The sequence below is a fragment of the Nocardia sp. NPDC041819 genome, from assembly GCF_055590505.1.
This window is the reverse complement of the sequence record NZ_JBVJAP010000010.1, coordinates 1-54,077: the sequence shown is the minus strand read 5'-3', so window position 1 is coordinate 54,077 and position 54,077 is coordinate 1. Positions and strand designations below refer to the sequence as shown.

57 protein-coding genes and 1 pseudogene (1 of these 58 running past the window's edge) are annotated in these 54,077 nt (G+C 69.1%); 36 read left to right on the top strand and 22 right to left on the bottom strand.

Annotation, left to right across the window (positions count from 1 at the left end):
- Positions 1-484: the 3' portion of an SDR family oxidoreductase gene (locus tag ACZ6DL_RS25505; RefSeq protein ID WP_466054773.1), read on the top strand. The gene continues 293 nt to the left of window position 1, outside the view; 484 of the gene's 777 nt are visible here — the last part of the coding sequence; the start codon falls outside the window, past its left edge; its stop codon occupies positions 482-484.
- Positions 485-677: 193 nt separating this feature from the next.
- On the opposite strand, the gene ACZ6DL_RS25500 is transcribed toward ACZ6DL_RS25505, so the two are convergent.
- Complete coding sequence (locus ACZ6DL_RS25500) at positions 678-1,088, bottom strand: hypothetical protein (RefSeq protein WP_466054771.1); 411 nt, start codon at positions 1,086-1,088, stop codon at positions 678-680.
- A gap of 818 nt (positions 1,089-1,906) precedes the next feature.
- On the opposite strand from ACZ6DL_RS25500, the gene ACZ6DL_RS25495 reads away from it, so the two are divergent.
- Positions 1,907-2,776 carry an AfsR/SARP family transcriptional regulator gene (locus ACZ6DL_RS25495; protein WP_466054769.1) on the top strand — a complete coding sequence of 290 codons (870 nt, stop codon included), beginning with the start codon at positions 1,907-1,909 and terminating at the stop codon, positions 2,774-2,776.
- A gap of 54 nt (positions 2,777-2,830) precedes the next feature.
- Here the strand turns inward: ACZ6DL_RS25495 and ACZ6DL_RS25490 are convergent, their stop codons facing one another.
- Positions 2,831-4,180 (bottom strand): acetyl-CoA carboxylase biotin carboxylase subunit, encoded by a 1,350-nt coding sequence (locus ACZ6DL_RS25490; protein ID WP_466054767.1) that lies wholly within the window; start codon positions 4,178-4,180, stop codon positions 2,831-2,833.
- Between the two features lie 10 nt (positions 4,181-4,190).
- Positions 4,191-5,882 (bottom strand): acetyl-CoA carboxylase carboxyl transferase subunit alpha, encoded by a 1,692-nt coding sequence (accA, locus tag ACZ6DL_RS25485; protein WP_466054764.1) that lies wholly within the window; start codon positions 5,880-5,882, stop codon positions 4,191-4,193.
- Positions 5,883-6,081: 199 nt separating this feature from the next.
- On the opposite strand from accA, the gene ACZ6DL_RS25480 reads away from it, so the two are divergent.
- The 7 genes from ACZ6DL_RS25480 (at position 6,082) to ACZ6DL_RS25450 (ending at position 12,779) form a co-directional block, all read left to right on the top strand.
- The gene (locus tag ACZ6DL_RS25480) at positions 6,082-7,350 is read left to right on the top strand and encodes a beta-ketoacyl-[acyl-carrier-protein] synthase family protein (RefSeq protein ID WP_233061157.1); all 1,269 of its coding nucleotides are present in this window, start codon (positions 6,082-6,084) and stop codon (positions 7,348-7,350) included.
- Entirely contained in the window at positions 7,347-8,585 is a 1,239-nt protein-coding gene (locus ACZ6DL_RS25475) for a ketosynthase chain-length factor (protein WP_466054762.1), read from the top strand. Before ACZ6DL_RS25480 ends, ACZ6DL_RS25475 begins: the two co-directional genes overlap by 4 nt.
- Positions 8,582-8,836 carry an acyl carrier protein gene (locus ACZ6DL_RS25470; protein ID WP_466054760.1) on the top strand — a complete coding sequence of 85 codons (255 nt, stop codon included), beginning with the start codon at positions 8,582-8,584 and terminating at the stop codon, positions 8,834-8,836. Before ACZ6DL_RS25475 ends, ACZ6DL_RS25470 begins: the two co-directional genes overlap by 4 nt.
- 67 nt (positions 8,837-8,903) lie before the next feature.
- Positions 8,904-9,842, top strand: coding sequence for an aromatase/cyclase (locus ACZ6DL_RS25465; RefSeq protein ID WP_466054758.1), 939 nt, complete (start codon positions 8,904-8,906; stop codon positions 9,840-9,842).
- A complete protein-coding gene (locus ACZ6DL_RS25460; RefSeq protein WP_466054756.1) occupies positions 9,839-10,765 on the top strand; it encodes an MBL fold metallo-hydrolase in 927 nt (308 codons plus the stop codon). Before ACZ6DL_RS25465 ends, ACZ6DL_RS25460 begins: the two co-directional genes overlap by 4 nt.
- Entirely contained in the window at positions 10,753-12,015 is a 1,263-nt protein-coding gene (locus ACZ6DL_RS25455) for an FAD-dependent oxidoreductase (RefSeq protein ID WP_466054754.1), read from the top strand. Before ACZ6DL_RS25460 ends, ACZ6DL_RS25455 begins: the two co-directional genes overlap by 13 nt.
- A 2-nt stretch (positions 12,016-12,017) precedes the next feature.
- Positions 12,018-12,779 (top strand): alpha/beta fold hydrolase, encoded by a 762-nt coding sequence (locus tag ACZ6DL_RS25450; RefSeq protein ID WP_466054752.1) that lies wholly within the window; start codon positions 12,018-12,020, stop codon positions 12,777-12,779.
- Between the two features lie 106 nt (positions 12,780-12,885).
- On the opposite strand, the gene ACZ6DL_RS25445 is transcribed toward ACZ6DL_RS25450, so the two are convergent.
- A complete protein-coding gene (locus ACZ6DL_RS25445) occupies positions 12,886-13,260 on the bottom strand; it encodes a winged helix-turn-helix transcriptional regulator (RefSeq protein WP_466054750.1) in 375 nt (124 codons plus the stop codon).
- Positions 13,261-13,362: 102 nt separating this feature from the next.
- Here ACZ6DL_RS25445 and ACZ6DL_RS25440 point away from each other — a divergent pair, with 102 nt between their 5' ends.
- Together ACZ6DL_RS25440 and ACZ6DL_RS25435 are read left to right on the top strand one after the other, a co-directional pair.
- Positions 13,363-13,857: a luciferase domain-containing protein gene (locus ACZ6DL_RS25440; RefSeq protein ID WP_466054748.1), complete on the top strand. Its 495-nt coding sequence runs from the start codon at positions 13,363-13,365 to the stop codon at positions 13,855-13,857.
- 29 nt (positions 13,858-13,886) lie between these two features.
- Entirely contained in the window at positions 13,887-14,276 is a 390-nt protein-coding gene (locus ACZ6DL_RS25435; RefSeq protein WP_466054746.1) for a lipocalin-like domain-containing protein, read from the top strand.
- Positions 14,277-14,285: 9 nt separating this feature from the next.
- Here the strand turns inward: ACZ6DL_RS25435 and ACZ6DL_RS25430 are convergent, their stop codons facing one another.
- Together ACZ6DL_RS25430 and ACZ6DL_RS25425 are read right to left on the bottom strand one after the other, a co-directional pair.
- Positions 14,286-14,768, bottom strand: a complete 483-nt coding sequence (locus ACZ6DL_RS25430) for an acetyl-CoA carboxylase biotin carboxyl carrier protein (RefSeq protein ID WP_466054745.1) — start codon at positions 14,766-14,768, stop codon at positions 14,286-14,288.
- A 15-nt stretch (positions 14,769-14,783) separates the two neighbouring features.
- On the bottom strand, positions 14,784-15,566 hold the full coding sequence (locus ACZ6DL_RS25425; protein ID WP_195105056.1) for an SDR family NAD(P)-dependent oxidoreductase: 783 nt from the start codon (positions 15,564-15,566) through the stop codon (positions 14,784-14,786).
- Between the two features lie 173 nt (positions 15,567-15,739).
- Between ACZ6DL_RS25425 and ACZ6DL_RS25420 the strand changes: the two genes are divergently transcribed.
- Positions 15,740-16,159 carry a nuclear transport factor 2 family protein gene (locus ACZ6DL_RS25420; RefSeq protein WP_466054744.1) on the top strand — a complete coding sequence of 140 codons (420 nt, stop codon included), beginning with the start codon at positions 15,740-15,742 and terminating at the stop codon, positions 16,157-16,159.
- A 38-nt stretch (positions 16,160-16,197) separates the two neighbouring features.
- Entirely contained in the window at positions 16,198-16,806 is a 609-nt protein-coding gene (locus tag ACZ6DL_RS25415; protein ID WP_233061139.1) for a malonic semialdehyde reductase, read from the top strand.
- Positions 16,807-16,895: 89 nt separating this feature from the next.
- Here the strand turns inward: ACZ6DL_RS25415 and ACZ6DL_RS25410 are convergent, their stop codons facing one another.
- The gene (locus ACZ6DL_RS25410) at positions 16,896-17,318 is read right to left on the bottom strand and encodes an integrase core domain-containing protein (RefSeq protein ID WP_466055107.1); all 423 of its coding nucleotides are present in this window, start codon (positions 17,316-17,318) and stop codon (positions 16,896-16,898) included.
- Between the two features lie 109 nt (positions 17,319-17,427).
- Here ACZ6DL_RS25410 and ACZ6DL_RS25405 point away from each other — a divergent pair, with 109 nt between their 5' ends.
- Complete coding sequence (locus ACZ6DL_RS25405) at positions 17,428-18,399, top strand: DNA polymerase domain-containing protein (protein ID WP_466054743.1); 972 nt, start codon at positions 17,428-17,430, stop codon at positions 18,397-18,399.
- Positions 18,400-18,433: 34 nt separating this feature from the next.
- On the opposite strand, the gene ACZ6DL_RS25400 is transcribed toward ACZ6DL_RS25405, so the two are convergent.
- Positions 18,434-18,634, bottom strand: coding sequence for a hypothetical protein (locus tag ACZ6DL_RS25400; protein WP_466054742.1), 201 nt, complete (start codon positions 18,632-18,634; stop codon positions 18,434-18,436).
- Between the two features lie 248 nt (positions 18,635-18,882).
- Between ACZ6DL_RS25400 and ACZ6DL_RS25395 the strand changes: the two genes are divergently transcribed.
- From ACZ6DL_RS25395 to ACZ6DL_RS25385, 3 genes are read left to right on the top strand one after another with little or no spacing between them, the layout of a single operon-like run.
- On the top strand, positions 18,883-19,032 hold the full coding sequence (locus ACZ6DL_RS25395) for a hypothetical protein (protein WP_466054740.1): 150 nt from the start codon (positions 18,883-18,885) through the stop codon (positions 19,030-19,032).
- A 54-nt stretch (positions 19,033-19,086) separates the two neighbouring features.
- Positions 19,087-20,085, top strand: a complete 999-nt coding sequence (locus ACZ6DL_RS25390) for an acyl-CoA dehydrogenase family protein (protein WP_466054739.1) — start codon at positions 19,087-19,089, stop codon at positions 20,083-20,085.
- Complete coding sequence (locus ACZ6DL_RS25385) at positions 20,069-21,244, top strand: acyl-CoA dehydrogenase family protein (RefSeq protein ID WP_466054737.1); 1,176 nt, start codon at positions 20,069-20,071, stop codon at positions 21,242-21,244. The genes ACZ6DL_RS25390 and ACZ6DL_RS25385 overlap by 17 nt, the downstream gene beginning before the upstream one ends.
- Positions 21,245-21,311: 67 nt before the next feature.
- Here the strand turns inward: ACZ6DL_RS25385 and ACZ6DL_RS25380 are convergent, their stop codons facing one another.
- Positions 21,312-21,839: a carboxymuconolactone decarboxylase family protein gene (locus ACZ6DL_RS25380; RefSeq protein ID WP_466054736.1), complete on the bottom strand. Its 528-nt coding sequence runs from the start codon at positions 21,837-21,839 to the stop codon at positions 21,312-21,314.
- 407 nt (positions 21,840-22,246) lie between these two features.
- Between ACZ6DL_RS25380 and ACZ6DL_RS25375 the strand changes: the two genes are divergently transcribed.
- On the top strand, positions 22,247-22,759 hold the full coding sequence (locus ACZ6DL_RS25375; RefSeq protein WP_466055105.1) for a hypothetical protein: 513 nt from the start codon (positions 22,247-22,249) through the stop codon (positions 22,757-22,759).
- 115 nt (positions 22,760-22,874) lie between these two features.
- On the top strand, positions 22,875-23,177 hold the full coding sequence (locus ACZ6DL_RS25370; protein ID WP_466054734.1) for a hypothetical protein: 303 nt from the start codon (positions 22,875-22,877) through the stop codon (positions 23,175-23,177).
- 107 nt (positions 23,178-23,284) lie between these two features.
- Here ACZ6DL_RS25370 and ACZ6DL_RS25365 read toward each other — a convergent pair.
- From ACZ6DL_RS25365 to ACZ6DL_RS25355, 3 genes and pseudogenes are all read right to left on the bottom strand, one after another.
- Positions 23,285-23,464: pseudogene (locus ACZ6DL_RS25365) on the bottom strand (hypothetical protein); the annotation flags it as partial.
- Positions 23,461-24,681 (bottom strand): CoA transferase, encoded by a 1,221-nt coding sequence (locus tag ACZ6DL_RS25360; RefSeq protein ID WP_466054732.1) that lies wholly within the window; start codon positions 24,679-24,681, stop codon positions 23,461-23,463. The gene ACZ6DL_RS25360 and the pseudogene ACZ6DL_RS25365, both read right to left, overlap by 4 nt.
- On the bottom strand, positions 24,678-25,649 hold the full coding sequence (locus tag ACZ6DL_RS25355; protein WP_466054731.1) for an enoyl-CoA hydratase/isomerase family protein: 972 nt from the start codon (positions 25,647-25,649) through the stop codon (positions 24,678-24,680). The genes ACZ6DL_RS25360 and ACZ6DL_RS25355 overlap by 4 nt, the downstream gene beginning before the upstream one ends.
- Positions 25,650-25,788: 139 nt before the next feature.
- Here ACZ6DL_RS25355 and ACZ6DL_RS25350 point away from each other — a divergent pair, with 139 nt between their 5' ends.
- On the top strand, positions 25,789-27,312 hold the full coding sequence (locus ACZ6DL_RS25350; protein WP_466054729.1) for a class I adenylate-forming enzyme family protein: 1,524 nt from the start codon (positions 25,789-25,791) through the stop codon (positions 27,310-27,312).
- Between the two features lie 22 nt (positions 27,313-27,334).
- Positions 27,335-27,637, top strand: coding sequence for a hypothetical protein (locus ACZ6DL_RS25345; RefSeq protein WP_466054727.1), 303 nt, complete (start codon positions 27,335-27,337; stop codon positions 27,635-27,637).
- 313 nt (positions 27,638-27,950) lie between these two features.
- Here the strand turns inward: ACZ6DL_RS25345 and ACZ6DL_RS25340 are convergent, their stop codons facing one another.
- Positions 27,951-28,613 (bottom strand): TetR/AcrR family transcriptional regulator, encoded by a 663-nt coding sequence (locus ACZ6DL_RS25340; RefSeq protein WP_466054726.1) that lies wholly within the window; start codon positions 28,611-28,613, stop codon positions 27,951-27,953.
- Positions 28,614-28,765: 152 nt separating this feature from the next.
- Here ACZ6DL_RS25340 and ACZ6DL_RS25335 point away from each other — a divergent pair, with 152 nt between their 5' ends.
- Positions 28,766-29,566: an Mce/MlaD family protein gene (locus ACZ6DL_RS25335; protein ID WP_466054725.1), complete on the top strand. Its 801-nt coding sequence runs from the start codon at positions 28,766-28,768 to the stop codon at positions 29,564-29,566.
- A 44-nt stretch (positions 29,567-29,610) separates the two neighbouring features.
- On the top strand, positions 29,611-30,081 hold the full coding sequence (locus ACZ6DL_RS25330) for a DIP1984 family protein (protein WP_466054723.1): 471 nt from the start codon (positions 29,611-29,613) through the stop codon (positions 30,079-30,081).
- Positions 30,082-30,306: 225 nt separating this feature from the next.
- Here the strand turns inward: ACZ6DL_RS25330 and ACZ6DL_RS25325 are convergent, their stop codons facing one another.
- From ACZ6DL_RS25325 to ACZ6DL_RS25305, 5 genes are read right to left on the bottom strand one after another with little or no spacing between them, the layout of a single operon-like run.
- A complete protein-coding gene (locus tag ACZ6DL_RS25325) occupies positions 30,307-30,510 on the bottom strand; it encodes a hypothetical protein (protein WP_466054721.1) in 204 nt (67 codons plus the stop codon).
- Complete coding sequence (locus ACZ6DL_RS25320; protein ID WP_466054719.1) at positions 30,510-31,184, bottom strand: SRPBCC family protein; 675 nt, start codon at positions 31,182-31,184, stop codon at positions 30,510-30,512. Before ACZ6DL_RS25320 ends, ACZ6DL_RS25325 begins: the two co-directional genes overlap by 1 nt.
- The gene (locus ACZ6DL_RS25315; RefSeq protein ID WP_466054718.1) at positions 31,181-31,702 is read right to left on the bottom strand and encodes a (2Fe-2S)-binding protein; all 522 of its coding nucleotides are present in this window, start codon (positions 31,700-31,702) and stop codon (positions 31,181-31,183) included. The genes ACZ6DL_RS25320 and ACZ6DL_RS25315 overlap by 4 nt, the downstream gene beginning before the upstream one ends.
- On the bottom strand, positions 31,695-32,567 hold the full coding sequence (locus ACZ6DL_RS25310) for an FAD binding domain-containing protein (RefSeq protein ID WP_466054716.1): 873 nt from the start codon (positions 32,565-32,567) through the stop codon (positions 31,695-31,697). Before ACZ6DL_RS25310 ends, ACZ6DL_RS25315 begins: the two co-directional genes overlap by 8 nt.
- Positions 32,564-34,915 carry a xanthine dehydrogenase family protein molybdopterin-binding subunit gene (locus ACZ6DL_RS25305; RefSeq protein WP_466054714.1) on the bottom strand — a complete coding sequence of 784 codons (2,352 nt, stop codon included), beginning with the start codon at positions 34,913-34,915 and terminating at the stop codon, positions 32,564-32,566. Before ACZ6DL_RS25305 ends, ACZ6DL_RS25310 begins: the two co-directional genes overlap by 4 nt.
- Before the next feature lie 381 nt (positions 34,916-35,296).
- On the opposite strand from ACZ6DL_RS25305, the gene ACZ6DL_RS25300 reads away from it, so the two are divergent.
- Complete coding sequence (locus ACZ6DL_RS25300; protein WP_466054712.1) at positions 35,297-36,385, top strand: XdhC family protein; 1,089 nt, start codon at positions 35,297-35,299, stop codon at positions 36,383-36,385.
- Between the two features lie 243 nt (positions 36,386-36,628).
- On the opposite strand, the gene ACZ6DL_RS25295 is transcribed toward ACZ6DL_RS25300, so the two are convergent.
- Complete coding sequence (locus tag ACZ6DL_RS25295; protein ID WP_466054711.1) at positions 36,629-37,462, bottom strand: SDR family oxidoreductase; 834 nt, start codon at positions 37,460-37,462, stop codon at positions 36,629-36,631.
- A gap of 91 nt (positions 37,463-37,553) precedes the next feature.
- Between ACZ6DL_RS25295 and ACZ6DL_RS25290 the strand changes: the two genes are divergently transcribed.
- From ACZ6DL_RS25290 to ACZ6DL_RS25275, 4 genes are read left to right on the top strand one after another with little or no spacing between them, the layout of a single operon-like run.
- Complete coding sequence (locus ACZ6DL_RS25290; RefSeq protein ID WP_466054709.1) at positions 37,554-39,131, top strand: methylmalonyl-CoA mutase family protein; 1,578 nt, start codon at positions 37,554-37,556, stop codon at positions 39,129-39,131.
- On the top strand, positions 39,131-39,529 hold the full coding sequence (locus tag ACZ6DL_RS25285) for a cobalamin B12-binding domain-containing protein (RefSeq protein WP_466054708.1): 399 nt from the start codon (positions 39,131-39,133) through the stop codon (positions 39,527-39,529). The genes ACZ6DL_RS25290 and ACZ6DL_RS25285 overlap by 1 nt, the downstream gene beginning before the upstream one ends.
- A 37-nt stretch (positions 39,530-39,566) precedes the next feature.
- Complete coding sequence (locus ACZ6DL_RS25280) at positions 39,567-40,523, top strand: LLM class F420-dependent oxidoreductase (RefSeq protein ID WP_466054706.1); 957 nt, start codon at positions 39,567-39,569, stop codon at positions 40,521-40,523.
- Positions 40,520-41,566, top strand: coding sequence for a CaiB/BaiF CoA transferase family protein (locus ACZ6DL_RS25275; RefSeq protein ID WP_466054704.1), 1,047 nt, complete (start codon positions 40,520-40,522; stop codon positions 41,564-41,566). The genes ACZ6DL_RS25280 and ACZ6DL_RS25275 overlap by 4 nt, the downstream gene beginning before the upstream one ends.
- Positions 41,567-41,804: 238 nt before the next feature.
- Here ACZ6DL_RS25275 and ACZ6DL_RS25270 read toward each other — a convergent pair whose 3' ends face one another.
- Complete coding sequence (locus tag ACZ6DL_RS25270) at positions 41,805-42,848, bottom strand: 2Fe-2S iron-sulfur cluster-binding protein (protein WP_466054703.1); 1,044 nt, start codon at positions 42,846-42,848, stop codon at positions 41,805-41,807.
- 75 nt (positions 42,849-42,923) lie between these two features.
- Here ACZ6DL_RS25270 and ACZ6DL_RS25265 point away from each other — a divergent pair, with 75 nt between their 5' ends.
- The 8 genes from ACZ6DL_RS25265 (at position 42,924) to ACZ6DL_RS25230 (ending at position 52,004) form a co-directional block, all read left to right on the top strand.
- Positions 42,924-44,336 carry a class I adenylate-forming enzyme family protein gene (locus ACZ6DL_RS25265; protein ID WP_466054701.1) on the top strand — a complete coding sequence of 471 codons (1,413 nt, stop codon included), beginning with the start codon at positions 42,924-42,926 and terminating at the stop codon, positions 44,334-44,336.
- A complete protein-coding gene (locus ACZ6DL_RS25260; protein WP_466054700.1) occupies positions 44,314-45,219 on the top strand; it encodes an acyl-CoA dehydrogenase family protein in 906 nt (301 codons plus the stop codon). The genes ACZ6DL_RS25265 and ACZ6DL_RS25260 overlap by 23 nt, the downstream gene beginning before the upstream one ends.
- Entirely contained in the window at positions 45,206-46,294 is a 1,089-nt protein-coding gene (locus ACZ6DL_RS25255; protein WP_466054698.1) for an acyl-CoA dehydrogenase family protein, read from the top strand. Before ACZ6DL_RS25260 ends, ACZ6DL_RS25255 begins: the two co-directional genes overlap by 14 nt.
- A 2-nt stretch (positions 46,295-46,296) precedes the next feature.
- On the top strand, positions 46,297-47,064 hold the full coding sequence (locus tag ACZ6DL_RS25250; RefSeq protein WP_466054697.1) for an enoyl-CoA hydratase/isomerase family protein: 768 nt from the start codon (positions 46,297-46,299) through the stop codon (positions 47,062-47,064).
- Positions 47,065-47,246: 182 nt separating this feature from the next.
- Positions 47,247-49,097 (top strand): SCO2524 family protein, encoded by a 1,851-nt coding sequence (locus ACZ6DL_RS25245; RefSeq protein ID WP_466054695.1) that lies wholly within the window; start codon positions 47,247-47,249, stop codon positions 49,095-49,097.
- Between the two features lie 8 nt (positions 49,098-49,105).
- Entirely contained in the window at positions 49,106-50,020 is a 915-nt protein-coding gene (locus ACZ6DL_RS25240; protein ID WP_040864019.1) for an SCO2523 family variant P-loop protein, read from the top strand.
- Positions 50,021-51,031, top strand: a complete 1,011-nt coding sequence (locus ACZ6DL_RS25235) for an SCO2522 family protein (RefSeq protein ID WP_466054693.1) — start codon at positions 50,021-50,023, stop codon at positions 51,029-51,031.
- Between the two features lies 1 nt (position 51,032).
- Entirely contained in the window at positions 51,033-52,004 is a 972-nt protein-coding gene (locus ACZ6DL_RS25230) for an SCO2521 family protein (protein ID WP_466054691.1), read from the top strand.
- Between the two features lie 12 nt (positions 52,005-52,016).
- Here the strand turns inward: ACZ6DL_RS25230 and ACZ6DL_RS25225 are convergent, their stop codons facing one another.
- Positions 52,017-52,838: a hypothetical protein gene (locus ACZ6DL_RS25225; RefSeq protein WP_466054689.1), complete on the bottom strand. Its 822-nt coding sequence runs from the start codon at positions 52,836-52,838 to the stop codon at positions 52,017-52,019.
- 1 nt (position 52,839) lies between these two features.
- Positions 52,840-53,316, bottom strand: a complete 477-nt coding sequence (locus tag ACZ6DL_RS25220; RefSeq protein WP_466054688.1) for a GNAT family N-acetyltransferase — start codon at positions 53,314-53,316, stop codon at positions 52,840-52,842.
- Positions 53,317-54,077 lie beyond the last annotated feature (761 nt).

Here is a 54,077-nt window from a genome sequence, read left to right as displayed (position 1 = left end):
CGTCCAGTTGATCTCCGAGATCGTGGACCTGAAAGTCCAGGACTGGGACGCCCAGATCGACCTGAACATCAAGGGCGTGATGAACACCATCCAGGCCTTCGTCACCTCCCTCGTCGACGCCGCCGCCGACGGCAAGCCCGCCGACCTGATCACCACCTCCTCGATCGCGGCCACCCGCGTCCTCGAGAAGTTCCAGGTCTACTCCGGCACCAAGGCCTACATCAGCCAACTCACCCGCCTGCTGCGCACCGAACTCGGCCGCAAGAACGTCCGGGTGGCCACCGTGGAACCCGGGATGGTCGACACCGAGCTGCCCGACCACGTCACCGACCCCGACGCCAGCAAGTTGATGGCCGATCTCATCGACCAGATCGACGTCCTGCAGTCCGAAGACGTCGCCGAGACCGTCGCCTTCGTCGCCGCTGTCCCCAAGCACGTCAACCTCACCGAGATCACCATCCTGCCCACCGCGCAGATCATCTGAGACCACCCGTGCCGCCCTCTCACCAGCGGAGGGCGGCACACCGCGCACCAACCCAGGAACAACCGCATCGGAGACACTCATGAACATCGACAACACGCCGGTATGGTTCGTCACAGGCTGCTCGACCGGGCTGCGACGGCGGCGTGCACCCGGCTGTTGGCGAACGCCGCCGAGCGCAATCACGGTGTAGGCATTACCCCAGGGTGAACACGTTGGCCTTGCCGGAAACGACCACGTCGTCGCGATCGACCAACGCGACCCGCACCTGCACTGTCTGCCCCGCCGACAGCGACGCGTCCTCCCCATCGGCTCCGACCATGAGGACCACAGCGGTATGCCGGGCTCCGTCGCATATGACGGTGTTCTGCGCGCCGGTGGCTGACGGCCTGTCCGCATTGGGATCGCCGACCATCGCCTTGATGCCGGCCACTCCGGCCGAGGCATCGCAACTGTAGTCGACTCCCACGTTGGCGGGACCGACGCCACTGATATCGACGGTGTTGTCGGCGAGAGCGGGAGCAGCGGCCGAGACAACGGCCAACCCCATCCCTGAGAAAACAGTCACGATGAGGGCAGTGCGCCGGTAGCTCCGGATAGTCACCATGGATCTTCGTCCTCTCGGGTAGCGGAAGTAGATCACGGAACAGAATCGAAAGCGACCGCGGCGCTCACCGGTGTGAAGGTGACAGCCCACTTGCGCCGATCGCCCGCTACGAACCTACGTTGAAACGCGCTTCCACGACGGTGAATGCCGAAGGAGGGTTGCTGGAACGGTGAAAGCCACCTCAACCCCGATAGCACGCTCATAGATGACGATCGAGTCTGCTTCGACCAGCCAACACCCACCAGCGACCGGCGCGTTGAATGTCTGCACGTAGATCTCGACCACGGCTCACGGGTGGCGGACGTCGGATGTCGTGGGCGCGCGTTCGCCGACGGTGCTGGCCGACGATCGCGCGCGGTGCGCGTACACCTGAGGCTATTCGGCGTGATCATGGTCGCCGGTCTCGGGCATGGCGCGCACCACGCGTGCGGAGCTTGCTGACGCGGTCGGCGTGCCCGCCACCACCGACATCGGCCAAGCGATCGAGCAGTGGCGACGCACCCGACAACATCGCGGGTGACGCGGGCGGCTCACCGGCAGCAGACGTCGACCGCGGCTACCCACCGAGTTCACCCTGCCCGGTAAACCGGGCGAGCACGCGCGAACTCGCCGCAACCGAGCCGGGCGCAAATAACGGGCGAATCTCCTTGCGAAAAAGGAGAATTCGCCACGGCCGCGCCACGTGTTAACTCCGATATTACTCAGGATTCATGGCGTCGATACGGATTTCTCGCTACTGTTGACGGAGCCTACAAAGCGGTGGGAATCGAGATCTCACATCGGCCGGGGGAAAACAGTCGCCCGTAGGAGAGTTCCCAGTGAAGTATCCAGTTTGCGCCCGCGTGCTCGGTCCATTGACGCTTGCTATCAATAATCACAACGCGACACCGACTGCCCAGAAGCAGCGGCAGTTGCTGGCATTACTCTTGGTCCGGCACGACACCGTGGTTCCGGTGACGTCTTTGATCGAAGAATTGTGGAACGACGATCCGCCGCGCAGCGCCGTGACAGTCGTGCAGACCTATGTCCTCGGAATCCGTAAAAAGATAGCGGCGCAGCTCGGGGTGGGACAGGCAGAGGTGGCCGAACGTTTTCTCCGGACCCGCAGTAAGGGCTATTCCTTCGACGTCAAGGACTGCGTGTTCGATCTGCGTGACTACCGGTCCATGTCCGAAGCCGCCCGATGCGCCGCCAAGACCGGCGACGACCAGCGGGCGGTGGATCTGTTCGGCGCGGCGGAGGCGCTGTGGAGCGGTCCCGCGCTGGTGGACGTGGAGGCCGGCATCCCGCTCGCCGCCGAGATATCGCATCTGGATCATCTGCGGCTGACCAACATCGAGCTGCGCGTCGAGGCGGAGTTGCGTCTGGGCAGGCATCGCGAGGTGTGCCCCGATCTGGCGCGGCTGGCCATGCAGCATCCGCTCCACGAGCGGCTCCAGGCGTACTACATGTTCGCCCTGTGCCGCTCGGGGCAGCGTGCCCGCGCCTTGGCCGCCTATCAGCAGTTCAGCAGGTCCATGCAGGGTGAGCTGGGGCTGGATCCGTGCCAGAAGTTGCAGAAGCTGCACCAGGACATCCTGGCCGCCTCCGACGTCTCGGTGAGCGCGATGCTCAACAGCCGCCACGCCGGCTATTTGATCGGGTGGCACTCTCCCGAGTACCGCACCGCCGCCGCCGAGACCGCCTGACGCCGTGCGCGGAGCTCGGCCGCGAGCCGAGCCCCGGGCGAACCTCCGGCGCGCTCATCCCCGTCCGAGGAGCTCGTCCACCAATCCGGTGGTATGCGTCGCGGCACGCATCGCCGGGTGGTCGAGCACCTCGCGCAGGAAGTCCCGGGTGGTCGCGACGCGGGTGCCGGAGATCCGGAATTCCTCCAGCGCCCGCCGCATCCGGGCGAGCGCCCGGTCGCGGTCCGGCGCCCACACCACCAGCTTGGCCAGCAGCGAATCGTAGTGCGGGGGTATCGAATAACCCACGTGCGCATGGGTGTCCACGCGGACGAAAGGACCTCCCGGCGGCATGAATTCCGCCAGGACTCCCGGGGCGGGCGCGAATTCGGCCGCAGGGTCTTCGGCATTGATCCGGCATTCGATCGCCGCGCCGCGCAGGACGATATCTTCCTGCACGATGCCGAGAGGTTGCCCTGCGGCAACACGAATCTGTTCGGCGATCAAATCGATGCCTGTCACCATTTCGGTGACCGGATGTTCGACCTGAATCCGGCAGTTCACCTCCATGAAATAGTGATTGCCCTCCTGATCGACCAGGAATTCCACGGTTCCGGCACCGGTATAGCCTGCCTCCAACACACCGTTCACGGCGGATCTGCCCATTCGGTCGGCAAGACCTTCCGGCAGCAGCGGAGCCGGCGACTCCTCGATCAATTTCTGATGCCTGCGCTGCACCGAGCAGTCGCGTTCACCCAGGTGCACGCCGTTGCCGTGGCCGTCGCACAGCACCTGGATCTCGACGTGCCTCGCCGCGGCGAGATACTTCTCCAGATACACCCGGCTGTCGCCGAACAACATCCGCGCCGTCGCCCTGGTCTCCTGATAGGCGCGCGGGAACGCCGCACTCTCGTGCACTACCTGCATGCCGCGCCCACCTCCGCCCGCCGCCGCCTTGATGATCACCGGGAAGCCGATCGAATCCGCGAGTGCGTGTGCCTCGTCGAGTTCGAGCGGATCGAGGCTGCCCGGCAGTAGCGGCAGTCCCGCCTTCGCCATCAGCGTGCGCGCCGACTGCTTGTCACCGAGCTGGGCCATCACATCGGCGGGCGGCCCGATCAGCGTGACGCCCGCCGCGCGGCAGGCGTCGGCGAAATCCGGTGACTCCGACAGGAATCCGTACCCCGGATGGATCGCGTCGGCGCCGGAGAGCTCGGCGGCGGCCAGAATCGCCGCGGCGTTCAGATAACTGCGCTTGGCCGCGGACGGGCCGATCTGCACCGCCTCGTCGGCGAAACGCACCACCGTCGAGTCGGCATCGGCGACCGAGTGCACCGCCACCGTGCGCAGGCCGAGTTCACGGCAGGTGCGCGCGACACGCAGCGCAATCTCACCGCGATTGGCGATCAGGATCTTCTCGAACATGGCGCTACTCCTACGCGACCGATCGGACCAGGACCTGCTGCCGCGCACCGAACCGCCGGAAGCGGGCGCGCCGCTCGTCGGCCAGCTCCGCACCGCTGCGCCCTGCCAGCTCGCCGAGGGTCGCGACCAGAGCGCGGTGCAACTGCTCGGCCGCGGCCACAGGAGCCGCGCCCACGTCGTCACCCGGCTCGGGCAGTACCGCGTCGACCACCCCGAGACGCAGGAGGTCACGCGCGGTGAGCGCCAGCGCGGCCGCGGCCTGGGGCGCGGCGGCAGGGTCGTTCCATACGATCGCCGCGCAACCCTCCGGGCTGATCACCGAGTACGTCCCGTTCGCGAACATCAGCACCCGGTTGGCCACACCGAGCGCTAAAGCCCCGCCGCTGCCGCCCTCGCCGATCACCACACTGATCACCGGCACCCGTAGTGCGGACATCAAACGAATGTTCTCCGCGATGACGATCGCCTGCCCCTGCTCCTCGGCGGTCGCGCCCGGGTACGCGCCGGGCGTGTCGATCAAGGTGATGACGGGCAGCCCGAGCTTCTCGGCGAGCCGCATGAGCCGCGCAGCCTTGCGATAGCCGGCCGGGGTCGGCATGCCGAAGTTGTGTTCCATCAGCTCCTTCGGATCGTGTCCCTTCTGGTGGCCGATCACCATCACCGGTCGCCCGCCCAGCCACGCCGTTCCGCCCACCACCGCGGCGCAGTCGCCCGAGATCCGGTCGCCGCACAACTCGCGGAACTCGTCGAAAGCGAGTGCGAAGTAGTCGAGCGCGGTCGGTCGCTGCGACGCCCGTGCGCGGCGGACCTGCGTCCAGGGATCGGTCGCGGGAACGCGGGCCGGATCGGTGATCACTCCCGCGTCCGCGGGGACGAGGGGCTCGGCCGGATCGACCGGGCCCGCGGCCCGCAGCAGCGCGCCGAGCGCCTGCCGCAGGCCGGCGCGCGGCACGATCATATCGATCAGCCCGCGTTCCAGCAGGAATTCGGCGGTCTGGAACTTCGGCGGCAATTCCTGCCGGATAGTCTGCTCGATCACCCGGCGCCCGGCGAACCCGAGACGCGCACCCGGCTCGGCGATCAGCACGTCGGAGAGGGTGGCGAAGGAGGCCGCGACGCCGCCGTAGGTGGGATCGGTGATCACACTGACGGTGAGAATGCCCGCCCGGTCCAGCTGTTCCAGCGCCGCGCTGGTCTTGGCCATCTGCATCAGCGACAGCGGCCCCTCCTGCATCCGGGCGCCGCCCGAGGCGGTGACGATGATCAGCGGGATACCCCGGACCAGCGCGGTTTCGGCGGCAGCGGTGATCATCTCGCCCACCGCGATGCCGAGACTGCCGCCCAGGAAGCGGAAGTCCATGGCGGCGACCACCACCGGCCTGCCTTCGATCGCGGCCAGCGCGCACAGCACTGCGTCGTGCATCCCGGTGCGGGCGCGCGCGGCGGCCAGCCGATCCCGGTAGGACTTGGTGTCGGTGAAGGTCAGCGGGTCATCGTCGGTGGCAGCGACCGGCAGCGGCTCGAAGCGTCCCTCATCGGCGAGCTGCCCGACGCGCTGTTCGGCGGTGATCGGCGTGTGCCTGCCGCATTCGCCGCAGACGCCGAGGTCGCGGGCGAACCGTTTGCCGTACAGCGGGATCAGGCATGCCGGGCAGAGCACCCAGTCCGCGGCGGCGCCATCTCGGCCGTGTGCTGACTTCATCACGCGTGTCTCCTTGCTCGGGGAACGGGTGATCGATCCGGGCAGCGCCGGCCGGGCGATCACAACGACAGCGTGCACCCCGCCGCTCGAGAACAACTCGATTCGTTCGCTCGAGCGATGTTCGAGGGACGTCCTCGATGCTCGATCACACCATCGAAGGGAGAATCGCCATGAACACCACAGCATCCGGTGGTACGCGATGAGCCGCCGCGTTGTCGTCACCGGGCTCGGGGTCCGCGCGCCCGGCGGGTCGGGCAAGGACGAGTTCTGGAAGCTTTTGTCGGAAGGCCGTACCGCGACGCGCCGGATCTCGTTCTTCGACGCCTCGCCGTACCGGTCCCAGGTGGCCGGCGAAGCGGACTTCGATCCGGTGCGGGAAGGTTTGTCGCCCAGAGAGATTCGGCGCATGGACCGTGCGGTGCAGTTCGCCGTGGTCTGCGCGCGGGAGGCGGTGGCCGACAGCGGGCTCGACTTCGCGGCGGTCGATCCGCACCGGCTCGGCGTGAGCCTCGGCAGTGCGGTCGCTGCGGCCACCAGCCTGGAGCGTGAATACCTGGTGCTGTCGGACTCCGGCAAGAATTGGCTGGTCGACGAGACGTATCTCTCCCCGCACATGTTCGACTACATGATCCCCAGCGTGATGCCCGCGGAGGTGGCCTGGAGCGTGGGGGCGGAGGGACCCGTGGCGATGGTCTCCAACGGGTGCACGTCGGGACTGGACTCGGTCGGGCACGCGGTGCAGCTGATCCGTGAGGGCTCGGCCGACGTCATGGTGGCGGGCGCATCGGACACCCCCATCACACCGATCGTGGTGGCCTGCTTCGACGCGATCAAGGCGACCACACCGCGCAACGACGAGGCGGAAGTGGCCTCGCGGCCGTTCGACAACTCGCGTAACGGGTTCGTCCTCGCCGAGGGCGCCGCGATGTTCGTGCTGGAGGAATACGAGAGCGCCCGCAAGCGCGGCGCGCACATCTACGCCGAGATCTCCGGCTACGCGACTCGCTGCAACGCCTATCACATGACGGGCCTCAAGGCGGACGGTCGCGAGATGGCCGAGGCGATCCGGGTCGCGCTCGACGAATCCAGGATCGACCCCACCGGCGTGGACTACATCAACGCGCACGGTTCGGGCACCAGGCAGAACGACCGGCACGAGACCGCCGCGGTGAAGCGCAGTCTCGGCGCGCACGCCTACGCCACGCCGATGAGCTCGATCAAGTCCATGGTCGGGCACTCGCTCGGCGCGATCGGATCGGTCGAGATCGCCGCCTCGCTGCTGGCGCTGGAATACCAGGTGGTGCCGCCGACGGCGAACCTGCACGAACCCGACCCGGAGTGCGATCTGGACTACGTTCCGCTGGTCGCCCGGGACCACCGGATGAACACGGTGCTCAGCGTGGGCAGCGGGTTCGGCGGATTCCAGAGCGCGATGGTGCTGCGCAAGGCCGAGGCGGTGGCGGCATGATGCTGGTGACCGGAATCGGTGTGCTCGCGCCGAACGGCGTCGGCGTGGAGCGTTTCTGGGATGCCGTGCTGGCCGGTCGCGGCGGCATCGCGCCGCTCAGCCGGTTCGACACCAGCCGCTCGGCGGCGCGCCTCGCCGGCCAGGTGACCGATTTCGACGCCGGCGAGCACCTGCCGAGCCGACTGCTGCCGCAGACCGACATCTCCACCCGGATGGCGCTGGTCGCCGCGCAGTGGGCGCTGGACGACGCGAAGGTCGACACCGCGACGATGGCCGACTACGACATGGGCGTGGTAACCGGAAACGCCTCCGGCGGCTTCGAATTCACGCACCGGGAGTTCAACAAGCTGTGGTCGCTGGGCTCCGGGCACGTCAGCGTGTACGAGTCCTTCGCGTGGTTCTACGCGGTGAACACCGGCCAGATCTCCATCCGGCACGGCATGCGCGGGCCGAGCAGCGCCTTGGTCGCCGAGCAGGCCGGCGGGCTGGACGCGATCGGCCACGCGCGCCGCACCGTGCGACGCGGGACGCCGCTGGTGGTCACCGGTGGCGTCGATTCGGCGCTGGATCCGTGGGGCTGGGCCTCGCACGTGTCCAGCGGTGCGGTGAGCACCGCGACCGACCCCGAACGCGCCTACCTGCCGTTCGACGCCGCCGCCGCCGGGTATGTGCCCGGTGAGGGCGGCGCGATGCTGGTGGTCGAGGACGCCGCCGCGGCGCGGGCTCGTGGTGTTCCGAAGGTGTACGGCGAAATCGCCGGATACGCCTCGACATTCGATCCGACGCCCGGTTCGGCGCGCCCGTCGGGTCTGCGCCGCGCCGCCGAGCTCGCGCTGGCCGACGCCGGGATGACGCCCGCTGACATCGATGTGGTGTTCGCCGACGCCTCCGGCATACCCGACCGCGACCGCGACGAGGCCGCCACCATCGAGGCGATGTTCGGGCCCGGCGGCGTTCCGGTCACCGCGTCGAAACCGCTGACCGGGCGCCTGTTCTCCGGCGCGGGCCCGCTCGACATCGTGACCGCGCTACTGGCGATGCGCGACTCGGTCATCCCGCCGACCGCGCACACCACCACGCTCGCCGAGAACTACCGGATCGATCTGGTCCTCGGCGCCCCGCGCACCGCCACGGTCGGCGGTGCGCTCGTCCTGGCCCGCGGGCGCTGGGGCTTCAACTCCGCGGTCGTCGTGCGCGCCGTATCCGACCGAGTACTCCCAGGGAGCGAATCATGACCATGACCATCACCCAACTACGCCGGATTCTCGTGGACTGCGCGGGCGGCGAGGACCTCGCCGAACTCGACGGCGACATCGCCGCCGCGGAATTCGAGGAGCTGGGCTACGACTCGCTCGCGCTCATCGAGACCGCGGCGCGGATTCAGCGCGACTTCGGCGTCACGATCCCGGAGGAGCAGCTCATCGAGGTCAAGACGCCACAAGAGCTGGTCGACATCGTGAACGCCCAGCTGCGGGGCGCGGCGTGAGCGTCAGGCCCGAGGGCGGCAGCGCGTGTGACCACGCGAGGCCCGCACCCGCCGAGGAGGACAGAGCATGAACACCAGCGTGATGAGCCACACCAAGGTGGTGCACGCCGCGCCCCAGGTCGTCTACGACCTGGTCGCCGACGTGACCAGATGGCCGGTGATCTTCGAGCCGAGTGTGCTGGTGCGCCACCTGCACCGCGGGCCGGACGAGGAGCGCTTCCGGCTGTGGGCGATCGTGGGTGGCGCGGTGAAGAACTGGACGTCGCGGCGGGTACTGGACGCCGGGCAGCGCCGCATCGTCTTCGAGCAGGAACGCAGCCAGGCGCCGATCGCCTCGATGGGCGGCGGCTGGTCGTTCCGCGAGATCGGTCCCGGCACGACGAAAGTGACGCTTGATCACCACTTCACGGTGGTGGACGGTGTCGAACCCGAGCAGGTCGCCGCGTCGGTGGACCGCAACAGCGAGACCGAGCTCGCGGCGCTGGCCCGCATCGCCGAACTCGGCCACCCGGTACAAGAGGTGATCCACACCTTCCAGGACACGGTGCCCCTGGAGTGCTCGGCCGCCGAGGCGTACGACTTCGTCTACCACAGCGAACGCTGGCCCGAGCAGGTGCCGCACGTCGGCCGCATCGAGCTCACCGAGGAGGCCGAGGGCGTGCAGCTGATGGAGATGGATACGGTGACCGCGGGCGGGATTGCGCACACCACCAGGTCGATCCGGGTGTGCTTCCCCGGCGATCGGATCGATTACAAGCAGCTGGTTCCGCCCGCGATACTGTTCGGCCACAGCGGCGCTTGGGAATTCGCCGACGGGCCGGACGGCGCCATGGTGACCGCACGGCACACCGTGGCGATCAATCCGGCGGCCGCGCGCGAGATACTCGGTGCGACCACCGATCTCGCCGACGCCCGCGCATATCTCACCGAGGCGCTGTCGAGCAACAGCCGCAATACGCTGCGGTGCGCGGAGCGCTACGCCGCGACGACGAAGTCGCCGACATGACAGCCACCGACACGGCGGCCACACCGCGCGTGCACGAGGTCGCCGACGGCGTCTACGCCTACACACACAGCCGTGGCGGCTGGTGTGTCAGCAACGCCGGGGTGCTGACCGGGCCGGACGGCGCGGTGGTGATCGACACGCTGGCGACGGAGGCACGCACCCGGGCCCTTGTCGAGTTCGTCGACGGGCTGGGTACCGGCCCGGCACGCACCGTCGTGAACACCCACCACCACGGCGACCACAACTTCGGCAACCACCTGTTCGGGCCGACCGCCGTCGTTATCGGCCACGACCGGATCCGGCCCGAGATGATCGAGACCGGGCTGGCGCTGACCAAGCTGTGGCCGGACGTCGAATGGGGCGATGCGCGGGTCACGTTGCCGAGCATCACGTTCAGCTATCACCTCACCTTGCACCAGGGCGAGCGCCGGGTGGAGCTCATCCACTTCGGGACCGCCGCGCACACCACCAATGATGTGGTGGCGTGGCTGCCCGAGCAGCGCGTGCTGTTCGCCGGGGACCTGGTGATGGCGGGCGCGGCGCCGTTCTGCCTGATGGGGTCGATCAGCGGTTCGATCACGGCGGTCCGGCGGCTGGCCGCGCTGGGCGCCGAGACGGTCGTCGCCGGGCACGGCCCGGTCACCGGGCCGGAGATCTTCGACCAGACGCTGCGGTACCTGCGCTGGGTACAGGATCTGGCAGCGCAGGGACGCGCGCTCGGTCTGACGCCGCTGGCGACCGCGCTGGAGGCCGACCACGGCGAGTTCGCCGAACTGGTCGATCAGGAGCGGTTGGTCGGCAACCTGTATCGCGCGGACGCGGAACTGACCGGCCGCCGGCTCGGCGAGCCGCTGGACGTGCTGGCGATCTTCGACGAGATGGTGCTCTACAACGGCGGGCAGGTGCCGGCGTGCCTGGCCTGAGCACCGTATCGGTGCGGGTCTGCGTGATCGGCGGCGGCCCCGCCGGACTGATGACGGGACTGCTGCTGGCGCGCTCCGGCGTGGACGTGCTCGTACTGGAGAAGCATCCGGATTTCCTGCGGGATTTCCGCGGCGACACGGTGCACACCTCGACGCTGCTGGCGATGAACGAACTCGGCTTGGCCGAGGAGTTCCTGGCGCTGCCGCATGTCGAGCTACCCCAGCTGCCGATGGCGACCGCCACCGGTCCGGTGGTGTTCGCGGACTTCAGCGCTCTGCCAGGGCCTTTTCCGTTCGTGGCGTTCATGCCGCAGTGGGACGTGCTGAATTTCCTCGCCGAGGCCGCCCGCCGCTACCCCGGCTTTCGCCTCGTCCAGGAGGCGGAGGTCACCGAGCTGGTCGAGCGCGACGGCACGGTGGTCGGCGCACGCGCCCGGACCCCGGACGGACCCCTGCGGATCACCGCCGACCTGGTGATCGCGGCTGACGGACGGCACTCGATCGTGCGCAGGTCGGGCCTGCTCGAGGTCGCCGCCAGCGCGGCGCCGATGGACGTGCTGTGGTTCCGGGTGAGCAAACCCGAGGGCGAACGCCTGCCCACCGTGCGCAGCGGGAAAGGGTTCTTCATCGTCTGTATCGATCGCGGAGATTATCTTCAGGTCGCCTACATGATTCCGAAGGGCGGCTTCGCGACCATCCGGACCGCGGGGCTGGCGCGGTTCCGCGCGGATCTGGCCGCCATCTATCCTGCGCTCGCGCCGTATCTGGACGCGGAGATCTCGGAGTGGAGCGACGTGAAGCCGCTCGACGTGCGGGTGGACCGGCTGCGCCGCTGGTACCGGCCGGGGCTGGTGGCGATCGGGGACGCGGCGCACGCGATGTCCCCGGCCGGCGGAGTCGGGATCAATCTGGCCGTGCAGGATGCCATCGCGGCCGCCCGGCTGCTGGCGCCGATTCTCACCACGGGCGCGACTGTGACCACAGCCCAGCTGTGCGCCATCCAGCGCCGCCGCGAATTCCCCATGCGCGTGGTGCAATTCGCGCAGTTGCATCTGCTGGCCGACCTCTATCCCAGCGCGGGACGGGCGGGAACCGACAGCCCGCTGCTGGTCCGGCTGCTCCGCCGTTTCCCGCGCCTGCCCCGGCTGGTGGCCCGGGTGATCGGCCTCGGTGTCCGCCCCGAGCCGGTGCCGCCCGCGGTCACTTCGACCGAAACCGCCTCGGCCCGCACGAAACTCAGGGAGAACTGAACATGTCGACCTACTTGCTCATCCACGGCGCCTTCCATGGCGGATGGGTCTGGCAGCGGGTGACCCCTCTGCTCGAAGGCGCGGGCCATCGCGTCCTGGCCCCTTCGCTGGTCGGTCTCGGCGACCGCGCGGATCTGCTCACCGCGGACGTCGGCCTCGACACCCACGTGCGGGATCTGATCGATCTGGTCACCTCCGAGGACCTGACCGGTGTCGTCCTGGTCGGGCACAGTTACGGCGGCATCGTCGTCACCGCCCTGGCCGACGCCGTGCCGGACCGCATCGCCGAACTCGTCTACATCGATACCTTCGTGCCCCGCGACGGCGAAGCGGTGGCCGACATCATGCCCGGCATGGTCGAGGCGTTCGCCGCCGCGGCGGCCGCCACCGGCGACGGCTGGCGGGTGCCGCCGCAAACCGAACCGTCGGGCGACGGCGGGCTGTACGGGGTCACGGAGGAACCCGACCTCGGCTGGGTGGCGTCCATGCAGACACCGCAATCGCTGAAGACCTTCCAGCAGCCGATGACCTTGACCGATCCTGCGGCGCTGGCCGCGATTCCGGTGACTCACGTCCACTGCGGCGAAGGCGGCGAGGACTTCAAAGCGATGCGCGCGGCCATGCCCCGCACCTTGCCGCCCGCCGACCTGCCCCCCGACCGGCTCCACGTGCTCCCCACCGGGCACGACTGCATGATCACAATGCCGCGTGAATTGGCCGGACGCCTGCTCGAGCTCTCCGCTCGACCAGCACCGGCGCCGTGAACGTCCGGCTGGTGAGCGCAACGGGGCGGTTTCGATCCCGGTCGGACGGTGACGCCGTAGCGCAACTTCGCTCGGCGTCCCTCCGTGCCGGCCGGAAGCCGAGGGATCAGCCCGCACGCCCGGCGGCGTCATAGGCGGCGCGCGCGGCGAGGACCTCGCCGAGGTGTTCGCCGGACCAGGCCACGATGCTGCCGAACACCGGAGTCAGCGTCGCGGCGAGCGAGGTCGCCTCGTACTCGACGCGCGGCGGGACCTCGGGGTGATAGGTGCGCGCGACCAGGCCGTCGCGTTCGAGCTGACGGAGGCGCTGGGTGAGGACTTTGGGGGTCAGGCCGGGAATTCGCTGTTGCAGTTCGGTGAAGCGCAGCCTGCCGTCGTGGATGAGAACCCAGAGGACCTGGGTGGACCAGCGGCCGAACACCAGGTCGATGACCGGCGTGATCGGACAGGGGTCGATGGGCGTTTCAGGCGCGGTGGTCATACGTCCTCCCGGTAAGTCACTTTCCCCTTGGTTACTACTATACTTTGGAAAGTAATCTGTTCCCAGATTCGCCCACACGCGAAATCCGAAGGGAGCATTGTCATGACGACGACAACGGTGGCCGGACGCCTGGACCTACCGCGCCGCTCCGGCGATCGGCCCAGCACCCGCGAGCACAATCCGCACCAGCAGCTCAGCCAGATCGCACCCGCCGAGCTGCAAGAGGAACTGTGGTCGCGGATGAGCACGCTCGACGGCGTTCTGCTCGGCCACAGCGGAGTATCCCTGCCCGACACCCGCGCCCTGCACCTGCGGCCCACGATGGCCCGGGGGCCCGCCGAGGCGTACCTCGCGGGCACCGAATTCGCCCACCTGCACGGGCGCGGCGACGGCAGTCTGCACACGTGCCTGCCGGAAGACGTCGTGGCACAGGCGATCCGGCAGGGCTGGGCCGAACCGCATCCGATGACCCGGCAGGGCTACCTGCCCGGGACGGTAGTGATGGTCTACGGGCCGCGCGACCGTACGGAGCTGGACGTCGTCTGGCAGCTGGTGCGGATCAGTCACGGTTTCGCCCTCCACGCGGCTACAGCGTGATTAGAGCGGCTGCCGCCATCGTCGGTGCCATGAACGCAACCGATCTTGTGGGCACCTGGGAACTGTTGTCCTACTACGACATCGACGAGCAGAACACGACCAGCCGGGGGCCACTCGGCGACTCGCCGCGCGGACTGTTGATCTACAGCGCGCACGGCTACATGTCGGTGAGCATGATGCGCACGGACGGAGCCTCGGGCGCGAACCCGTTCATGGGCTACGCCGGCACGTGGTGGCGGTCCGGCACCGAGGTGGTGCACGCGATCAGCGTCTGCTCCAACCCCGCGTGGGCGCAGACCGAGCAGGTGCGGCAGATGTCGCTGAACGGCGACGTGCTCACGCTCATCGGCTCCGCCCAGGTCGGCGGGCGGACCCAGCGGCGGGTGCTCACCTGGCGCCGCAGCGGTCCGCCCGCCTGAACCAGGTTGTCATTCCGGAGAATACGAGAACAAAGGCTCATCGAATTGAACCGGTTCGTTGTCTTCCTTGAGTATCCCGGTGATCTCCCCGCCCGTCTGGGCGGTCACCGGGATCATCAGCTTCATCGCCTCGATGATGGCGATCTGCTGCCCGGCGCTCACCCGGTCGCCGACCTCGACGAACGGATCCGCGCCCGGCTCGGGGCACCGATAGAACACGCCGACACTGGGCGCGCGCACGACCGCGCCGAGCGCCGGACCATCCAGGGCGGCAACGGCTTCCACCGCGGCCGCTGCGGGGAGTGCCGGGACGGCGGCCTGCCATTCGGCCTCGACCGTCACCTCCCCCACCTGGAATCGCAGCGCGCTCGGCTGCTGCGGGAAACCCGCGAGCAATCGCAACGCGCCGGTCTGGATCGCCTCCAGCACCCGGAGATAGTCCTCGTGCCCCGTGGCCGGGGCATCGGCGGTGTTTTCGTCCACTGCGGTCATTGCCGTCGCTCCTTGTCAGTAATTACCGAGACCGCCACAGACGTTCAGCGCCTGTGCGGTGACCGCGCCCGCGCCCGGACCGATCAGGTAGTCGACCATTGCCGCCACCTCGAACGGTTGCACGTAGCGACCGATCGGTACCCGCGCGCTGACCCGGGCGTGCACCTCGTCGGTGTCGACACCCCACAGCCCGGAGTAGACCTCGCGCACTCGCTCGGCCATCGGCGTCTCCACGAAACCGGGGCATACGGCGTTGACCGTGATGCCGGTCTTGGCCAGTTCGAGCCCGAGCGCCTTGGTGAACCCGACCACCCCATGCTTGGACGCGGAGTACGGGGCGCCGTGCACGACGCCCTGTTTGCCTCCTGTGGAAGCGATGTTGACGATCCGTCCGCTGCCGCGTTCGAGCATGCCGCCCGCGTTGAGTACCGCCTTGGTCATCAGGAACACGCTGTTGAGATTGGTGTTGATCACGTCGAACCACAGTTCGTCGCTCACGCTGGCGGTGACGCCGCCGCCGCTGCGGCCCGCGTTGTTGATCAGGATGTCGATCGGGCCGTAGCGCCGCACACCCGCGTCGACGTACTCGCGTACCTGCGCGGCGTCGGCGACATCGCAGATTGTGCCGTCCACCTCGTGCCCCTCGTCCTGCAGGCTTTTCACCGTGTCGGTCACCCGCTGCTGATCGCGGGCGCAGAGGAACACCGCGATGCCCTGGGCCGCCAGGCTTTTGGTGATCTCCAGGCCCATTCCGCTGGTCGCTCCGGTGACCAGCGCGACGCGCCGATTTTCCGCCATGACTCCTCCATCGGTAGATCTTCCGAACTCGCCGGGCTCTTCGATCACCAGGGTCGACCGGCGTCCTATAGATCCGGTCAACCGCCGGTGGCCGGTTGCGGCTCAACCGAGGCTCTAGCGGCGTCGGCCACTGTGGCGTGCAGCCGAGCCCCGCCGCACCCACAGGAGCAACCATGTCCACCGTCGCAAGCCGCACCGAGTTGTACGCCGAGGTCCAGCAGTTCTACGCCGAGCAGATGCAGCGGCTGGACAGCCGCGATATCCCCGGCTACGCCGCGACCTTCACCGAGGACGCCGAGTTCGAGCACACGCCGGGCATCCCGCCCGCCCGCACCAGAGCGGGCATCATCGCGGACCTGGTCGAGTTCCACAAGCGCTTCGAGAACGACCCGATGCAGCGCAGGCATTGGTTCAACATGATCAACCTACAGCCGCAGGACGACGGAACCATCGTGTCCACCGCCTACTGCCTGGTGGTCAAGATCCGTCCGAACTGCAAGCCGGAGATCGCGCCGAGCTGCGTCGTGCACGACGTGCTGGTCCACGTCGACGGCGCGTTACTCACCCGGTCGCGGCGCGTCGTCCACGACTGATTTCGATTGTTCCCGAACACTATTCGAGGAGAACCCACGTGAACCCCGTTCAGCCAGCCCTGCTCACGCTCGCCGCCGACGCCCAGGACCTGTTGTTCCGGGATGCTCGCACGGCGAACACCTTCACCGATGAGCCGGTCACCGACGAACAGATCCGCGAGATCTACGAACTGGTCAAATACGGCCCCACATCGATGAACCAGCAACCGCTGCGGATCGTTCTGGTGCGCAGCGCCGAGGCTCGCGCCAGGCTGGTCACCCACATGATCGACAACAACAAGCCGAAAACCGCCGCCGCGCCGCTGTCGGCGATCCTGGCGGCCGACCTGAACTTCCACGAGAACCTGCCCAAGGTGTTCCCGCACGCCCCCGAGGCCAAGGACTACTTCGCCGATCCGGATCAACGCGCCGAGTCCGCGCGCGCCAACACTTTGATCCAGATCGGCTACTTCATCCTCGGCATCCGAGCAGCCGGCTTGGCGGCGGGCCCGATGAACGGTTTCGACGGCCCCGGCCTGGACAAGGACTTCTTCCCGGACGGAAACCACACCGGCCTCGTCGTGGTCAATATCGGCAAGCCGGGACCGAGCGCGTGGTTCCCGCGTTCACCGCGACTGGACTACGACGAGGTGGTCAGCACGGTCTAGGGCGGCAGTGCGGGCGACCGGAGCCGGGCACTTCGAGCCGAGGCCAGCGCGTCACTCGCGGCCCTGCACCCCGGTGCGGCGTTTGTAGATCATGTGCGTGCCAGGTGCCGGTGGTTGTGGTCGTGTTTGAAGTCCCCGATCACCACCCTCGCCTCGAGCAGACTGGTCCAGTGGTTGCGGTTCAAGCACTCCGCGCGCAGGCGCCGGTTGAACGATTCGACGAAACCGTTGTTCCACGGAGTTCCCGGCGGGATGTAGCAGATCCCGATCCGATCCTCGCAAAACGATCGCAGTGCTGCTGAAATCATTTGCGGCCCGTTGTCCAGCCGCAGCACTTTCGGCGCTCCGTGGACGGCTATCACCCGCTCGAGTTCGGCCACCAGACGCTCACCGGTGATCGAGCGCTCGACCAGATGCAGCAATGATTCGCGGGTGTGCTCGTCGATCATCGACGCGATCTTCACCACTCTCCCGTCGACCGTGGAATCGAACTGGCAATCCACCGCCCACATCACCTTCGGCGCGTCCGCCGCCACCGGCGGCGCCGACGATGCCCCGGCGCGCTTACGTGGGTGATGCGCGGTAATTGACCGGCGCCCGGTGGTGGGGGAGGGTGGAGCGATGGCGGGAGGCGAGCTGCGTCACGGGGTCGAACTGTCCAATCTCGATCAGCCGTTGTTCGACGAGGCCGAGGCGAGCAAACGGGATCTGGTCGACTATCTGGAGTTCGCCGGGGAACGGTTGCTGGGGGTGCTGCGCGGACGGCCGCTCTCGGTGGTACGGGTGCGGCCGGGACAGGAGCCGTTCACACAGAAAAACCTCCCCAAGTACACGCCGGAGTGGGTGGCGCGGACGAAGGTGTGGGCGGCGAGTTCGCGGCGGGAGATCTCCTACGCGCTCTGTGACGACCTGCGGACCCTGATCTGGTTCGGTAATCAACGGGCGGTCGAATACCACCCGACCCTCTTCCTCGCGGAATCCGCACCGGAACCCACACATCTCGTGCTCGATCTCGATCCCTCACCGGGACAGACTTTTGCCGACGTGGTGGCAGGTGCCCGACTGATCCGGGAAGCGCTGGCTGCGGACGGGTTGTCCGGAGCGGTGAAGACGAGCGGTTCCAAGGGATTGCATGTGTTCGTGCCCGTAGTCCCGGGGATAGATGTCGAGGACGCGGCCGCGGCGACGCGGGCCGTGGCGGCGCGAGCCGAGCGGATCGATCCGTCGGTCGGCACGACCGCGTTCATCAGGGAAGATCGCCACGGCAAGGTCTTTCTCGACGCCACCCGTGCGGGCGGTGCCACCGTGGCCGCCGCCTACAGTCCGCGTATCCGTCCGGGTGTCACCGTGTCGTTCCCGCTGCGCTGGTCGGACCTCGACGAGGTGACGCCGACTGATTTCACTGTGCGGACCGTGCCGGACCTGCTGGGCGACAACGATCCGTGGCAGTCGGAGATGCCTGCCCCGCAGCATCTTCCCGCGGATCTGGTCGAGGAGGGACACACGATTCCGGTCGCCCGGGTGCAGGCGATGCACGAAGGCAAGCGGCGCGCCCGTGCACGGCGTGCGAGCGCGGACACGCCGCCCAGCTGATATCGCTGGGTGCCGGGCGAGAAATCGCCGAACCTCATGCGAGGCAGATCAGGAACGCGTTGACGTTCACGGCCGGCGGAAGGATCAAGGGTAAGCACGGCGGGGCCGAGAACCCGGCCATAACTTCTTGTCGCTCCGGTGCGGGCCCGGGTTCGGCGGTGGCCGTGGCCGAAGCGGCGGCGATGGCGGGGGCGATGAGCAGGGCTGTCGCCCCAGCGCGCAACTTCTTGTGCATGACGAACCTCGCTGTCGTCGGTGCCGGGCTCCTGCCTCCCCGGCGAATTCGGCTGGTCGATGGATGCTCGGGCCGCCGGGTGGCTGGACCCGGCGACAGAGCGGATTCGGTGCTCACCCGCTCTGATCGATTACCTCGCTCTTCGAGGTCATCCGCAAGCGCCGCTCAGCGAACCGCACCGTCGCACGTAAGGTTATTCTCTCTTCTAGAGAATCTCGATATCAGAGCTCCCGGAGGAGGGAGACGTGATGTCGGCACCCAGCACGCGCGAGGAGACCCTGCTGACTTTCGTCCGCGACGTCAACTCGGCGCTCGTCCGCGCGACCGGCCGTGTCTCCGAGGCGCACGCGGTCCGACCGCGCATCGACACCGTGCCGAAGTGTCGCTTTCCAAAATGAGAATGCTATTCTCGGACTGGTGCACGCGAGGCTGCGACAGGGAAGAGGGTCGAGATGCTGTTCGAGTTCGACGCCGACCAGCGACTATTGCGCGAGACGGCGCGTGAGGTCACGGCGAAGCAGTGTCCACCCGCCCTGATCCGGGACATCGTGGACAAGGACCTCGAACCCGGCCCGTTGTGGCAGACCTATGTCGACGTCGGCTGGACCGAGCTGACCGATCCGGCTCTCGGCGTCGAATTGGCCATCGTGCTCGAAGAACTCGGACGCGCCACCGACCCCACTCCTTTCCTGGCGTCGATGACCCAGTTCGCACCGCTCGTCCCGGGCGCGGGACGGATCGAACGACCCTGCACGGCGGTGCATTCCGGCGTCGCCGTCCGGCGCGACGGCTCGGGATGGCGGTTGGACGGCACCGCGCGCAACGTGCTCGACGGCGACCGGGCGGAGCGTTTCGCCGTGGTCACCGACGCCGGTGTGTTCGTGGTGCCCGCCGAGGCGGTGACCGCCGACCGCACGTCGGTCTTCGATCCGGTGCTGCACGTCGCGGAGGTCCGGTTCGCCGGTGTGCGGGTCACCGACGCGGACCGCAGCGGGGCCGATCCCGAACGCGCCCGTCAGCACGCGCTCACCGGGCTCGCGCTGACCACCGTCGGCGCCTGTCAGCGCATTCTCGATCTCGCCTTGGAGCACGTGCGCGGCCGCCGCCAGTTCGACAGGCTGATCGGATCGTTCCAGGCGGTGCAGCACAAGGCGGCCGATATGCACATCGCGATCGAGCGCGCCCGGGCGCTGGGGTTCTTCGCCGCGTTGTGCCTCGCCTCGGACGACCCGCGGCGGCGGATGGCGGCGTCCATGGCCAAGGCGTCCGCGGGGGAGTGTCAGGCGCTGGTCTTCCGCCATGGGCTCCAACTGTTCGGCGCCATGGGATTCACCTGGGAGAACGACCTACAGTTCGCGCTCAAGCGGGCCAAGGCCGGCGAGCTGATGCTCGGCGGCGCGGCCGAACACCGGGCGCTCATCGCCGAGGAGTACCGTGCAGCTCACCTTTGATCCCGACGTCGAGGCGTTCCGCGCCGAATTCGTCGCGTTCCTCACCGCCCATCTGCCCAAGGAAGCCGAGGCCACGGAACGCTCCCTCTCCAGCGCGCACGTGCCGGAATGGGCGCGGCGCTGGCAACGCCTGCTGTTCGACAACGGCTGGCTGCTTCCGGCGAATCCGCCGGAGTTCGGCGGGCGCGACGCCACGGTGCTGCAGCAGTACGTGCATCTGGAGGAGCTGTCCAAGCGGCGGATCTACCACAGCTTCAATCCACAGGGTGTCGGGATCGTCGCGGCCTCGCTGCTGTCGTTCGGCACCGAGGAGCAGAAGCGGCGCTGGGCGGTGCCGATCCTGCGGGCCGAGATCACCGCCGCGTTGGGCATGAGCGAGCCGGGAGCCGGTTCGGACCTGGCCTCGCTGCGCACCAGGGCGGTGCGGGACGGGGACGAGTACGTCGTCGACGGCCAGAAGGTGTGGACCTCCGGCGCCCATGCGGCCGACGTCCTGCTGACCTTCGTGCGCACCGATCCCACGGCGCCGAAGCACCGGGGCATCAGTGTCCTGCTGATTCCGACCGACTCGCCTGGAGTGACGCGACGCCCGTTCCCCTCGGTGTGCTCGCCGGACGATCTGGATTTCAACGAGGTCTACTTCGAGGGTGTCCGGGTGCCCGCGGCGAACCTGATCGGCGCGCCGAACCAGGGCTGGTCGGTGGCCACCGGCTCGCTCGGTCACGAACGCACGCTGCTGTGGCTGGGATACGCCGACCGGCTGGAGGATCTGCTCGGGGACTTCCGGCCCCGTACCGTGTTCGACCGCGACGCGTACGCGAAGCTGGTCATGGACGCGCACGCCCTGCGATTGCTCGGGTCGGCGGCCCTGGCGCGGGAGGCGCGCGGGGAGCAGGATGTGCCCGCCCTCTCGATTCTCAAAGTGCTGGGTTCGGAAGCCGTGCAATCGGCGTCGGAACAGGCGCTGAACGCCGTCGGGGTGGACGGGCTGGCCCACCCCGCGATGAGCTCCCGCCCGAATTTCCTGAATCTGGACCACTTCTCCGCCGGTTGGTTCGAGCGCTACATCCGGAGTTTCGCGGGCACCATCGCGGGCGGCACCTCGGAGATCCAGCGGACGATCATCGCCGAGCGGGTGCTCGGCCTGCCGCGCGGCTGAACCGCGAAAGCCGTTGCCGCCTCGGCCCTTTCATACGGAAGCGCCTGGTCGGCAACGACGGCGAGCGCTAGTGTTCGACTTGGACGCCGAAGGTGTTGAAGGCCATGGCCAGCGTCGTGTAGCCGCCCACCGTGAAGACGAGATCCATGCGTTGCCGCTCGTCGAGACGTTCGCCCAAGGCGGCCCAAGTGTCGTCGGACAGCGCCGACTTCTCGCCGAGTTCGTCCACGGCCCGCAGCAGCAGGCGGTCGAAATCGTCGTCGGCGGCCGCCTCGCCCCGGGCCGCGGCGATATCACCTTCGGTGAGTCCGGCTTCGGCGCCCATTCGGGCGTGGTGATGCCACTCGTACTGGCACCCGCGCTGATGGGCTACCCGCAGGATGGCCAGTTCGCGCAGCCGTGGCGCGAGCGTGGACCCGAACAACAGATGGACATTGAAGCCGAGGAAGGCCTTCGTCAGGGCCGGATGGCGGACCATGGTCGCGAGGGCGTTACCCGCCGCCGTGGGGTTGCGGCGGTCGGCGGGCAGCATACGGGACAACGCGGCGTTCACCGTGTCGTCCCACTGGTCCTCCGAAAGTGGGCTCACCTTCATCGCTTTCTCCTATCCTCATTTGAGAATGTAACTCTCATACTCGAGTACTACATTTTCAGACACTTCGACCGCAGTCAACGCACGAGTGGAGCGGCCGTTCGGCGCTGACTGTCGCGATGGACGCAGGGATGCTCGTCGGCGAAGTCCGCCTTGTTTTCCGTCCGTCGCTCCGAGCGCCGTCGAGTATTGATTCTCTCTCTGAGAGAAGCTACCTTTCATTTGACGAGAGTGTGTTGCCGAAGATGGTCGGCCGCCTCCGCGGGTCACCACCCCGCGGCTCGGAGATCGGCCGATGGCCCAGTGCAGGGAGGGTGAGCATGGCTGCTCGAGACTTCGAATCCGTCGACCGGGGCTTCGGTGGAGCGCATTCGGTCACCGGGTGGCGCGCCCACGCGCGCAAGCATCTGCTGCGGTACCGGCTGGCGGTGGTCGCGGCGAACGCCGTCGATGTGGTGCGCCATGCCGGCGGCTGGCTGTGCGACCGGACGATGGCGGGCTGGGAGGTGACCGTGCTGCTCGCCGACTGCTCCGACGCGCGGGCACTGCAAATCCTCGGCGCCACCGTCCTGGATCTCGAGCGCTCGCTGGCCACGCCCGTGCACGACACCTGGCCGCATGCGGTGGCGGTGGCCCCGGAGCTGTTCGCCGCCGACGACCGGGTCCGGCAGGGGGTGCTGGACTGCCTGGACCACGGGCTGATCGAAGTCGCCCTGTGGGGCGAGGGGCTACCGGAGGAACTCGACCGCAGGCTCGGTGCGGTGCATCACCCGCTGAGCGTCGCGGCGCAGGCATTCAAGAGCTGTGCGCTGACGGCGGCGGGTGTGCCCGCCTCCGACGTCGGCGCCGCCGAGGTGTTCCGCAGCGGGGAACTGCTACTGACCGGACTGTGGGGCGGCACCGACCTCGTCACGGCGGGCTGAACGCGAGGAGCGCGGGCGGGGGCCGGATTCGCCCGCCCGGCCCGCGACTCGGACTATGGCCGCGCCGGAGTCGGACCGGTGGGCCTCGTGGCGATCTACGGTTCCCGTCGCCAGCGTGGTGAACTCGAGGGGCACGTCGTGCTCGGCGAGCGCGACCTCGCCGACCACTTCCGAACGCGTCGAGGGGCAGGCGGACGGCGTCGGCGACGAGCCGCGACGACGGACCGAAGGTATGGGTGGCGTGGGCAAGGCGCTGTTCGTCGAACGGTGCGGGCGCGGTACCGAAACCCATTGTCTCCACGAGCAATCGCGACGCACCCGGGCGGCACGCCGCGGTGGCGACCGAGGCGACGACGATTACGGCGAGCAGGGCCGGGACGTACTCGGTCCGCAGCGTGCGAAACGAACCGCGTGCTGAGCTGGACTTCCGGATGCGCTTCGTTCCGGGAGATTTCGTGTCCGTCGGCTCGTGCGCGTCCTGCTCGAATCCGGTCTCACGCGCGGCGACCGATGCGCTGTCGGTGGTCACGGTACGAACTCGACTTTCGACATCTCGAGCTGATCTCCGTCCCGGGTCACGGTCACGCTCAGCCGCCAGGCGCGAGGTTCTTGGCGTGCCCCGGCGGAATTGGTGACCTGCGAGGTCGCCGCGACGAGGACGACCGCGGAATACTTCGTCATCGACTCGATCGCGGTGGCGTTCACATGAGCGTCGCGCGGCCCTCACGTGAGCGTCGCGCGGCGACGACCTGCCGGACCGCCGTGGTGTCCGCGCCGAGCGCGGAGGCGCGCGAAGCGGGGCGGGGTGGCGGCGTCGGTGCGAGGGCGGGGTACGGCGCGTCGGCCGGGCACGGTGGCGCCGCCGCGTATGTCGCGGCGACGGCGGCCATGGACACCTCGATCAGCTCGCCTCCGCCGCGGGCGAGCGACTCGGCGACCGCGCGTGCGGACTCCAACCCGGTGAGCGGATCGGCGATCGCGTCGGCGCAGAAGACGGGGCCCGCATCGCCGACGCCGACCAGCCCACCGGCCACCGCGGTGTCGTCCCCGAATCCAGGGCGGTCGGCGTCCTGGCCGTGGGTGCCGTAGGCGGTGACGCGCAGCCATACCCGGCCGGGGCGGCGCGCGATGCGATCGGGACCGAGCCCCCTGCGCATCAGGGCGGCCGGGCGGGAACCCTCCAGCACCACGTCCGCGACCTCGAGCAGCTCCCGCAATGCCGCGCCGTCGGCGTCGAAATCCGCCGCGTAACAGAGCTTTCCGGCGTTCATCCAGTCGAAGAACGCGGGCGAGCCGTGGCGTGGGCCGTCAGGCCGCCGCGGGCTCTCGACCTTGACCACCGTGGCGGCCGCCGCGGCCAGCAACCTGCCGCACAGTGGACCCGCCCACATCGAGGTGAGGTCGGCCACCAGGCATTCGGCTACGGGGCGCGGGTGGCTGCGCTCACCCAGCGGGCGGACGCGTGGGGGCGCCGCGACTGCTTCGCCGAGTGTCGCGGCGGGAATGTCCAGCAGTCTCGCCCGTTCGGTGACCGCCGCCGACGGGCGGTGCGCGGCCCACGCCGCCACCGCGGCCCACGGGTCTTCCGGCGGCGTCGCCGTCTCCAGCAACGCCGGGATGGCTTCGAGGTCGGCGGTACGTGACAAAGTGAGCGCGCACCAGCCGTCGCGGGTGGCGAGCAGGCGGCTCGCGCCACCCGCCGAAACGCGTCCGCGCCGCGAGGCTCCCGACAGCGCGGCCCGCCCACCCAGTTCGACGGGAACGTCGATACGGACCCCGGTGCGCGCGGTGAATCCGCCGGCGACGTCGGCGGCTCGGGGCAGAATCCCGGCGCGCGTGAAATCGGGTGGGCCGTCGGGCAACCCGGTCAGCCGAGCCAGCCCGCCTGCCGCCCACACGGCCTCGGGGGAGAGTCTGGTCACGATCGTCGAGTGTGCCGATGCGGCGCGACGGCGTCCACGAGCCCCCAGGCCAGCGCGGTCGAGGCCGAGATGGTGCGGCCGCTGAGCACCAGGTAGCCGGTCCGCCAGCGGCCGATGCGGCGGGTGACGCTGACCGTCCCGCCCGCCCCGGGGAGGAGTCCCAGGTTCAGTTCGGGCAGGCCGAATTCGGTGCCGGGGTCGGCGACGACGGTGCCGCAGGCAGCGGCCATTTCCAATCCGCTGCCGAGGACCCGTCCGTGGACGACGGCGCGGCAGTCGCGGCCGAGGCGTTCGGTCACCTCGTGCAACGCGAGCGCCGGGCTGTGGCGGGTGCGCGCCAGATGCGCGTCGGCCACGTCGGTGAAGGCGCCGAATTCGGCGAGATCGCCGCCGCTACAGAACGACGGACCGTTGCCGCAGAGTTCGACCACCCGCACCGAAGGGTCGAGCCGGGCGATCGCGAGTGCGTCGAGCAGGGCGGCCCGGGTGCGGTTGTCGAAGGCGTTGTGCCGCCGCGGCCGGTCGAAACGGATCGTCACCGTGTGGCCGCTGCGGACGACTTCCAGCGGGCCGGATTCCTCCGGCCGGATCGCCGCCGGTCCGCGTTCCCGCAGCCAGGTGCGGAACTCCGGCCCGCCTTGCAGGGTCGAGTACGCCAGCGATTCGGTGAGCAGGCCGGTCCGCACGTCCGTCGTCTGCGCGGCGCGCAGGACGTCGTCGCAGATCGTGGCGGCGAGGGGGCGGCGCTCGATGCGTTCGCGCAGTTCGGCCACGGTCTCTTCGACCGAAGCGACGGTGACGACCCGCGGATCGTCGCTCTCCGCTTCGGTCAGGGTGAAACTGGCGTGTTCCAGCCAGTGTTCGACCGCTTGCCCGGTGGGGTTCGTGCCGACCGCCACGACGACTCCCGGTGGAGCCGCGTCGATCCCCGCGTCCGGTGCGGAGGTCGCCTCGATCACTCGGAACACCAGTCTTCGGCCTTCCTCGTGCGTCGGCATTCTTGCCGGTGGCGGCCGCGAAAGGGCTCCTCGGCCGTCCGGTCATCTAGTGCGAATATGCTATTCTCCAAAATTGAGAATGACAATATCGTCGTGCGGAGGGTGCGGAATGAGCGTTTCGCTCTTGCTGGACATGGCTGCCTCGAGCAACCCGGACCGGCTCGCGGTGGTGTGCGACGAGGTGCGCTGGACCACGTCCGAGCTGAGCGCGCGGGTGCGGGGTGCGGCCGCGGTGATCGGGAACTCCGGCGCGCGGAGCGTGGCCTACGTGGGTACCGGCGGACACCTGCTGCCGTTGTTGATCTTCGGGTCGGCGGGCGCGGGAGTTCCGTTCACGCCCTTGAACTATCGGCTCGCCGCCGACTCCTTGGCCGAACTGATCGCTCGGCTGGAGGATCCGCTGGTGGTCTGCGACGAGGAGTATCACGACATCGTGGCGGCCTCCGGCGCCAGGATCGTGCGCTCGTCCGCCTTGGCCGGGGCGGCGGCCGCCGCCGTCGATCCGATCACCGGCGCCGAGCTGCCCGATCCGGATCAGGTGGCCGTCGTGCTGTTCACCTCCGGGACGACCTCCAAGCCCAAGGCGGTCGAGCTCTCGCACCACAACCTGGTCAGCTACATCACCGGGACGGTCGAATTCGACTCGGCCGAACCCGCGGACACGGCGCTGATCTGCGTGCCGCCCTACCACATCGCCGGTATCGGCGCGGCGCTGTCCAACCTGTACGCGGGCCGAACGATGGTGTACCTGCGCAACTTCGACGCGGCGCGGTGGATCGAGCTGGTCGCCGGTGCGTCGGTCACCACCGCGACCGTGGTGCCGACCATGCTCGATCGCATCGTGACCGAATTGGAGCGCTCGGGGGCGAGGTTGCCCACCCTGCGCACCCTCGCCTACGGCGGATCCAAAGTCGCGCTGCCGCTGGTTCGCAAAGCACTCGACCTGCTGCCCGAAGTGGGTTTCGTCAACGCCTACGGCCTGACCGAGACCAGTTCCACGATCGCGGTGCTGGGACCGGAGGACCACCGGGCCGCGCACCGCTGCGCCGACCCGGCGGTCGCGCGGCGGCTCGGCTCGGTCGGGCAGCCGGTGCCCGGCATCGAGGTGCAGATCCGGGACGATCACGGCCGGGTGCTGCCCGCCTGCGCGACCGGGGAGCTGTACGTCCGAGGGCCTCAGGTGTCCGGCCGGTACACCGGGATCGGCTCGGTGCTCGACGACGAAGGGTGGTTCCCGACCAAGGATGTGGCGATGCTCGACGCGGACGGTTACCTGTTCATCGGCGGCCGCTCCGACGACACGATCATCCGCGGCGGCGAGAACATCGCCCCTGCCGAGATCGAGGATGTGCTGGTGGAGCACCCGGCGGTGCGCGAGGTGGCGGTGATCGGCGTGGAGGACGCGCAGTGGGGCCAGATCATCGTGGCTGTGGTGGTGCCCGCCGACGGCGCCGCACCGGACCCGGAGCGACTGCGCGACTACGTCCGGGCCGGGCTGCGCGGCTCCCGCACGCCCGACCGGGTCGTCTTCCGGGATTCGCTGCCCGCGACACCGACCGGGAAGGTGTTGCGCCGCGCACTCGTCGACGAGTACGGCCCGCAGCCCGCGGCGGATGTCGCCGTCAATACGTAGTCACCGTCAGGAAAGGATGACAATGGTCAAGAACGGCACTCGCCTGCGCAGCCAGGTGTGCGACACCGAGGTGATCGTGGTGAAGGCGGCGGACAGTCTCGCCGACCTTCGCGCCGGGGGCGTTCCGATGATCCCGATCGGCGCCGAACGCCCTGCGGGCGCCGAGCCCGCCGCGGGCTGCACCGACGGCAATCTGATGGGTAAGCGCTACGTCGACGATTCCGGCGCGGAGATCCTCGTGACGAAGGCCGGGATCGGCACGCTCAGCGTAGGCGCCACACCGTTGGTGCTGAAGGAAGCAAAGCCCCTCCCGGCCAGCGACTGACCTGACCGGGTTCTCACAGCCTCACGGCTCCGGCGCGTGGACGGTGTGAAGGCGGCCGCCCTGCCCGGCGGAAAGGGCGCGGCGCCCGGGCACGGCGCCCGCGGCGACGGGCACGCGGCGGACTGACGGATCCACCGGGGGCGCGTCGAAGGCGTCGCCCCCGGTAACTCATCGCCGTGCCATCGCCGTCTTTGCAGCAGTTCTGGGTGATGACGTAAGCCACCGGCTGACCTCCCTCGAAATATGGCGCGAACCGCGAGGGCCCACCGGAAGTCGAAGTCAGATTATCTCATTCAGAGAATATCATTCTCACTCAGGGCATGCGGCGGCCCGTGATGCCGTGGGCGCAGAAGGTCCAGACCTCCTCGGGCGTGAGCGGTTTCGCGTCGGGATCCGCGTTCGCCGGCTGCGAGGTGAACATCACCGTATGCATGATCATCGCGGCGAGACGGCGCGGATTGGCGGCGGCGGTGAGCCTTCCCGCCGTCTGCGCGTCCGTCATCAGCTCGGTGAAAAGGGCGAACAGCGACGCATGCGCCATCATGACCTCGGTGGGATGGGAGCTGAGCAGCTGCGGTGAGAACTCGGTGAACAGCGGCCGCCGCGCGTCCGGATCCGGCAGGCACAACTGGAACAGCAGTTCCACCGCCGTCCGCAATCGGTCCAGGGGTTCGCCGCTGTTGATGGTGGCCGCCCGGATCTGCTCCACGGTGCGGCCCAACGCGTCCTCGTAGAGTGCGAGCAGCAGTTCGTGCTTGCCGTCGAACTGTAGATAGAAGCTGCGCAACGACTGCCGCGACCGGTCGACGACCTCCTGGACGGTGAAATCCGTACTGCCCTTCTCGGTGATGATCGCCTGCGCCGCGTCCAGGAACCGTTGCACTCGCTGCCCGGCCCGCAGCTTCGCTGTGCGCAGCGACCGCTCCACGGCGCGCTGCTTCCAGGCAGGCTCGCGCCGCCCCTCCACGTCAGTCATGGTCGCCGCGTCCCGCGCGCCGACTCGCCCGCACTCGCCGCGAATCACGCATCACCGCATGGTACTCGTTCGGAACCCTCATTCTTCGCCTCCGGCGCTTAGCATCTGAGAAGTGAAACTTCTATTATCTCGAATAAAGAATCCTATTCTCAATGCGATGCGAGGGGCTGACTTCGGCGCAGACTCTGGCCGCCGAGTTGAACGGAGCAGGGGACCGGACCCGCGCGCTGATCGAAGACTCCCGGCCGCTGCTGGATTCCCAGGTGCGATCCGCCGACGCCGTCCGGATCTGGACGCGCAGCCTCGCCGGCGTCAGCGGTCAGCTCGTCGCCGACGATCCCCGGATCCGCGCCCTGTTGCGGTCCGGACCCGGATTCACCACGGAGGTCGCGCATTTGCTGGACTCGGTGAAGCTCACGCTGCCGATCCTGCTGTCCGACCTGACGTCCATCGGGCAGCTCGGCGTGACCTATAACGCCGGGCTGGAGCAGATCCTGGTGCTGCTGCCGCCGGTGATCTCGATGATCCAGGCGGTGCAACCATCGCAACGCCTCCGGGCTGGGCCTCGGCGACTTCCGGCTCGGCGGCATCTCCGATCCGCCCGCGTGCACCGTCGGTTTCCTGCCGCCGTCGGCGTGGCGATCGCCGGAGGAGTGGTGCGCCACCACCGGCCGCGCCCGCGTCGGCTCCCGCGAACTCCGCGGGCCCCTCGATCGGCATCGCCCGATACGACCCCCGGACCGGTAACTACCTCGGCCCGGGCGGCCGTCTCTACCAGCAGAGCGACCTGGCGTCCGCGCCCGGCCGGGGCTGGACCGACATGCTGCCGCACTGACCGTCGTGGTCTCGGTGATCGCCTTCGGCACGACGAGGCCATGCACGTGGCGACGGTGCGCGCGAATTCGAAGCGCCCGTGGCGGTGGCTAATTCGCGTGACTCATGCCGCCGAATGACACATACTCGACCCGCACGAGTCGAGATCGGGGAGGTAAGGGACTTGAAGCTGGCGGAGGCGTTGACGTTGCGCGCGGATGCGGCGCGGCGGATCGAGCAGTTGCGCGCTCGCGTTGTCGGCAATGCGCGATTCCAGGAGGGGGAGGAGCCCGCCGAGAACGCGGCGGCACTGCTCATCGAGGCGCAGGAGGTGCTCGGCGAGTACGAGACGCTGATCCGGCGCATCAATCGCACCAACGCCGCGGCGCGGATCGGAACCGACGGCACCTTGACCGACGCGCTGGCCCGCCGGGACGCGTTGCGCCTGCGGCACTCCCTGGTCACGGCCGCCGCCGACGCGGCGGCGGGCAAGGGCCAGCCGGGGTACACGCGCCAGCTGCGGTCGGAGCTGAAGATGTTGTCGGCGTTGCCGGTGGCCGACCTGCGTGGGCAGGCCGACGACATCGCCAGGCAGCTGCGTGAACTCGACGTGCGCATCCAGCGCTCCAACTGGGAGGTCGAGCTGCTGGACTGACCTGAGGGAGTGGAGCGGGTAGTCGTCGCGGAGGCGTGCACGAACCCGGGGCCGGACGGGATATTCCGGCCACTTTCCGGCGCACGATGGGCAGTGCGAGGGGTTCGACTCCCCTTTTCACACCGCAGCCCAGCACCGCGCACAGGAGACAGTGCACAGCGCACAGCACACCACCATGTGCAGATCCGTGACGACGAGGGTGGGCAAGGGGCACTCCACGCCTCGTTATTCCCAGAGTTCCCCGCACGGCAGGGGAGGCAGGCCGGGGCGGACGTTGTCGTCGACGGTGATCACGAATCCGGTGTGGACGCCCAACTCGGCGACCACGTCCGCGATCTGCGCCGCGCCCGCCTGGTAGTCCATGGCGAAAGCGCCCGTGTCGATGTGGATGTGGCGCATCCGGCGGACGCGCCTGATACGCCGGGTCATCAGGGCGCCGATCGGGAAGAGCGTTTGCGCAGCAGGAGGGCGAGCAGCAGGACGAGTACGCCGGCGAAGGCCGGCCCGCTCAGGCGCGTGGCGCTGCTCGCGCCGGCGGTTCGGAGCAGGTCGATCGGCTCGGCCGGCTTGCGTGGCGCGGTCGCCGTGGGCGAGGCGGCCGGTGTCGCGACGTCGCCGGCTTTCGAGACCGCCTCGACGATGTCCGCTTCCGGGGTGGCCGACGCGGTGATCTCGTCGGCGAGATTGGTGGCGAACTGACCGATGAGCGTGCCCGCCACGTCGGCGAGCGCGCCGCGCCCGAATTGCGCGGGCTTGCCGGTGATCGCCAGATCGGTATCCACGAAAACGTCCGTGCTGCCGTCGGATTCGACGAGGCGGCAGGTGATGGTGGCCTTGGCCGTTCCGTTGCCGCGGGTTTCGCGGCCGCGCCCCTCCAGCACGGCGATCCCGGCGGCCTCGTCCTGGGAGACCACTTTGATGACGCCGCTGTAGCTCAGCCCCACGGGTCCGAGCTTGACCTTGATCTTGCCGTGGAAGTCGTCGCCGTCCCGGGAGGTGATCGTGGCGCCGGGAACGCACGGGGCGATGCGCTCCAGATCCAGCAGCACCTGCCAGGCCTGCGCGGCCGGAACCGGGATGGTGAAGGTGTTGTCGAGTTTCATGGAAGTCCTTCGGTGCTCACGCGTGCCTCGCGGGTCTCGGTCGCGGCGTTCATCGCATCGGCGGCGGCGCGCACCGCGCGGACGATGCCCTGATATCCGGTGCACCGGCACAGGTTCCCGGAAATGGCCTCGCGGATCTCGGTCTCGGAGGGGTCGGGGTTGTCGCGCAGGAACGCCGTAGCCGACACGATGAAGCCGGGGGTGCAGAAGCCGCACTGCAACCCGTGCTTTTCCCGGAACGCCGCCTGCACCGGGGACAGTTCGCCGTCCGGTCCGGCGATGCCTTCGACGGTGGTGAGTTCGGCGCCGTCGGCTTGCACGGCGAACACCAGGCAGGCCCGCACGGCCTGTCCGTCGAGCATGACCGTGCAGGCCCCGCATACTCCGTGTTCGCACCCGAGATGGGTGCCGGTCAGGCCGCACTTGTCGCGCAGATAGTCGGCCAAGGTGAGCCGGGGCGGCACGCGGTCCCGGCGGAGGGCGCCGTTGATGCGCACCTCGATGTCGACGTCAGTCATTCCCGGCCTCCTCTACGGCGCGCCGCCATGCGCGCGCCACCATTGCCGCTGCGACCCTGCGCCGGTAGTCGGCGGAGCCGTGCACATCCGACGAGATCGCGTTCAGTCCCGCGGTCGCGCCGCGGCCGATCTCCTCCGGCGTCGCGTCGACGGAACGCCCGATCAGCTCGGCTTCGGTCCGCGTGGCCCGCAGCGGGGTCGGCGCCAGGCCGAACAAGCCGATCGCGCACCGCTCGACGCGGGAATCCGCGTCCAGCCGGACCGCCACGGCCGCGCCCGCCATCGCGAAATCCCCACTGCGGCGCGTGAATTCCTCGATGGCGAAGCCGCATCGGCCGTGCCACACGGGGAAGACGATCGCGGTGACCAGCTCGTCGGGCGCCAGGTCGGTGGTCCAGATGCCGGTGAAGAACTCGGCTGCCGGGATCGTGCGCCTCCCGCGCGGCGAGAGCGTCTCGATGCGGGCATCGAGGGTCAGTGCCACCGCGGGGTATTCGGCCGCGGCGTCGGCGTGCGCGATCGCGCCGCCGATCGTGCCCCGGTTGCGGATCTGGAAGTGCCCGATGAGTGGAGTGGCCCTGGCGAGCAGCGGCACTCCTCGGCGAACGGCCTCGGACCGGCCGACCTCGGCGTGGGTGGTCGCCGCGCCGATCCGGACGGAATCTCCCTCGGTCTCGATGCCGCGCAGCTCGTCCAGGCGGCGCAGGTCGACGAGATGCTCGAAGACGGCCAGCCGCAACGCCAGCATCGGGACGAGACTCTGCCCGCCGGAGATGATCTTGGCCTCGTCGCCGAGATCGGCCAGGAGGTTTACGGCCTCCTCGGCGGTCGCGGGTGCGTGGTATTCGAAGCTCGCCGGCTTCATTCGGGACCCTTTCCGGCGGCACGCGCCTCGTCCAGCAGCGCCACGATCGTGGCCGGGGACAGCGGCAGCTTCGAGATCTCCACCCCGAACGGCGCCAGCGCGTCGATCACGGCGTTGAGGACGGCCGGGGGGGCCCCGATGGCCCCGCCCTCGCCGACACCTTTGAAATTGCCGGGGCCCGGGCTCGGGGTCTCGATGTGCCCCACCTCGATCGTCGGCGCTTCGGTGGCCGTCGGCAGCAGGTAGTCCAGGAAGGTGGTGGCCACCGGATTGCCGCTGTCGTCGTAGGCGAGATGCTCGTAGAGCGCGCCGCCGATGCCTTGCACGGTGCCGCCGTAGATCTGGCCTTCCACGACATTGGGGTTGATCAGCGGACCGCAGTCCTCGCTGACGATGTAGCGCAGCAACTTCACCTGTCCGGTCTCGATGTCGACCTCGCAGGTGCATACGTGGGTGGCGTTGGCCCAGATCGCCAGCTGCGGGGTCTTGTGGCGTCCGCTCGCCTCCAGCCCGGGCGGTACCCCGGGCGGCAGCGAATCGGTCTGGAAGTAGGCGATCTCGGCGATCTCGGCCAGTGACAGGCTCTTGTCGGGCGTTGCGCGGACGGTGGCCCGGCTGCGGCTGAACTCGATGTCGTCGGCGCTCGCGCCAAGCCGGTGCGCGGCGATCGCCAGGATGCGTTCGCGCAGCATCGACGCCGTGCGGGCGATCGCGCCCGCCGTCATCGAGCCGGACCGGCTGCCACCGGTACCGCCGCCGAATGGTGTGATCGCGGTGTCGCCCTGAATGGTTCGCACATCCGCCAGCTCCGCCCCGAGCGCGTCGGCGGCGAGCTGGACGACGGTGGTCTCCAAGCTGTTGCCCGCGGAGCCACCCGCGACGTAGACGTTCACCTTGCCGCTCGGCTCGATGCGGATGGTGGCGCCCTCGGTGCTCAGGAACGGGCTGCCGCCGGTGGTCGGCTCCACATAGGTGCAGGTGCCGACGCCGAGGTAGCGGCCTTCGGCGCGGGCTCGGCGTTGCTGCTCGCGGAAGCCTTCGTAATCCAGCATCCGGACCGCTTGCTCCAGCGTTTCCAGCGGTGAGATGTTGTCGAAGGTCATGCCGTTCGGATTCGCCCACGGCAACTCGTCACGGCGCAGCATGTTCCGCCTGCGCAGCTCGATCGGGTCGATGCCGATCTGGCGGGCGGCGTGGTCGAGCAGGATTTCGCGGGCCACCGATTCGAACTGCCACGGGCCGCGGTAGGCGAGGCGGCCGACGGTGTTGGAGTACCGGAATTTCGCGGTGAACGAGGCGTCGGTGATCCGGTACGGCCCGGGGAACAGGATCCCGACCACGACCCCGCCGGTGAGCGGCGACGGCGTCGGATAGGCGCCCACGTTCTGCACGTGGTCGATGGCGGCGGCGAGGATCTTTCCTTCGCTGTCGAACGCCATTCCGACGTCGGCGTGCTCATGGCGCGACATGCCCGCGGCCATCAGGTTCTCTCGGCGGTCCTCGATCCACTTCACCGCGGTGCCGAGTTTGCGGGCGGCCAGCAGGACGCACGCGTCCTCGCGCAGCGGGACCTGCTTGAGGCCGAATCCGCCGCCGGTGTCGCGGGCGATGACGCGCACCTGATGCTCATCGATGCCGAGCAGCCGGGCGCAGAATCCGCGCACTTCGTGCGGTGACTGGGTGGAACTCCAGATCGTCATCTCCGCCGTCGGCGCCGACCAGTCCGCCACGATCCCGCGCGTCTCCAGCGGGACCGGCAGGTACGCCTGCTGAAAGATCGTCTGCCGCACCACATGCGCGGCCGAATCGAACACCGGCGCCAGATCGGCGGCGGGGCGTCCGCCCAATTCGCCCGCGTTGTTCCCGGCGAACGCGGCGTGCACCAGGTTCGGCGAATCCGCCGCAGTGACGTAGTCGACCACCGGTTCCAGTGGCTCGTAGTCGATGACCACCAGTTCGGCGGCGTCCTCGGCCACATATCGGTCGACCGCGATCACCAGGGCCACCGGGTCGCCGACGAACCGCACCTCCTCCTCGGCCAGCGGCGGCCGTGGCACCGGCGGGAAGCCGACGATGTCCAGCGCGTAGGAGATCTCGTGGACGCCGGAATTGAGGTCCGCGGCGGTGTAGACGGCCAGTACGCCGTCGAGTTCGAGTGCGGCGGAGACATCGATGTCGCCGATCGTGGCGCGGGGGAGCGGGCTGCGGATGAAGCACGCGTGCGCCATACCCGGCCGGGTGACGTCGTCGACGAAGGTTCCCTTGCCGGTCACCAGGCGCGCGTCCTCGATGCGCGGCACTCGCGTGCCGACGACACCGGTCGTGGTGCTGAACTCGGTCCGGGTCATCGGTGGGCTCGCAGGTGCATCGAGCGGGATCGGCCGCGGGGCGGCTCGGGCGAAGTCATCCGGTTGGTCCTCCGTTCACCTCGGGCGCCGGTCGGTGCGCCCGCATGGCGGTCGTTGCCCCGGCGAATCCGGACATCGGCGGCGGGGCTCCCGAGCCGGGGGCAAGCCTCGTGCCGGGGCGCCGATCGGTTGCCGTTCGCGAATGCTGAGCACGTGTTTAGCATCGAGATTCGCGCGCTGTCAACTCCGCCTATGTCGAAAATGATTATGTAGCTAGTATTGAATGAGAATAGCATTCTCATCGCCTCGGCAGGCGAACACGCCGGACGGGGCGGTCGCAAGGCGCCTCCGTGCGAGGCGACGATCGCCGAGAGGATCACCATGCGCGAACTCGCTGCCCACCTGCTGCGCTGGCATGCCGCGCACGCTAACTACGTGCTCGCCACCGTGGTGCGCGTGGCCGGTAGCGCGCCCCGGCCGGCCGGGGCCACCATGGCGGTGGACGGATCCGGGAACGTGCGCGGCAGCCTGTCGGGCGGGTGCGTGGAGGGTGCGGTCTACGAGCTGTGCCGAGAGGTGCTCGCGTCCGGCGAACCCGTCCGCCGGACGTTCGGCTACAGCGACACCGACGCCTTCGCGGTCGGCCTGACCTGCGGCGGAGAGCTGGAGATCTTCGTGCACCGGATCACCCCGAGCGAGTATCCGGCCGTCGAGGCCGCGCTCGATCAGGACGGTCCGATGACGTTCGTGCGCGACTTGGACTCCGGCGCCGTGGGCGCGCTGGGGCCCGTGAGTGCCACCGGCGCCGACTTCGATGACGCGGTGGTGCGCCAAGCACGCGCGATGCTCGACCTCGGCGCGACCGGTGTGCGCATCGTGGGCTGCGCGGACCGGGAGCGCACGGTGTTCGTCGAGTCCTTCGCCCCCGCGCCGCGCATGCTGATCTTCGGCGCCACCGATTTCGCCACCGCGCTGTGCCGGGTCGGCCGGCTGCTCGGGTACCACGTCACCGTGTGTGAGGCGCGTCCCGCCTTCGCCGATCACGCGCGGATGCCGGACGCCGACGAAGTCGTCCGGGACTGGCCGCAGCGGTATCTGCGACGCACGCGAGTCGATGCGCGCACGGTGATCTGCGTACTCACGCACGATCCGAAGTTCGACGTCCCCGTGCTCACCGAAGCGCTGCGACTGCCTGTGACCTACGTGGGCGCGATGGGGTCGCGCCGGGCCGACCGGGACCGGCGGCTCCGGTTGCGCGCCGCCGGCGTCACCGAGGAGCAATTGCGGCGGCTGCACTCGCCGATCGGCCTGGAACTGGGCGGCCGGACGCCCGAGGAGACGGCCGTCGCGATCGGCGCCGAGATCGTCGCCGTGCGGCGCGGCGGTTCCGCGCGGTCGCTGTCCGCGACCGATAGGCCCATTCATGCCGTTGTCACGCGCGTCGAGACCGGTGACCCCATCGGGATCTGACGTACCGCGATCGACGCCATGAGTGTCGACGCCACCGTAGAAGGCGCGCCCGGTGGGTCACGGCCCGTTCGACGCGCCCCGCGCCACCTTGTTCGTCGAGCGGGACGTGCACGACTACCGCTCGGTTGACTCGGGACACGCCACGAACCGAGCGCGGGCGTACCTGCCCGCAGGCCGGTTTACCGCGGGAATGGCGTATCGGCGGCGGTGCTGTTGCCGACCCGTCGCGGGCCGAGTGCTCGTTCAGTCGAGAAACAAGTCGGGCGTGGGGTTTTCGCCGCCGCCGTACCCGGACAGATCGTCGACCCCGGCGTAGAACGAGAGCGCGTCCGCGTCGATGAAGCAGTTGCCGGTGACCTGCCTGGCCGGCCGGGTCAGGATGGCGACGGCGGCGTCGGCCATGATCCGCGGGCTGCGGGCGGCCGCGAGCTGCCGCTCGCCGTCGGCCAGGGCCGCGACCGCCGAGGTGGCGATATAGGTCTGCGGCCACAGGCAGTTGAAACCTATTCCGGCGTCGGCGAATTCGGCTGACCAGCCCTGCGACAGCAGCGTCATGCCGTACTTGGAGAGGGTGTAGGCCGGGTGGGCGCCCAGCCAGCGGGGGTTCAGGTTGATCGGGGGCGCGATGGTCAGCACGTGCGGGTTGGCCGAGTCGCGCAGATGCGGCAGGCAGGCCTGGGTCAGCAGGAACATGCCGCGGATGTTGACGTCGTGCATCAGGTCGAACTTCTTGACCGGCAGCCGCTCGGTCGGTTCGGTGGCGATCGCACTGGCGTTGTTCACGCAGACATCGATGCCGCCGAATCGCCGCACCGCGGTGTCGACCACGCGCCGCACGTCCGCTTCGTCGCGCACGTCGCCGACCACGGCGGCGGCGCGTCCGCCCGCGGCTTCCACCTCGGCGGCCGCCGTGTGCACGGTGCCCGGCAGGCGGGGGTGCGGTTCTGCGGTCTTGGCCAGCAGCACCACGTTCGCGCCCTCGGCGGCGGCCGCGAGGGCGATCGCCAAGCCGATGCCGCGGCTCGCGCCGGACACCACCACAATGCGATCGGTCAGCTGTCGGTCCTGGTCCGGCATCGTTCTCCTCGGTCGTGGCGGGCGCGTCGACCCGGTGGCACCACTCGAATGGTATTGGCATTCTCATTTTTTGCAAGTACGGTATTCAATGATGAACAACCAAGTGCAGACCTCCTCCGGGATCCCGCTGCAGCCGAGCTACGGACCGGACGCCCGGCGGGATGAGCCGCCCGCTCCGGGCGCCTACCCCTTCACCCGCGGCAATTTCGCGACCGGCTACCGGGGGCGGCTGTGGACCTTCCGGCAGTACTCCGGCTTCGGGACCGCCGAGGAGTCCAACCGCCGCTACCGGTATCTGCTGGAGCAAGGCGGCACCGGGCTGTCGGTCGCGCTCGATCTGCCCACCCAGTGCGGGTACGACTCCGACGACCCGGAGGTGAGCGAAGAAGTCGGCAGGGTCGGCGTCGCGGTGGACACCCTCGCCGATGCCGAAGTGCTCTTCGACGGCATCCCGCTGGACCGGATCAGCACCAGCTTCACCATCAACGGCACCGCCGCGATCCTGCTGGCGTTCTACGTGGCGGCCGCGGAGAAGAAGGGCGTGCCGCGCGCGAAGCTCACCGGCACCATCCAGAACGACATCCTCAAGGAGTACGCCTCGCGCGGCACCTGGATCTGGCCGCCGGAGCCGTCCTTGCGCTTGATCGCCGACACCATCGAGTTCTGCGCGGCCGAGGTGCCGCGGTTCAACGCGATCTCGGTGGCGGGCGCGCATTTTCGCGATGCGGGCGCGAACGCCGTGCAGGAGATGGCCTTCACGCTGGCCGACGGCGTCACCTACTGCGACACCGTGATCGAACGCGGCCGGATGACCATCGATCAGTTCGCCCCGCAGATCTCGTTCTTCTTCTACACGCACGGCGACTTCTTCGAGGAGATCGCGAAATACCGCGCCGGACGCCGCCGGTGGGCCACCATCGTGCGCGAACGCTACGGCGCGACCACCGACAAGGCCTCGATGTTCCGCTTCGGCTGCGTGGCGGGCGGCGCCTCGCTCTACGCGCCCCAAGCGCAGAACAACTTGGTTCGCGTCGCCTACGAGGCGCTGGCCTCGGTGCTCGGCGGCGTGCAGTCGATGTTCACCGCCGCGTGGGACGAGCCGTTCGCACTGCCCAGCGAGGAATCCGCGACGCTGGCGCTGCGCACCCAGCAGCTGCTCGCCTACGAGACCGGGGTGACCAGGGTGGCCGACCCGCTCGGCGGCTCCTACTTCGTCGAGGCGCTCACCGACGCCACCGAGGCCGAGATCATCGAGATCATGCACGACCTCGAGCAGCACGGCGGCATGGTGCGCTGTATCGAGGACGGGTACCTGCAGGGCCTGATCGCCGACGAGGCCTACCGGCTGCACCAGGCGGTGGAATCGGGTGAGCGCCCGGTGGTGGGGGTGAACAAGTTCGTCTCCGACGAGCCCGCGCCGGACATCGGCACCTACGAACTCGACGCCGACGGGCGCGAACGGCAGTTGAAGCGGCTGGCCCGCGTGCGATCCGAGCGCGACGCCGGGACCGTCCGCGAGACCCTGACGGCTCTCTCGCGCGCCGCGGAAGGAGACGAGAACCTCATGCGCCGCCTCGTCGATTGCGCGAACGCCTACTGCACGGTCGGCGAGATGACCGCCGCGCTGAAGTCGGTGTGGGGCGAATTCCAGCAGCCGGTGGTGTTCTGATGCCCGCTCGTGTGCTGGTCGCCAAACCGGGCCTGGACGGGCACGATCGCGGAGCCAAGATCGTCGCCCGTACGCTGCGCGACGCCGGATTCGAGGTCATCTACACCGGAATCCGCCAGCGTGTGGAGGACATCGTCGCCATCGCGCTGCAAGAGGATGTGGCCGTCGTCGGCCTGAGCATTCTCTCCGGGGCGCACGTCGCGCTCACCACCAGGGTGGTGGAGGCGTTGCGCGCCGCCGACGCGGGCGACATCGCGGTGGTGGTCGGTGGAACCATCCCGCAGGCGGACGTGCCGCGGCTACTGGAAGCCGGTGCGGCAGCGGTCTTTCCGACGAGCACTCCGCTGGAGACGCTCGTCACCGAGATCCGCGCGTTGACCGGGCACCCGGCCCCATGACCGGGCGGGTGCCGACTTCGGACAGCTTGGAGGAATCGTGCGCATCGGAGTGATGATCGGGCCGGAGAAAGGGGACTCCGGGCGCAAGCTCGAACGGATGCTGCGCGACATCGAGTGGGCCGAGTCCGCGGGAATGGACACGGCGTGGATCCCGCAGATCCCCACCGATTTCGACGCGCTGATCACGATCGCCGCGATGGGGCTGCGCACTTCCCGGATCGAGCTGGGCACCGCGGTCGTGCCCTTACAGACGCAGCATCCGATCGCCTTGGCGCGGCAGGCGCTTTCGGCGCATGCCGCGGCCGGAGGCAGGTTGGCGCTGGGCGTGGGCCCGTCGCATCACTGGATCGTGCGAGACATGCTCGGCCTTCCCTATGACAAACCGGCCGCCTACACCCGCGACTACCTCGAGGTGCTGCACGCTGGATTGCGCGGGCCGGGCCAGGTGGACGTGCAGAACGCGACGTTCGCCGTGCACAACCCGCTCGATCTCGGGCCGGTGGCGCCCGTGCCGGTGCTGGTCGCCGCGTTGGGACCGGTGATGCTGCGCATCGCGGGCGAGCAAGCCGACGGCACCGTGCTCTGGATGGCCGACGCGCGCGCGATCGCCGATCATGTCGTCCCGAAGATCAGCAAAGCGGCGGCCGATGCGGGCCGTCCGGCTCCGCGTGTGGTCGCCGGACTGCCGGTGTGCCTGTGCGAGCCCGGCCGGGTGGACGAGGCGCGCGAGCGGGCCAATCGCATTCTGGGCGAGGCCGAGATCTCCCCCAACTATCAACGGTTGCTCGACCAAGGCGACGCCCGTGACATCGGCGACCTGTGCTTGGCCGGCGACGAAGCGCAGATCGCGGCCGGATTGCGCCGCTACGCGGAGGCGGGCGCCACGGATGTCTCGGTGCGGCTGCTGCCGATCGGCGAAACCCGGGACGAACTGGTGGCGTCCAAGCAGCGCACGCGGGAGATGATCGCCGAACTCGCCAGGGCGTCGCGGTGAGTCCTGCGGGAGCGGGGCCGCTGGCCGGGATCCGGATCCTGGAGGTGGGGACCATGCTGGCAGGCCCCTACGCCACCATGATGCTCGCCGATCTGGGCGCGGAAGTCACCAAACTGGAACCGGCGTGCGGCGACATCTCCCGTCAGGTGAGCGACAGCTACTTCGCCAGCCTGAACCGCGGAAAACGCAGTATCCGCGTGGAATTGAGCACCGAGCAGGGACAAGCGCGGCTCGGCGAACTCGTCGCCGGGTCACACGCGCTGCTGGTGAACCTCAAACCCTCCGCGATCCGGCGGCTCGGTCTGACCTACGAGGCGTTGCGCCGGTGGAACGAGAAGATCGTCTGTGTCGCGATCACCGGCTACGGCCTCTACGGCGGCGACGATCCGGCCTTCGACTACGTGATCCAGGCGGCGGCCGGGATCGCCGCCCTCACCGGTGATCCCGCGGGTCCGCCGACGCTGCCGGGATACTCCTCGGCGGACAACTCGACCGGTCTGACGGCCGCGCTGGGACTGCTGGCCCAGATCGTCTCCGGTCGTGGCGGCCAGATCGACGTGTCGCTGTACGAGGTCATGCTCTCGCAGCTGAACTATCACGCGGCCGCCTACCTCAACGAGGGGAAGCGGCCGCAGCGCCGCCCGTTCGGCGCGCACTCGTATTACGTTCCCGCGCAGATCTTCCCGACCGCCGACGGCTATCTCGCGCTGTTCGTGACCCACGACGGCTTCTGGAAGACCTTCGCCGCGGAGGCGGGTGTCGACGGGTTCGAGCTGATGGCCGACCGGGTCGCCCGTCGCGTGCAGGTGCTGGCGGCGGTGACCGCCGCCCTCGCGGCCGACACCGCGACCGGATGGGAAGCGCGGCTGCGGCCGCTCGGAATTCCCGCCGCCGCGGTCCGTGACCTGCCGGAGGCGCTGGAGGCAAGCCCGGAGGCCGTGGTGACGGCGGGGGACTTCCGGCTCGTCGGCAGCCCGATCCGGATCGCGGGCTATGAGCCGCAGTACGCGCCGCCGCCTCTACTGGGCCAGCACGGGGGCTGAAAAGCGCGACGCCGGATTCGGTAGGGGCGACCGGCACCAGCATCGGCACCCCGCGCCCGCAGCCCGGCCGTTATCCCCGTCGCAGCTGTCGCCCGGGCGCGCGTGAGAACATGTGAACCGATCGTGGACGTATGGAATTCACCACGAATCATGCTGTGACGCTGCGTAAATTGCGCACCGTGCGCCGAATAATCGGGCCGACTCGACGCGGCGCGCTGCGCGGGACCCGCCTCGCCGCTCACTCGTAGTCGACGGTGATCGAGTCGGTGTCCGGGACGGCCTGGCAGGTGAGCACATAGCCGTCATCGAGTTCGTCGTCGGTGAGCGCGTTGTTCTGGCGCAGGGTCGCGCTTCCCGCGGTCACTTTGGCGATGCAGGTGGCGCAGTTGCCCGCCTCGCAGGAGAACGGCGGCGTCAGCCCGCCCCGGCGTGCGCTCTCCAGCAGCGTCTCGCCGTTCTTGCGTGGCACCGTCTTCTTCCTGCCGTTGAGGATGATCGTCACGGTGCCCGCCGCCGTGGGCGGTGCGGAAGGAGCCGTCGACGGGCGGGTCACGCTGTCGGCCGGGGCGTCGTCCACGGCGTCGGGAAGGGGCGCGGGCGCACCGAACCGCTCGCTGAACACCACCCCCGGACCCGGCAGCGCCAGATCGACCATCTCCATGAACGCCTCGGGTCCGCAGACGTAGTGATCGGCGTGGCCATCGGTCCCGACGAAGGCGCGCACCGCCGTGGCGTCGAGGAAGCCGCCCTCGGCGTCCAAGTGCCGGACCACCTCGAGCCGGTCCGGGTAGCGCCGCGCCAGTTCGGTCAAAATTGCCTCGAAGATCATCGAATCCGCGTCGCGGTCCGCGCATAGCAGCCGGACCCGCCGCCGCGTGGTGGCCAACGCGCACTTGGTGAGCGACAAGATCGGCGTGATGCCGCTGCCACCGCTGAAGCCCAGCAGCGGCACGTCGGTCTCGCGCAGGCAGAACCGCCCCGCCGCCTTGGTCATCTCCACCTCGTCGCCCTCGGAGAGATGGTCGTGCATCCAATTCGACACGGCTCCGCCCGGCACCCGCTTGACCGTCGTCATCAATTCGCCGTCGGTCTCCGGCGCGCTGGACATCGAGTACGACCGGAACAGCTCCGTCCCGTTCACGGCGATCTTGAACGTGCAGAACTGTCCGGCGCGGTAGGGGATCGGCCTGTCGTGCGGCGCGAGCACGAACGTGCGCGCGTCGGCGCTCTCCTTCACGATCCGGGTCACGGTCACGCGCTGGAACAAAGAGGGTCTCGCCATGGACCGCGTCCTCCTGGTATGAAGATTCTATCCGAATGAGAATTATATTCTCACTCACGAGACGGGATCTCTCAAATGTTCTCGACCACCGCTTCGAGCGCGCTCGTCTTCGAGGGGCGGGCCTACACGAGGACCGAACTCGACGATCTCGCGGCCGGTCTGGCGACCGAACTGGCCGAGCGCGGAGTGCGCGCCGCAGACCGCGTCGCGCTCATGTCGTCGAACCGGCCGGAGTTCGTCGTCGCGGTGCTGGCCATCTGGCGGCTGGGCGCCGCGGCGGTGCTGATCAGTCCGGCGTGGAAGCACGACGAGGTCGCGCACGCGGTGGCGGTCGCCGGGCCGAGCCAGGGCGTCGGCGACAATCCGGTGCTGGCCGAGGTGCTGCCGATGCGGCACCTGGACGCGCCGATCGTCCCCGCCCGTCGCGGCGATGCGCCGCCGGACCCCGCTTCGGACGCCGTGCTGGTGTTCAGTTCGGGCACCACGGGAATGCCGAAGGCGGTGCGGCACACCCACGCGTCGCTGGCGGTCGCGGTGCGCCAGTGGACCGAGGTTCTCGGCCTCACCGCGAGCGACCGGATCCAGATCGCCACGCCGCCCTCGCACATCCTGGGGCTGCTCAACATCGTGACCGCGCTGCGAACGGGTGCGTGGATGCGCCTGCACCGCCGCTTCGACCTGGAGACGATGCTCGGCTGCATCCAAGACGACCGGATCACCGTCGAGATGGCCGTCGCGCCCATCGCTCTCGCCCTCGCCGGGCACCCGCGGCTCGAGTCCTACGACCTCGGTTCGCTGCGCTACATCATGTGGGGCGCGACGCCGGTGACGGTCGGTGTGGCCGAGACCGTCACCCGGCGCACGGGGGTTCGCTGGTTGCCCGCCTACGGTGCGAGCGAGTTACCGGTGATCGCGTGCAACCCGCTGGAGGACGCGCGGCTGGACACGGTGGGCAAGGCCGCACCCGGCGTGCGCGTACGGGTGGTCGCGCTGGACACCGGAGAAGTCCTGCCGCCCGGGGAGATCGGCGAGATCCAATGCCTCGCGGAGTCGGTGATGGCCGGGTACCTGCCCGCCGAGGAGACCGCCGGCGCCTTCGACGAGGGCTGGTACCGCACCGGCGACGTCGGTTGTGTCGACGACGAAGGCTGGATCCGGCTCACCGACCGGGCCAAGGAAATGATCAAGGTCCGCGGTTTCCAAGTGGCGCCCGCCGAGATCGAAGGCGTGCTGCACGATCACCCGAAGGTCACCGACTGCGCCGTGTTCGGTGAGCCCGATGCCGCGGACGGCGAGGCGATCGTCGCGGCGGTCGCCTGCGCGGAGTCGGTCACCGCCGACGAGTTGATCGCCCTGGTCGGCGAGCGCCTGGCCCGGTACAAGCGGCCGCGCCGCGTCGTGTTCGTGCCCGAGATCCCGCGCCTGCCCTCGGGCAAGGCGCTGCGCCGAGTACTCGAGGAGCGCTATGGACGTCCGTTTGACGAGTGAACAGCGGCAATTGCGCGATGTCGCGGCGAAATTGGCCGACGACCTCGGCCCAGGGTCGGTCGCGGGTCTCGACGACGAGCACCGCCTCGCGCGCCTGGAACGAACGGTCGCGGCCACCGGCTGGCGCGCCCTGCGCACCGACGGCGCCTCCGGGGTCGAGGTCGCGATCGTGGCCGAGGAGTTCGGCCGCGGTCTGGTCGACGTCGCCTTCCTCGGCCCGGTGCTCGCCGACGACCTGCGCAGGCGGTGCGGCGCCGACGATCGCGGGTGGACGATCGCGGTCGGCGACCGCGCCGTCGACGCGCGCGGCGGCGAAGGAGCGCTGCTCGTCGCCGGCGAGCAGGTCCTGGCCGCACCACTGGGTGCCACACTGCCCGGCGCGGATCTGACCCGGCGCACCGCGACGGTCGCGGACGAGCGCAGGCACGTCGGGGAACTCGCGGCCGAGGAGGCCACCCGATGGCACGCGCTGGCCCTCACCGCGACCACCGCCGACCTGCTCGGCGCCGCCCGCGGCGCGCACGATCTCGCCGTCGAGTACGCGAAGGTCCGCGAGCAGTACGGCCGCGCGATCGGGTCCTACCAAGCCGTGGCGCATCTGCTGGCCGAGAACCAAGCGCTGATCGAAGGGGCGATCAGCGTGCTGCGGCACGCGGCCTGGGCGGTCGACGAATTGGCTCCGGCGCAAGCACTACAGGCCGCGCGGATCGCCAAGGTCTACACCGCACGGGCCGCCCGCACCGTCTGCGAGACCTCGATCCAGGTGCACGGCGGCATCGGCAACACGTGGGAGTGCCTCGCCCACGTCTACCTGCGGCGCGCGCTGGTCTCGACCGAACTGTTCCCCGTCCGCCTGGAGGAGATCGACCTTGGACTTTCGTGATTCATCGCAGGAGGCCGAATTCCGCGCGCGGCTGCGCGCCTGGCTGGCCGAGACGGCCGGGAAGTTCCCGACTTCGGGCGACGACTACTGGGCGCGCCAGGGCGAATGGCATCGCGCGCTGTACGCGGCGGGATTCTTCGGCTTGTCCTGGCCGAAGGAATTCGGCGGACACGAGCTGCCCCCGGTCTACGACGTGATCGTGGACGAGGAACTCGCGCTCGCCGGCGCGCCGCCGCGCCCCAGCCTCGGCTACCTCGTGCAGGGCTTGGGCCGCCACGGCGGCAAGGAACTGCAGCGGCGCTTCCTGCCCGGGATGATCGACGGCACCCAGCGCTGGTGCCAGGGCTTCAGCGAGCCGGGTGCGGGCTCCGACCTCGCCGCGCTGCGCACTACCGCGACCCGCGACGGCGACCACTACGTGGTGCACGGCCACAAGATCTGGACCAGCTACTCCGACATCGCCGACTGGTGCCTGCTGCTGGCCAGGACCGACCCGCACGCGCCACGGCACAAAGGCATCTCGGCGTTCGTGATCGCCATGGCCCAGCCCGGCGTGCAGCAGCGGCCGCTGGCCATGATCAGCGGTGTCACCAGGGAGTTCGGGCAAGTGCTCTTCGACGGTGCGACGGTGCCCGCCGATCAGATGGTCGGCGAGCCCGGTGACGGCTGGAAGCTGGCGATGACCGTCGTCGGGCACGAACGCGAGCCGTCCACCCTCGGGTACGCGGCCCGTTACGGAAAACTGGTGCGCGAGTTGGCTTCCCGGCTCGACGGTCGCGCGCCGGAGGAACTGTCCTGGGCGGCGGTGCAGACCGAGATGCTGCGCTTGCACGTGCGGCGGCGGCTGTCCGAACAGCTGGACGGCGTGGTGCACGGCCCCGACGGATCCCTGGACAAACTGCTCATGACCTGGGTGGACCAGTCGGTCGGGCACGCCGCGCTTGCCGTCGGCGGTACGGACGATCCGGAACTGCTCGGCAGCTACTTCTACAGCCGCGCCCAGAGCGTCATGGGCGGCACCTCGCAGATCCAGAAGAACATCATCGCCTCGCGCATCCTCGGATTAGGAGTTTGACCATGTACGACTTGCCGGAAGAGATCCACGTCGAAGCCGACGGACCGATCCGCATCATCACGCTCAACCGGCCCGACGCGCTCAACGCCGTCAACGACGACCTGCACACCGGTCTGGCCCGGCTCTGGCCCCGCCTGTCCGACGACCGGGAGGCGCGCGTCGCGGTGCTCACCGGCGCGGGCAAGGCGTTCTCGGCGGGCGGGGACTTCGCCTATCTCGCCGAGCTGGGCAGCGATGCCGAGCTGCGCGCCGAGACGATCGCGCACGGCCGCGACATCGTGCTCGGCATGGCCCGGTGCCGGGTGCCGGTGGTGGCGGCGGTGAACGGTCCCGCGGTGGGCCTCGGCTGCAGCCTGGTCGCGCTGAGCGACATCGCCTACATCGCCGAGACCGCCTACCTGAAGGACCCGCATGTCCAGGTCGGCCTGGTCGCCGCGGACGGTGGCCCGCTGACCTGGCCGCTGCACACCAGCCTGCTGCTGGCCAAGGAGTACGCGCTCACCGGCGCGAAGATCCCCGCCGCGCGGGCCCGCGAGATGGGCTTGGTCAACCACGTGGTCGCCGATCCGCGCACCGAGGCGCTGTCCTGCGCGAAACGCATCCTGGAATTGCCACGCCAAGCGGTCGAGAGCACCAAGCGCCTGCTGAACCTGCACTTGGAACGCGCGGTGCTGGCAACCCTGGACTACGCGACCACCGCGGAGGATCTGTCCTTCCAGACCGCGGAGTTCCGGGCGGTGATCACCACCCTCACCGCGGGACGGGAGTGACGCCGGATCGCAGGCCGCGATCGTTCTCGCCGCGTGATCGCGAAGAACATGGCCCGCAAGACATCTCGTAGCAAACCGTGCCCCCGTAAACTGTGCTTGGCCAAGTGAACATCCGCGGGGCACACTCTATGTAACGACGTCCGGCGCGGCCGGTCGAACGCGGGGGCGAGGTCCGACAGCAGATGAGGATTCGGCCGAGGCAGCAGTTGCTCGAGCTGTGGCGAGCGGTGCTCGCCTGTTCCTATCCGGACGGAACGTGGATCTGGGGCGGACGCGACGGCGCCAATTCCATCAGCGACGCCGAGCAGCTGCTCTGCCTGTTGTATCCCGCGACCGAGATCGAAGCGTTCGCGCTGGACCAACCGAACGACATGAGTCCCGACGTCAGGTCCGCGCTCGCCCCGTTCGGCGAGGAGACGCGCATCGGTGGGGTTCTGGTCGCCCTGGTGGAAGAATATCTGCGCCGCTACACCGGACCCGATGGCGAGCCGGTCTTCGCCAGCGGCTCCTACCTGCGCTCCGGCGACGGCGGCACGCTCACCGACGCGCAATCGGCGGTGGAGGTGGTCGACTCCTACTCGATGTCGCTGAGCCTGTGCATCGCGGCGCTGCGGTTCCTGCGCGGATTCCTTCGCTTCGTCAGCGGCGAGGTCCGGCTGGAGGCCCGGCAATTGCGCGCGCGGATCCCCGCGGTGATCGAGCTGGTCAGCGCGCGGCTCACCGCCGCGATGGCGGGCCTGGTCCGCAGTTTCGTCATCCACACACCGGAGCCGACCACCGAGTTCGGGCAGTCGATCATCTACATGCTCAACCAGACCCGCACGCCGCCCGACGAGATCATCGAACGGCTGTCGGCCCAGCTGGAACGCCTACGGGTGCAGGCGGCCAACGAGGTCAGGCTCAGCCAGACCACCGAGGTCGATATCGCCGACGACGGGCGGCTGTTCGAATGCGGCTGGAGCTGGGGCATCGTGCGCAGCGCCGAACCCATCGACCTCGTGCCGGGCCGGGTCAGCAGCGCGATCGGGCACGCCGAGCCCCGTCCGTACCTGTATTTCACCGCTGTCGCCCTCGACGGCATCATCGACCTGTCGTCGCAGCGCATCCGGGAACTCGATCTGCTGACCGACGAGCAGCGCACTCTCGCCGACGCGCTGCAACTGCGCTTCGAGCTGACCCGCAACTACTGGTCGAGGGTCGCTCGCTTCGGCAACGGCCGCTGGCCGCTGGAGGACATCCCGTGGCGCACCGCCGACGGTGAGGAATCGGAGTATTTCAGTCTCGTGGTCACCGCCATGCTGATCCAGGACCTGGTCTACCGGGAGAGCACCGAGGATCTGACCCGCACGGTGGCGGTGCTCGACCAGTTGGCCCGCCGCGGACGCATCACCAGCCGGTTCACCGTGGGTGATCCCGCAGCGCCGCTGCACTATCCGGGTGTGCGCCTCAACCTGGCGGGCAGCGAGGACGCCGCCGAGGGAACCCAATTGGTCTGGTATGTGCCGGATTTCGCGACCATGCTGCTCAAACGTTGCCTGCAGGCCGCGCGCCTGCGCACCGACGTGGACACCCGCGACCGGCTGATGGCGCTGGCCGAGGCCGCGATGGATCATCTCGACCAGCGAGTGCTGCGCGACGGCCCGGTGATCGGCCTGTGGGACGACATCGGCCGGGTGGTCGGCGCGGCGGACACACGGCTGGAAGGGCCGTCCTGGTTCGTCACCGAGCGGATGATGGAGTGCCTGGTCATCGCGTACAGCACCTTCGAGCAACCCCCGCTGGCCCCCCAGGCGATGGTCGCCCGCGCGGTGGACCTGCTCAGTGAGGCCGAACATCTGCTCAATCAGGAGGAACTGGAGGTCGAGGGCCAGGACTTCTCGCCGAAACAGGCCGCGGTCAACCGGATCCGGCAATCGCTCGACCGAGCCCGCCGGGTGCTGCGCGAGCGTCCAGGCACCGCGTACAGCCTCGCCACCCAGGCGTTGGTCCAGCTCGACGAACTGGCGTACGCCCGCCGGGACGCGACGCGGTAGGGGCAGGCATGCTGGTGTTCTCCACCTCCGACAAGGGCGGCACCGGACGCTCGGTGACCAGTTGCAACATCGCCTACCGGCTGTGCCTTTCCGGCCTCGACGTGGCCTACGCCGACTTCGACCTCGGCTCGCCCACCGCTGGTGCGCTGTTCGAGATCGGTGCGGCCGAACGCGGCGTGCCGCGCGGCGGCGTGCATTCCTACCTGCTCGGCGAGAGCGGAACCGTGGCCCGCGTCGACGTGGGCGCGGCGACCGATCGGCCGGACCTGCGCCGGATCGGTCCCAACTCCGGCCGGTTGGTACTGCTGCCCGGCGACGAGGGCGGCGCCGAATTCCTCACCGGTGACGACGCCGTGGTGGAGCGCTGCGCGGAACTGCTGGTGGCGCTGGATCAGGAGTTCCGCGTGGTGATCGTGGATCTCAGCGCGGGCCGGTCGGCCGCCCTGCAGATCGCTCTACAGGCCACCGCGTTGCCGCAACTGCGCAGGCGCACCGCCCGCTGGCTGATCTTCCACCGCTGGACTCGCCAGCACATCGTGGCCGCCGCCGGTCTGGTGTACGGCCCGCACGGTCTGCTGAAGGCGGGCGCCGAATGCGGCCACGACCCGGAGGAGTTGCTCGGCTCGGTGCGTTATGTGCGCACCGCCGTGCCCGACGCCAACTGGGACGGGGTGGCCCAGCGCCCGGCGCAGGCGGCGTGGCTGCAAGAGCAGGACACCGCGTTGCGGCGGCTGGCCACCGCCAAACGGCTCGGCGCGACGGCGAAGCTGGGCGACACCCCGATGGAACCGGTGTTGCAGCGGCGCGAGCAGCTCATCCTCGACGCCGACGTGAACGCCCAGATCGCCAACGCCGAGACCGCGCTGGCCTATGCCGAACTGGCTCGCCGACTGGTCGACATCGCCACGTGGGAGAGGCTGTAGATGCGGGATACACAGGGCTACAGCGAGGCGACCGAGCAGCCTCGGATCGCTTCGGTTCCGTTGTCGCACTTATCTATCGAGGTCGGGCACTTCTACCTCAACGAGATCACCTCCGATATCGAGCGGGTCACCGCGGAGTTCCGCCGCATCGTGCCCCTGGTGTCGGCCTTCATCGAGTCGGCCAAGGTGCAGTTCGGCCCGAACGCCCGCGTGAGCACCTGCTATCTGATCGACGACTACTTCCATCCCGACACCGATCCCTCCGCCATCCTCACCAAGCTGCTGGACGCCGCGGAGGAATCCGGACTGGTCATCGACTACCTGGCGCGCGAGTCCGGCTGCTGGCGGGCCTCGAAGTTCGTCGAAGGTGTGGCGATCGGTGAGCCGATTCCCGTGGCGGAGATGGTGGCCGCGCGCATCGTCGCCGAGCCCGCGCCGCCGAGTACCGGCCGCAGGCCACCGACCGCGGAATCGGGCTGGCTGTGCAACGGACGCCGGTCCTCGGAGGACGAGCACAATCAAGCCATGCGCCGGCGTACCTATCGGCCACCGGAGGAGTTCGGCCGCCGGGAGCATTCGATCTTCCTCGACGTGGAGTTGTGGAGCAAGCACGTCGTCGACGGGGTGACGGTCACTCGTTGGTCGTGCCCGTTCCTGGCCGCCGTCTGGCATCTGCTGCGGCTCGGCATGCTGCGCTACCACGGTGGCGCCGTGGCGGATCCGCAACCGTGGCGCCGCGAGGATCTCGCGCCACGGCGCTGGTCCGACCTGCCGCCGGTGGTGCAGCTCAATCCGTCCGCCGCGCCGTTCGCCGCCTACAAGACGCTGTCGATGCTGCCCAAGCGGTACATCGGCATCGAGCACGCCGTGCGGCTGGTGCTCGACCACCTCGACCTCGACGACGACGTGGTCGAGCAGACCATCACCCGCGGCGCGGGCGAGGTGCCGCCGGTGCCGGTGCCGCGCAAGGTCAGCGATCGGCTCTCCCACCTGCTGCTCGACGGGGCCTGACATGGCCGCGACCACGCCTCTGGTCGTCCTCGGTGAAGTGCGCACCTGCCTGCTGCCGTCGTCGACCGCGCTGACCGGCGCGGAGGCCTGCGATCTGCTGGCGCTCATGCCGGGCTGCACGGTGCGCTGGCGGGAGCGGCCGGGCACGCTGGCGGTCTCGCCGACCACCGCGGTGGGCGTCGACTGTGATCTGGCCTTGGGCGAGCAGACCGCGCACATCGTCGGAACCGTGGCCACCAGCGCGGTCCTGTCCGGCGGACGCGTGCTGCAATCCACCGCGTGCACCCGGGTGGTGCGCGCGGCAGGCCGACGCAGACAGACCTGGTCGCACTACCTCAGTCAGAAGGGCATGACCGAAGTCATCAGCCGCATCCCCGAAAGAGCCACCGCCGGTGCGGCTCTGGCCGAGGGGTTCCTCACCGGCCGGGCCGACGTCGACACACTGGATCTGGCCTCGATCAGCGAACGCCTGCTGACTCGCCTGCGCGCCGACCCCAGGCTGGACCAGACGCCGCCGGTGCGGACGGGAACCACCCGGCTGCGCTGGACGGCCCGGATCGGGGGCAGCGTGGGCCCCGCCGCCGCCCTGCACCTGGACGACGCCACCCTCCGCACCGTCCGGTTGATCGTGCGCGACGAGGCGGACCTGGATGCCGCGCAACGGTTCTGTGAGGATCTGGCCGCGCACGACTGGCTGCTGACTGTCGTCACCGCCGTGCTGGCGGAGGCCCAGCGCTTCCCCTCGCACAGCCGGGAACGCACCGACATTCTGGCCCCGGTGCTCGAGGATCTCGCCGGGCTGTGGATGCCCGGAGCCCACACCCCGGCGTCGATGCGTGCGTTGTGGCGCGAGCTTCAGGTCGATCCCGGTTTGTCCCGTCAGTGGAACGCGCTCGTCGCCCAGCTACAGAACCGGATCGCCGTCGCGACACTGAACGCATTGCGGCACAAAGAACTCGACACCGAATGGTAGCGACCGCTCCGGCTACATCCGGAACCATTTGCGCACCAGCAGCGCGAAGAACACCGACATCGATACCGTGCCCGCCCACGCTTCGACGGCGAACAGCGGCCGGGCGGCCGGGCGCAGATTCTCCGTGTCACCGGGGCCGAGTGGATTGATGAAGCCGGTCACGCACGTGTAGACGGTGGCAGCCGGTGAGGAATTGCCGCTCAGCAGCAGAGCGGCGACGGTGAACAGCACCAGCTGCACGGCCACCCAGCCGAGCAGCCAGAACGGCCGGTAACCGTAGCCGCACAGGACGTAGGACAGTTGCCCCGGCCAGCGCCGTGGACCCCGCGGCAACGCGAGGGTGCTGGCCCGGGCCAACCGCAGACCGCAGCGGTCCTGCGCCTCGTCGTCCTCGTTCATCCGGTACAGCGCGGCCCCCCTCCGGTAGGCCAGCGCCGCATGAGCGGGCAATCCGGCCGCCGAGAGTTGTGCACCCAGCCGTTCGTACTCCTCGGCCAGCATGGTGTTCTGCCGGCTGCTCAGCCGCAACGGACCACGGAATTCGACCTCGGCGGCCAGCAGCGCCGCCGTGATCGCGCTCGGCACCCGCCAGTCCGCCTCGTCGGGCGCCGGTTGCCGCGCGGCCGCGTACAGGTGCCGGAAGACCAGCGAGTCGGAATGACGCCGCGCACTGGGCGGGTCGTAGTCGGCGAGGATCGCCTCGGCATGCGCGGTGAACCGCTCCAGCTCGGCCTGCTCGGGGCGGTCACCCCGATCGATCTCGGCGGTGTATTCGTCCGCGCGCCTTGTGATCCGGGTCGAGACGGATGCGACGAAGGGCGAAATCTCCCCCATGTCACGAGTCTAGCGGGCGGCCCTTCAGCCGGTACTCGAAAACGTCTCGCGGCTCGCCCGGCCCGAAGTACCGGTCGTCGTGCTCGACGAATTCGAATCCCGCGCGCTTGAACAGGTTGCCGGCCAGCCGGTTGTCCGGCCGCACGGTCAGATACACCACCTCGGCGCCGATCTTCCGGCAGGTCTGCAAGGTGCGGGTCAGCAGGGCGTGGCCATACCCTTCGCCCTGGTACCTCTTGGCCACGGCGAAGGTGAACAGCAATGCCCGGCCGGACTTCTCCAGCGTCAGCGCGTAACCGATCACGGTGCCTTCCACCTCGGCGACCAGCCATTCGGATCCGTGCAGGTCGAACAGCTGGCGCAGCATCAGATACAGGTACGGCTCGGCGAACACCTCGGCCTCGATGGCCGCGATGTCCTCGATATCGGCGAAGCAGGCCTGCCGGTATTCCGGCTGAGACGCTTTGGCGATGTTCATCCGCTCCCTACTGCCAGGGCATAGGCCGTCGATTCCAGCTTAGAACACCGATTTGGCAGCGAATCCGCCACGTATGTGGATTCATAGTGCGTCAGGTTACCTCGAGGTTCGGACTCGCTGGATGGTTGCCGGTGGCTGGGGAGAGGGGGTGGCGTAGGGCGTTCGGCAGGAGGGGATGAGGCTCACCGGTCCCACTGGCCTTCCGTCGTGGTAACGAAGGACTTGCTCGGTCGTTTCCGGTCCGCCCGGGCTTCGATGTGCTCGAGCACTCTTTGCATCAGAGTGGGGGACATCGGCTGCCATCGCACCGTGCCTCCCTTCTCGCGGAGTCGCACGAGGCAGTCGCCCACATTGAGGTCTTCAATGGCGAGGCGGGCGAGACCGCAACGGCGACAAGCCGTTTCGATGAGGAAGCGTAGTATCAGTGCGTCGAGCGGTCGATCGTTTCCAGTCTCCGAAGCCACGCGCCCGAGATCATGTATCTGCTCGAGCGACAGCGCGTGCCGCGAACTGGACACGTGGCGCGGTTTGGACACTCTGGCTGCGGGGTTTTCCGGCGGGTGGATCAACCTGTCGAGTTCGGCATGGCGATACAAGCGTCGGATCGCTGAACCATGGTTGCGGCGGCACCACGCCCACCACGAGAGTTCGACCGTTTCTGAGGTTCCGACTTATATGTCTGCCAGCGGTTCGTCGTCGGGGTAGCTGCCCGTAGCGTGCCGTAGCGGACCGGGTGGCTTGACTCCTGAGGTTGCTGTCGC

Excerpts from the sequence above, each read along its gene's own strand:
- ACZ6DL_RS25500 (WP_466054771.1), bottom strand. The coding sequence starts at position 1,088 with ATGGTGACTATCCGGAGCTACCGGCGCACTGCCCTCATCGTGACTGTT.
- ACZ6DL_RS25490 (WP_466054767.1), bottom strand. The coding sequence starts at position 4,180 with ATGTTCGAGAAGATCCTGATCGCCAATCGCGGTGAGATTGCGCTGCGT.
- accA (WP_466054764.1), bottom strand. The coding sequence starts at position 5,882 with ATGAAGTCAGCACACGGCCGAGATGGCGCCGCCGCGGACTGGGTGCTC.
- ACZ6DL_RS25480 (WP_233061157.1), top strand. The coding sequence starts at position 6,082 with ATGAGCCGCCGCGTTGTCGTCACCGGGCTCGGGGTCCGCGCGCCCGGC.
- ACZ6DL_RS25475 (WP_466054762.1), top strand. The coding sequence starts at position 7,347 with ATGATGCTGGTGACCGGAATCGGTGTGCTCGCGCCGAACGGCGTCGGC.
- ACZ6DL_RS25470 (WP_466054760.1), top strand. The coding sequence starts at position 8,582 with ATGACCATGACCATCACCCAACTACGCCGGATTCTCGTGGACTGCGCG.
- ACZ6DL_RS25465 (WP_466054758.1), top strand. The coding sequence starts at position 8,904 with ATGAACACCAGCGTGATGAGCCACACCAAGGTGGTGCACGCCGCGCCC.
- ACZ6DL_RS25460 (WP_466054756.1), top strand. The coding sequence starts at position 9,839 with ATGACAGCCACCGACACGGCGGCCACACCGCGCGTGCACGAGGTCGCC.
- ACZ6DL_RS25450 (WP_466054752.1), top strand. The coding sequence starts at position 12,018 with ATGTCGACCTACTTGCTCATCCACGGCGCCTTCCATGGCGGATGGGTC.
- ACZ6DL_RS25445 (WP_466054750.1), bottom strand. The coding sequence starts at position 13,260 with ATGACCACCGCGCCTGAAACGCCCATCGACCCCTGTCCGATCACGCCG.
- ACZ6DL_RS25440 (WP_466054748.1), top strand. The coding sequence starts at position 13,363 with ATGACGACGACAACGGTGGCCGGACGCCTGGACCTACCGCGCCGCTCC.
- ACZ6DL_RS25435 (WP_466054746.1), top strand. The coding sequence starts at position 13,887 with ATGAACGCAACCGATCTTGTGGGCACCTGGGAACTGTTGTCCTACTAC.
- ACZ6DL_RS25430 (WP_466054745.1), bottom strand. The coding sequence starts at position 14,768 with ATGACCGCAGTGGACGAAAACACCGCCGATGCCCCGGCCACGGGGCAC.
- ACZ6DL_RS25425 (WP_195105056.1), bottom strand. The coding sequence starts at position 15,566 with ATGGCGGAAAATCGGCGCGTCGCGCTGGTCACCGGAGCGACCAGCGGA.
- ACZ6DL_RS25420 (WP_466054744.1), top strand. The coding sequence starts at position 15,740 with ATGTCCACCGTCGCAAGCCGCACCGAGTTGTACGCCGAGGTCCAGCAG.
- ACZ6DL_RS25410 (WP_466055107.1), bottom strand. The coding sequence starts at position 17,318 with ATGTGGGCGGTGGATTGCCAGTTCGATTCCACGGTCGACGGGAGAGTG.
- ACZ6DL_RS25405 (WP_466054743.1), top strand. The coding sequence starts at position 17,428 with ATGGCGGGAGGCGAGCTGCGTCACGGGGTCGAACTGTCCAATCTCGAT.
- ACZ6DL_RS25400 (WP_466054742.1), bottom strand. The coding sequence starts at position 18,634 with ATGCACAAGAAGTTGCGCGCTGGGGCGACAGCCCTGCTCATCGCCCCC.
- ACZ6DL_RS25395 (WP_466054740.1), top strand. The coding sequence starts at position 18,883 with ATGTCGGCACCCAGCACGCGCGAGGAGACCCTGCTGACTTTCGTCCGC.
- ACZ6DL_RS25390 (WP_466054739.1), top strand. The coding sequence starts at position 19,087 with ATGCTGTTCGAGTTCGACGCCGACCAGCGACTATTGCGCGAGACGGCG.
- ACZ6DL_RS25380 (WP_466054736.1), bottom strand. The coding sequence starts at position 21,839 with ATGAAGGTGAGCCCACTTTCGGAGGACCAGTGGGACGACACGGTGAAC.
- ACZ6DL_RS25350 (WP_466054729.1), top strand. The coding sequence starts at position 25,789 with ATGAGCGTTTCGCTCTTGCTGGACATGGCTGCCTCGAGCAACCCGGAC.
- ACZ6DL_RS25345 (WP_466054727.1), top strand. The coding sequence starts at position 27,335 with ATGGTCAAGAACGGCACTCGCCTGCGCAGCCAGGTGTGCGACACCGAG.
- ACZ6DL_RS25340 (WP_466054726.1), bottom strand. The coding sequence starts at position 28,613 with ATGACTGACGTGGAGGGGCGGCGCGAGCCTGCCTGGAAGCAGCGCGCC.
- ACZ6DL_RS25335 (WP_466054725.1), top strand. The coding sequence starts at position 28,766 with ATGCGATGCGAGGGGCTGACTTCGGCGCAGACTCTGGCCGCCGAGTTG.
- ACZ6DL_RS25325 (WP_466054721.1), bottom strand. The coding sequence starts at position 30,510 with ATGACCCGGCGTATCAGGCGCGTCCGCCGGATGCGCCACATCCACATC.
- ACZ6DL_RS25320 (WP_466054719.1), bottom strand. The coding sequence starts at position 31,184 with ATGAAACTCGACAACACCTTCACCATCCCGGTTCCGGCCGCGCAGGCC.
- ACZ6DL_RS25315 (WP_466054718.1), bottom strand. The coding sequence starts at position 31,702 with ATGACTGACGTCGACATCGAGGTGCGCATCAACGGCGCCCTCCGCCGG.
- ACZ6DL_RS25310 (WP_466054716.1), bottom strand. The coding sequence starts at position 32,567 with ATGAAGCCGGCGAGCTTCGAATACCACGCACCCGCGACCGCCGAGGAG.
- ACZ6DL_RS25305 (WP_466054714.1), bottom strand. The coding sequence starts at position 34,915 with ATGACCCGGACCGAGTTCAGCACCACGACCGGTGTCGTCGGCACGCGA.
- ACZ6DL_RS25300 (WP_466054712.1), top strand. The coding sequence starts at position 35,297 with ATGCGCGAACTCGCTGCCCACCTGCTGCGCTGGCATGCCGCGCACGCT.
- ACZ6DL_RS25295 (WP_466054711.1), bottom strand. The coding sequence starts at position 37,462 with ATGCCGGACCAGGACCGACAGCTGACCGATCGCATTGTGGTGGTGTCC.
- ACZ6DL_RS25290 (WP_466054709.1), top strand. The coding sequence starts at position 37,554 with ATGAACAACCAAGTGCAGACCTCCTCCGGGATCCCGCTGCAGCCGAGC.
- ACZ6DL_RS25285 (WP_466054708.1), top strand. The coding sequence starts at position 39,131 with ATGCCCGCTCGTGTGCTGGTCGCCAAACCGGGCCTGGACGGGCACGAT.
- ACZ6DL_RS25270 (WP_466054703.1), bottom strand. The coding sequence starts at position 42,848 with ATGGCGAGACCCTCTTTGTTCCAGCGCGTGACCGTGACCCGGATCGTG.
- ACZ6DL_RS25265 (WP_466054701.1), top strand. The coding sequence starts at position 42,924 with ATGTTCTCGACCACCGCTTCGAGCGCGCTCGTCTTCGAGGGGCGGGCC.
- ACZ6DL_RS25260 (WP_466054700.1), top strand. The coding sequence starts at position 44,314 with ATGGACGTCCGTTTGACGAGTGAACAGCGGCAATTGCGCGATGTCGCG.
- ACZ6DL_RS25250 (WP_466054697.1), top strand. The coding sequence starts at position 46,297 with ATGTACGACTTGCCGGAAGAGATCCACGTCGAAGCCGACGGACCGATC.
- ACZ6DL_RS25245 (WP_466054695.1), top strand. The coding sequence starts at position 47,247 with ATGAGGATTCGGCCGAGGCAGCAGTTGCTCGAGCTGTGGCGAGCGGTG.
- ACZ6DL_RS25240 (WP_040864019.1), top strand. The coding sequence starts at position 49,106 with ATGCTGGTGTTCTCCACCTCCGACAAGGGCGGCACCGGACGCTCGGTG.
- ACZ6DL_RS25235 (WP_466054693.1), top strand. The coding sequence starts at position 50,021 with ATGCGGGATACACAGGGCTACAGCGAGGCGACCGAGCAGCCTCGGATC.
- ACZ6DL_RS25230 (WP_466054691.1), top strand. The coding sequence starts at position 51,033 with ATGGCCGCGACCACGCCTCTGGTCGTCCTCGGTGAAGTGCGCACCTGC.
- ACZ6DL_RS25225 (WP_466054689.1), bottom strand. The coding sequence starts at position 52,838 with ATGGGGGAGATTTCGCCCTTCGTCGCATCCGTCTCGACCCGGATCACA.
- ACZ6DL_RS25220 (WP_466054688.1), bottom strand. The coding sequence starts at position 53,316 with ATGAACATCGCCAAAGCGTCTCAGCCGGAATACCGGCAGGCCTGCTTC.